This is a genomic window from Pauljensenia sp. UMB10120 (assembly GCF_030212035.1).
GTDB classification, from domain to species: Bacteria; Actinomycetota; Actinomycetes; order Actinomycetales; family Actinomycetaceae; genus Pauljensenia; species Pauljensenia radingae_A.
Window position 1 is genome coordinate 57,672 of the sequence record NZ_JASODH010000007.1, and the last position, 57,671, is coordinate 115,342.

Annotated in this window: 38 protein-coding genes (2 of these 38 cut by a window edge); 28 read left to right on the forward strand and 10 right to left on the reverse strand. The window is 60.4% G+C overall.

The genetic code is table 11. From position 1 onward, the window contains the following. Positions 1 to 979 carry the 5' portion of a glycerate kinase gene (locus QP093_RS07780; RefSeq protein WP_285016000.1) on the reverse strand. The gene continues 179 nt to the left of window position 1, outside the view, so the window shows 979 of its 1,158 coding nt (coding positions 1-979); it begins with the start codon at positions 977 to 979; its stop codon lies off the left edge, out of view. A 213-nt stretch (positions 980 to 1,192) separates the two neighbouring features. Here QP093_RS07780 and QP093_RS07785 point away from each other — a divergent pair, with 213 nt between their 5' ends. From QP093_RS07785 to QP093_RS07815, 7 genes are all read left to right on the forward strand, one after another. Next, on the forward strand, positions 1,193 to 3,658 hold the full coding sequence (locus tag QP093_RS07785; RefSeq protein ID WP_285016001.1) for an ATP-dependent Clp protease ATP-binding subunit: 2,466 nt from the start codon (positions 1,193 to 1,195) through the stop codon (positions 3,656 to 3,658). Between the two features lie 312 nt (positions 3,659 to 3,970). Further along, complete coding sequence (locus tag QP093_RS07790) at positions 3,971 to 5,686, forward strand: glycoside hydrolase family 13 protein (protein WP_285016002.1); 1,716 nt, start codon at positions 3,971 to 3,973, stop codon at positions 5,684 to 5,686. Between the two features lie 322 nt (positions 5,687 to 6,008). Next, entirely contained in the window at positions 6,009 to 12,236 is a 6,228-nt protein-coding gene (locus tag QP093_RS07795; protein WP_285016003.1) for an Ig-like domain-containing protein, read from the forward strand. Between the two features lie 111 nt (positions 12,237 to 12,347). Continuing rightward, positions 12,348 to 13,313 (forward strand): AAA family ATPase, encoded by a 966-nt coding sequence (locus tag QP093_RS07800; RefSeq protein WP_092648199.1) that lies wholly within the window; start codon positions 12,348 to 12,350, stop codon positions 13,311 to 13,313. Beyond that, a complete protein-coding gene (locus QP093_RS07805) occupies positions 13,314 to 14,525 on the forward strand; it encodes a DUF58 domain-containing protein (protein WP_285016004.1) in 1,212 nt (403 codons plus the stop codon). Then, complete coding sequence (locus QP093_RS07810) at positions 14,522 to 17,182, forward strand: transglutaminase-like domain-containing protein (protein ID WP_285016005.1); 2,661 nt, start codon at positions 14,522 to 14,524, stop codon at positions 17,180 to 17,182. Before QP093_RS07805 ends, QP093_RS07810 begins: the two co-directional genes overlap by 4 nt. Continuing rightward, positions 17,179 to 18,948: a serine/threonine-protein kinase gene (locus tag QP093_RS07815; RefSeq protein ID WP_285016006.1), complete on the forward strand. Its 1,770-nt coding sequence runs from the start codon at positions 17,179 to 17,181 to the stop codon at positions 18,946 to 18,948. The genes QP093_RS07810 and QP093_RS07815 overlap by 4 nt, the downstream gene beginning before the upstream one ends. A gap of 62 nt (positions 18,949 to 19,010) precedes the next feature. On the opposite strand, the gene QP093_RS07820 is transcribed toward QP093_RS07815, so the two are convergent. Genes QP093_RS07820 through QP093_RS07830 form a run of 3 tightly spaced genes read right to left on the reverse strand, consistent with a single transcriptional unit; the run spans position 19,011 to position 23,133 of the window. Next, positions 19,011 to 20,405 carry a S8 family serine peptidase gene (locus QP093_RS07820; protein WP_285016007.1) on the reverse strand — a complete coding sequence of 465 codons (1,395 nt, stop codon included), beginning with the start codon at positions 20,403 to 20,405 and terminating at the stop codon, positions 19,011 to 19,013. Continuing rightward, positions 20,402 to 21,814 (reverse strand): type VII secretion protein EccB, encoded by a 1,413-nt coding sequence (gene eccB / locus QP093_RS07825; protein ID WP_058237773.1) that lies wholly within the window; start codon positions 21,812 to 21,814, stop codon positions 20,402 to 20,404. Before eccB ends, QP093_RS07820 begins: the two co-directional genes overlap by 4 nt. After that, a complete protein-coding gene (locus tag QP093_RS07830) occupies positions 21,814 to 23,133 on the reverse strand; it encodes an EsaB/YukD family protein (protein ID WP_285016008.1) in 1,320 nt (439 codons plus the stop codon). Before QP093_RS07830 ends, eccB begins: the two co-directional genes overlap by 1 nt. Positions 23,134 to 23,512: 379 nt before the next feature. Between QP093_RS07830 and QP093_RS07835 the strand changes: the two genes are divergently transcribed. From QP093_RS07835 to QP093_RS07865, 7 genes are all read left to right on the forward strand, one after another. Next, complete coding sequence (locus QP093_RS07835) at positions 23,513 to 23,827, forward strand: WXG100 family type VII secretion target (RefSeq protein ID WP_058237775.1); 315 nt, start codon at positions 23,513 to 23,515, stop codon at positions 23,825 to 23,827. A 15-nt stretch (positions 23,828 to 23,842) separates the two neighbouring features. Continuing rightward, the gene (locus QP093_RS07840; RefSeq protein ID WP_058237776.1) at positions 23,843 to 24,127 is read left to right on the forward strand and encodes a WXG100 family type VII secretion target; all 285 of its coding nucleotides are present in this window, start codon (positions 23,843 to 23,845) and stop codon (positions 24,125 to 24,127) included. A gap of 139 nt (positions 24,128 to 24,266) precedes the next feature. Beyond that, complete coding sequence (locus QP093_RS07845) at positions 24,267 to 24,758, forward strand: hypothetical protein (protein ID WP_070728167.1); 492 nt, start codon at positions 24,267 to 24,269, stop codon at positions 24,756 to 24,758. Between the two features lie 49 nt (positions 24,759 to 24,807). Then, complete coding sequence (locus QP093_RS07850) at positions 24,808 to 26,226, forward strand: hypothetical protein (protein WP_285016009.1); 1,419 nt, start codon at positions 24,808 to 24,810, stop codon at positions 26,224 to 26,226. Between the two features lie 59 nt (positions 26,227 to 26,285). Further along, complete coding sequence (locus QP093_RS07855) at positions 26,286 to 27,608, forward strand: S8 family peptidase (RefSeq protein WP_285016010.1); 1,323 nt, start codon at positions 26,286 to 26,288, stop codon at positions 27,606 to 27,608. Positions 27,609 to 27,734: 126 nt separating this feature from the next. Continuing rightward, positions 27,735 to 28,682 (forward strand): PP2C family protein-serine/threonine phosphatase, encoded by a 948-nt coding sequence (locus QP093_RS07860; RefSeq protein WP_285016011.1) that lies wholly within the window; start codon positions 27,735 to 27,737, stop codon positions 28,680 to 28,682. Then, the gene (locus QP093_RS07865) at positions 28,682 to 30,226 is read left to right on the forward strand and encodes an FHA domain-containing protein (protein ID WP_285016012.1); all 1,545 of its coding nucleotides are present in this window, start codon (positions 28,682 to 28,684) and stop codon (positions 30,224 to 30,226) included. The genes QP093_RS07860 and QP093_RS07865 overlap by 1 nt, the downstream gene beginning before the upstream one ends. Before the next feature lie 120 nt (positions 30,227 to 30,346). Here QP093_RS07865 and eccCa read toward each other — a convergent pair whose 3' ends face one another. After that, positions 30,347 to 34,390, reverse strand: a complete 4,044-nt coding sequence (gene eccCa, locus QP093_RS07870) for a type VII secretion protein EccCa (RefSeq protein WP_285016013.1) — start codon at positions 34,388 to 34,390, stop codon at positions 30,347 to 30,349. A gap of 108 nt (positions 34,391 to 34,498) precedes the next feature. Here eccCa and QP093_RS07875 point away from each other — a divergent pair, with 108 nt between their 5' ends. Both QP093_RS07875 and QP093_RS07880 read left to right on the forward strand, forming a co-directional pair. Next, entirely contained in the window at positions 34,499 to 35,842 is a 1,344-nt protein-coding gene (locus QP093_RS07875; protein WP_285016014.1) for a hypothetical protein, read from the forward strand. A 2-nt stretch (positions 35,843 to 35,844) separates the two neighbouring features. Further along, a complete protein-coding gene (locus QP093_RS07880) occupies positions 35,845 to 37,278 on the forward strand; it encodes an FHA domain-containing protein (protein ID WP_285016015.1) in 1,434 nt (477 codons plus the stop codon). 5 nt (positions 37,279 to 37,283) lie between these two features. Here QP093_RS07880 and QP093_RS07885 read toward each other — a convergent pair whose 3' ends face one another. Continuing rightward, positions 37,284 to 37,547, reverse strand: coding sequence for a PspC domain-containing protein (locus tag QP093_RS07885; protein WP_058237784.1), 264 nt, complete (start codon positions 37,545 to 37,547; stop codon positions 37,284 to 37,286). 306 nt (positions 37,548 to 37,853) lie between these two features. Here QP093_RS07885 and ppdK point away from each other — a divergent pair, with 306 nt between their 5' ends. The 9 genes from ppdK to QP093_RS07930 all read left to right on the forward strand — a co-directional run bounded on the left by ppdK (position 37,854) and on the right by QP093_RS07930 (position 50,384). Beyond that, a complete protein-coding gene (gene ppdK / locus QP093_RS07890; protein ID WP_285016016.1) occupies positions 37,854 to 40,565 on the forward strand; it encodes a pyruvate, phosphate dikinase in 2,712 nt (903 codons plus the stop codon). A 780-nt stretch (positions 40,566 to 41,345) separates the two neighbouring features. Then, on the forward strand, positions 41,346 to 43,013 hold the full coding sequence (locus QP093_RS07895; RefSeq protein WP_443728816.1) for an FTR1 family iron permease: 1,668 nt from the start codon (positions 41,346 to 41,348) through the stop codon (positions 43,011 to 43,013). Further along, a complete protein-coding gene (locus QP093_RS07900; protein ID WP_058237786.1) occupies positions 43,010 to 43,681 on the forward strand; it encodes an iron transporter in 672 nt (223 codons plus the stop codon). Before QP093_RS07895 ends, QP093_RS07900 begins: the two co-directional genes overlap by 4 nt. A 91-nt stretch (positions 43,682 to 43,772) precedes the next feature. After that, a complete protein-coding gene (locus tag QP093_RS07905) occupies positions 43,773 to 45,053 on the forward strand; it encodes a Fe-S-containing protein (protein WP_285016017.1) in 1,281 nt (426 codons plus the stop codon). Positions 45,054 to 45,123: 70 nt separating this feature from the next. Further along, entirely contained in the window at positions 45,124 to 46,413 is a 1,290-nt protein-coding gene (locus tag QP093_RS07910) for an ABC transporter permease (RefSeq protein WP_082628661.1), read from the forward strand. Positions 46,414 to 46,434: 21 nt separating this feature from the next. Further along, positions 46,435 to 47,871: an ABC transporter permease gene (locus QP093_RS07915; protein WP_502929410.1), complete on the forward strand. Its 1,437-nt coding sequence runs from the start codon at positions 46,435 to 46,437 to the stop codon at positions 47,869 to 47,871. A gap of 9 nt (positions 47,872 to 47,880) precedes the next feature. Next, positions 47,881 to 48,669, forward strand: a complete 789-nt coding sequence (locus QP093_RS07920; protein WP_070728201.1) for an ABC transporter ATP-binding protein — start codon at positions 47,881 to 47,883, stop codon at positions 48,667 to 48,669. Between the two features lie 37 nt (positions 48,670 to 48,706). Continuing rightward, positions 48,707 to 49,270: an FMN-binding protein gene (locus tag QP093_RS07925; RefSeq protein ID WP_058237791.1), complete on the forward strand. Its 564-nt coding sequence runs from the start codon at positions 48,707 to 48,709 to the stop codon at positions 49,268 to 49,270. Continuing rightward, positions 49,242 to 50,384, forward strand: coding sequence for an FAD:protein FMN transferase (locus QP093_RS07930; protein WP_285016019.1), 1,143 nt, complete (start codon positions 49,242 to 49,244; stop codon positions 50,382 to 50,384). Before QP093_RS07925 ends, QP093_RS07930 begins: the two co-directional genes overlap by 29 nt. Here the strand turns inward: QP093_RS07930 and QP093_RS07935 are convergent. The 4 genes from QP093_RS07935 to QP093_RS07950 all read right to left on the reverse strand — a co-directional run bounded on the left by QP093_RS07935 (position 50,315) and on the right by QP093_RS07950 (position 54,979). Further along, positions 50,315 to 50,554: a helix-turn-helix domain-containing protein gene (locus QP093_RS07935; RefSeq protein ID WP_285016020.1), complete on the reverse strand. Its 240-nt coding sequence runs from the start codon at positions 50,552 to 50,554 to the stop codon at positions 50,315 to 50,317. The genes QP093_RS07930 and QP093_RS07935 overlap by 70 nt on opposite strands. 2 nt (positions 50,555 to 50,556) lie before the next feature. Then, positions 50,557 to 51,030, reverse strand: a complete 474-nt coding sequence (locus QP093_RS07940) for a DUF2975 domain-containing protein (protein WP_285016021.1) — start codon at positions 51,028 to 51,030, stop codon at positions 50,557 to 50,559. Between the two features lie 148 nt (positions 51,031 to 51,178). Beyond that, positions 51,179 to 54,169, reverse strand: coding sequence for an FAD-binding and (Fe-S)-binding domain-containing protein (locus QP093_RS07945; RefSeq protein WP_285016022.1), 2,991 nt, complete (start codon positions 54,167 to 54,169; stop codon positions 51,179 to 51,181). An 81-nt stretch (positions 54,170 to 54,250) separates the two neighbouring features. Beyond that, a complete protein-coding gene (locus QP093_RS07950) occupies positions 54,251 to 54,979 on the reverse strand; it encodes a 5-formyltetrahydrofolate cyclo-ligase (RefSeq protein ID WP_058237794.1) in 729 nt (242 codons plus the stop codon). 49 nt (positions 54,980 to 55,028) lie between these two features. Here QP093_RS07950 and QP093_RS07955 point away from each other — a divergent pair, with 49 nt between their 5' ends. The 3 genes in view from QP093_RS07955 to QP093_RS07965 are tightly spaced (at most 13 nt apart) and all read left to right on the forward strand, a layout consistent with a single transcriptional unit that may run on beyond the window. Then, positions 55,029 to 56,021, forward strand: coding sequence for a UTP--glucose-1-phosphate uridylyltransferase (locus QP093_RS07955; protein ID WP_285016023.1), 993 nt, complete (start codon positions 55,029 to 55,031; stop codon positions 56,019 to 56,021). A gap of 13 nt (positions 56,022 to 56,034) precedes the next feature. Then, positions 56,035 to 57,255, forward strand: a complete 1,221-nt coding sequence (locus tag QP093_RS07960) for a molybdopterin molybdotransferase MoeA (RefSeq protein ID WP_285016024.1) — start codon at positions 56,035 to 56,037, stop codon at positions 57,253 to 57,255. Further along, a protein-coding gene (locus QP093_RS07965) for a GNAT family N-acetyltransferase (RefSeq protein WP_058237797.1) crosses the window boundary here: on the forward strand, positions 57,255 to 57,671 show its 5' portion. 327 nt of this gene lie beyond the right edge of the window; only the first 417 of its 744 coding nucleotides appear in the window; it begins with the start codon at positions 57,255 to 57,257; its stop codon lies off the right edge, out of view. The genes QP093_RS07960 and QP093_RS07965 overlap by 1 nt, the downstream gene beginning before the upstream one ends.

The following is a 57,671-nucleotide window of genomic DNA, read 5'->3' on the forward strand; positions in this document are numbered from 1 at the left end:
GCCCCTGTTCAATTCTGCCGGCGCACGCGATGACAGGAACGCTGCCGGCCTCGCGTGCCAGGCGCGCCACCCCGGAGATGGTTTTGCCCATGACACTTTGCCGGTCGATCGACCCCTCGCCGGTCAGCACGAGGTCAGCCCCGCGCAGCTTTTCCGCCAGCCCGACGGCTTCCATCACCAGATCCACCCCTGATTCCAACGAAGCGCCCAGGAAAGCTGACAGCGCAAACCCCAGCCCACCTGCCGCTCCAGCTCCCGCCTTGTCGGCATGGGCGCTCGCTGCCGGGTCAGCGTGCGCGAAGGTTGCCAACGCACGATCCAGCACCTTGACGTCGCGAGGTGTCGCACCCTTTTGAGGCCCGTATACAGCGGATGCGCCCCGAGGCCCACACAGCGGATTGTCCACATCGCATGCGGCGCGCACGCGCACATCCCTCAGCCTCCCATCCAGGCCAGACACGTCAATGCGTCGAACTTTTCCCAGGCACTCCGGCGAACCGTCGACGTCACGGCCACCCTCGTCAGTGAAGCTCATACCCAGGGCGCGCAGCATTCCCGCTCCGCCGTCGTTCGTGCCGGACCCGCCCAGGCCGATGAGGATCTCCTCAACACCAAGGTCCAGTGCTGCCGAGATCAGCTCACCCACTCCAGCGCTGGTCATGGAACAAATTCGTCGGTCGCAAGCCGCGACCAATCCCAGCCCGACAGTCTCGGCAACTTCGATGACCGCGCTGCCACCTGCCGTCCAGAACCCTGCCTCACGAGGGCGGCCGAGCGAGTCGTGAACCTCGACGATGTGGTACTGCGCCCCCAGGGCATCCGCTATGGCCTGCGCGAAACCTTCTCCGCCGTCAGCCAGCGGAACCACCTCGCATTGCGCATCGGGTACGACTGCACGAACACCGTCGGCAAGTGCACGCGCCGCCTGCATCGCTGTCATCGACCCTTTGAAACTGTCAGGAGCGCAGACGATTTTCATGGCAGTCCTTCCTGTCGCGGCGCGGTTTGCTCTGATTGTAGGCAGCGTGTTGACGTGCTTGTGTGCGCACGCGAGGCAGACAACTGGCAGTGTTTCCGCTCGCCTGTAGTGAACATTGAAGCGGCCGCGCCAATCAGCCCGTAGGGTGGAACCAGTTGAAAACGCCAGGCACCCGTGTCTGCGCCATCCCATTCGTGAACATCAGGAGGAGCCATGTTCGAACGGTTCACCGACCGAGCTCGGCGAGTCGTCGTCCTCGCACAGGACGAAGCCAGGAACCTCAACCACAACTACATCGGCACTGAGCACCTGCTGCTGGGCCTCATTACCGAGGGCGAGGGCGTCGCAGCAAAAGCCCTCGACATGATGAACATTGAGCGCGACCAGGTGCGTGAAGCGGTCATCGACATTATTGGCGAGGGCGAAAAGCCTGTCGAAGGTCACATTCCGTTCACGCCGCGTGCCAAGAGAATCTTTGAGCTGTCGCTGCGTGAAGCACTGCAGTTGGGTCACAACTACATTGGCACTGAGCACCTGCTGCTCGGTTTGCTCAAAGAGGGCGAGGGCGTTGCAGCTCAAGTACTGACGAAGCTGGGAGCTGACTTGTCGCAGGTGCGTCAAGCCGTTATCCAGCTGCTGTCGGGTTACCAGAGCGATGGGGACAACCGCGAGGCGGTGGGCGTATCGGGCAACCCTGTGCGCGACCCCGGTCAGACGAACTCCGCTATTTTGGAGCAGTTCGGTCGCAACCTGACTCAGGCTGCACGTGAAGGCAAGCTTGATCCGGTGATCGGTCGTAAGACGGAGATGGAACGCGTCATGCAGGTGCTGTCGCGTCGCACGAAGAACAACCCGGTGCTGATCGGTGAACCCGGTGTCGGTAAGACCGCTGTTGTCGAAGGCCTGGCTCAGGCGATCGTGCATGGCGACGTGCCGGAGACGATTAAAGACCGCCAGATTTACTCACTGGATATGGGATCCCTGGTCGCCGGGTCGCGCTATCGCGGCGATTTCGAAGAACGCTTGAAGAAAGTCCTTAAAGAGATTCGCACGCGCGGTGACATTATCTTGTTTATCGATGAGATCCACACACTGGTCGGCGCCGGTGCTGCTGAAGGCTCCATTGATGCCGCTCAGATGCTCAAGCCAATGCTGGCTCGCGGCGAAATCCAGACCATCGGTGCCACCACGCTTGACGAGTACCGCAAGCACGTGGAAAAGGACGCTGCGTTGGAGCGTCGTTTCCAGCCGGTGCGTGTCGAGGAACCCTCTGTGGATGAGACAGTTGGGATCTTGAAGGGGCTGCGTGACCGCTACGAGGCGCATCACCGCGTCATCATCACCGATGAGGCGATCCGCGCCGCAGCCGATCTGGCAGACCGCTACATTTCTGACCGTTTCCTGCCTGACAAGGCCATCGACCTGATGGATGAAGCCGGTGCCCGCCTTCGCATCGCCCGCATGACGGCACCACCCGAGCTGCGTGAAATCGATGAGAAGATCGCTGATGTGCGCAAGGCCAAGGAAGCCGCGATCGATGATCAGGACTTTGAGCGTGCCGCCTCCCTGCGTGATGAGGAAAAGAAACTGGGCGAGGAACGTCGCGAGAAGGAAGATGCGTGGAAGGGTGGCGAACGCGAAGAAATCGCGGAGGTCACCGAAGAGGAAATCGCTGAAGTGCTCGCCATGTCGACCGGCATCCCGGTGGTGAAGCTGACTCAGACCGAATCGGCCAAGCTGCTGAAGATGGAAGATGAGCTGCATAAGCGCGTCATCGGCCAGGAAGAGGCTGTCAAAGCACTGTCGCAGTCGATTCGACGCACACGTTCGGGCCTGAAAGATCCGAAACGCCCCGGTGGTTCGTTCATTTTTGCCGGCCCGACCGGTGTCGGTAAGACTGAGCTGGCCAAGGCGCTCGCGGAGTTCCTGTTCGGTGATGAAGATGCGCTGATCCAGATGGATATGAGCGAGTTCTCCGAGAAGCACACGGCATCACGCCTGTTCGGTGCACCTCCCGGGTACGTTGGATACGACGAGGGCGGCCAGCTCACTGAAAAGGTCCGTCGCCGTCCGTTCTCCGTTGTCCTGTTTGACGAGGTTGAAAAGGCTCACCCCGATATCTTCAACTCCTTGCTGCAGATCCTGGAAGAAGGTCATCTGACCGATTCACAGGGACGCAAGGTGGACTTCAAGAACACGGTGATCATCATGACCACCAACCTGGGCACGCGCGACATCAACAAGGGCGTGCTGACCGGCTTCCAGTCCGCCGACAACCTCACGCACGACTACTCGCGCATGAAGTCGAAGGTGAATGAGGAGCTCAAGCAGCATTTCCGCCCCGAATTCCTCAACCGTGTTGACGACGTCATCGTCTTCCCGCCGCTCACGAAGGAACAGATCACGCAGATCGTTGACCTGATGATCGGTCGTCTGGCGGAGCGCATGGAGGACCAGAATATGAAACTGCAGATCAGCGATGCTGCGCGTGAACTGCTGGCCGACCGCGGATACGACCCTGTTCTGGGTGCCAGGCCGCTGCGCCGCGCCATCCAGCGCGATATTGAGGACGCCTTGTCCGAGCGGATCCTGTTCGGTGAGATCATGCCGGGTCAGGTTGTCACCGTCGATGTTGCCGGCGAGGGCGACCAGCGTGAATTTACGTTCACTGGGATCTGATCGCCTGGTCGCATGGCCTGCGTGTAGCGGCTGACTACCGTGGTTAGGGGCCAACCGGCCACGGTAGTTCGGCTCCAGGCGTCAACTGGTCACGGTCATCCAGGCGGCCACCCTCGACAAATATCTTCAGCTGCGCGGGGACGAAGCAGCCTGCAGCGTCCGAAGAATTCCTGCCACACGTGACCCCTCCTGCACGCAGTTGAGCCTTTGCACACGAGGGTGATAAATCTCCTTCTCGCACGCCCATCTCAGCCAACAGCGCCGACGAGATTTTGCCATAATTGCTGCGATGCCAAACCTAAGGAGACCCTGATGCCTGCAGCACCTACGCCCGAGTCGCACGCACGCGTTGACGCCGACACGACGCTCAGCACAGGCCCACTGTGGTGGCGCCAGGCGGTTGTGTACCAGATCTACCCGCGCAGCTTCGCTGACTCGAACGGCGACGGGCTCGGTGACATCAAAGGTGTGACCTCACGGGCAGACTACCTGGCTGACCTCGGTGTGGATGCTGTGTGGCTCAGCCCCTTCTATCCTTCCGAGCTGGCTGACGGCGGATACGACGTGGCCGACTACCGCAACGTGGATCCACGCCTGGGAACGCTTGACGATTTTGACGAAATGATCGCGGCCCTGCATGGACGAGACATCCGCGTCATCGTTGACATCGTGCCCAACCACACCTCACGCATGCACCCCTGGTTCCAGGAAGCTCTGGCAGCGGGCCGCGGGTCAGCGGCGCGTGAACGTTACATCTTCCGTGAAGGCACAGGCCCTGACGGCTCGCAGCCCCCGACGGACTGGACCTCCACGTTCGGCGGTGCCGCATGGGAACAGGTTGAAGACGGACAGTGGTACTACCACTTCTTTGCCCGCGAGCAGCCGGATCTGAACTGGGATCACCCCGATGTGCGCGAGGACTTCCTGACAACACTGCGCTTCTGGTCTGACCGCGGTGTCGATGGTTTCCGCATTGATGTCGCCCACGGACTGACGAAAGACCTCAGCGAACCGCTGCCCAGCCAGGCAGAACTCGACGCTATGCCGATGGATGGACACCACCGCATCTTTGACCGCGACGAGGTTCAGGACATTTACGCTACCTGGCGTGAGGTCTTCAACTCCTACGATCCGCCGCGCACAGCGGTTGCCGAGGCGTGGGTGAATCCTGACCGGGTGCCTCGGTACGCAAACCCGAACAGCCTGGGACAGTCCTTCAACTTCGACCTGCTTGAAGCCGACTTCAACGCCGACCAGTTCCGCACGATTATCACCGACAATTTGGAGCTGGCCAGTTCGTCAGGTTCCTCGAGCACATGGGTGTTGTCGAACCACGATGTTGTCCGCCATGCCACGCGCTACGGCCTGCCCGATGCAGTGCGCACTCATGGTCCGAGGCCCGACAAGCCGGTGGGTCAGGAGTGGCTGCTGACAGGTGGTACCGAGCCGGAGCTTCATCGTGAACAGGGATTGCGTCGTGCGCGCGCCGCCACCATGCTCATGCTGGCACTGCCCGGATCGTCCTACATCTATCAAGGTGAAGAGCTCGGCTTGCATGAAGTGGCGGAAATCCCGGCCGATCAGCGTCAGGACCCGACGTTCTTCCGCACCAATCAGAAAGAAATCGGTCGCGACGGCTGCCGCGTCCCCTTGCCGTGGGTCCATGACGCCGCGAACTTCGGATTTGGAGGACCGGCCCACCTGCCGCAACCCTCATGGTTCGCAGACAGTGCAGTCGACGTGGAATCTGCCCGCGAAGACTCGACGCTGTCTCTGTACCGGCGTGCACTGCATCTGCGCCGCACGCTGCAGGGCGCCGAAGAAATGGAATGGGCCGACGACAGCATCGAGGCACCGCACAGCGACCAGGTGCTGCACCTGCGCCGTCCCGGTGGCTGGGACGTGATCACGAACTTCAGCACCGAGCCGATCCCATTCGACACCAGCACAGCCATCCTGACCAGTGAGCCGCTGACCGACGGTGTCCTGCCTGGTGAGACAACCATCTGGTGCGCACCGCGCAGCTAAGCTACCGTGAACCCCCTCGTGCCCGCGCAGAAGCGTCGCATTGTCGGCGCCTCTGCCCGGGTCGTGGGGACTCCGTCCCTCGCCCGCGTGGGAACCGACAACTGAGCGCGATACACGTGAGAAATAGGAACGATTTTTCGCCTGCCTCTGTCTTTATTCGGATTTTCGTGTCAGACTTACTGCGGTTGCAGTTGTTTCTGCGTATGCGACTCCACTTCTTTGAGAGGACGTGAGCCTGCCCGCCGCCAGGTGGATCATCTGATGCGCAGAGCCGTCACATGCTGATCATTGTTTCAATGAGACCGTGATGAAGGAGGCGAGAGTGAGGACGACGTCTGATTTTCCGCAGAGTCGACCTGAACCCGTTGGGCAATCCGAATCAGGCACCCAACCCGCTACCGGATCCAAGTCAGTGAACGGCAACAACGTTTCCCCTTTTCTTTCTGCACCCCCGATGCCTCCCGGCGACGAGTACTCGCCCGCCAATCAGGGCGGTAACACGCTGTCACGCCGGCTTCACCTGAGTCGACGAGGACGACAACTCAAGAAGCAACTCGCGAAAAATCGACGCAAAATTCCAGCCATTATCGTGTTGGTGTTCTGCCTGATTGTCACCACGCTGGCGCTGCTTCATCCGGGCGTGCCAACATCCCAGATCGACGTGAATGACGGTGGCATATGGGTGACAAACTCCTCACGCCAACTGGTCGGTCACCTCAACTACCAGACTCGGCGCCTCGATGCCGCATTGCGCACAGACGCCGCCCAATTCGACATCGGCCAGGCAGCAGATACCGTCACGTTTTCTGATGAGAGCACCAACTCGATCGCCCCTATCGACGTGGCCGGCGTGCGCATGGGTGCCATAACGTCGCTGACTGAACGCGCCCAGGCAGTACAAGGCGGAGAACGCATCGGTGTGCTGGACGGCGCGGAAGGAAACCTGTGGGTCCTGCCGGCATCTGAGCCCTCGACCGTGCCGATGGGAGACGAAAGCGCGATCGAAACAGGCCTTACCTCAGGTGTGGTGACAACCAGCGTCAATGGAACCGTCATGGCGGTGTCGGCAGCAACCGGCCAGTTCGTGACAGTCACGCGCCGCGGCTATGTCGATCAGAAACACAGTGTCGACATCCCTGATATGCGCGCCGACGCATTGCTGCAGATAACGGCGGTCGGTGAACAACCAGTCGCCCTCGACCAGTCAACCAACACACTGTTCCTCCCTGACGGGTCCGCACGATCCCTGTCCGATGAAGGCGTCCCAACAGATGCCATCTTGCAAAATCCCGGCCCCGACCATGACGCGGTATTACTGGCCAACCCGAATTCCCTGATCAGCGTTCCCCTCAACGGCGATCCCGTGACGATCACCCCCGCGAATGAGCAGAACCGTTCAGGAAAGCCGGCGGCTCCCACACGACACGAAGGATGCTCGTACGGCGCGTGGGCAGGCTCGGGCTCCTATGTGCGTCTGTGTGACGACGCGGCCAATGACACGTCGATGAATGTTGACACCCTTAAGTCTGCGCGCAACATCTCGTTTAGAACCAACCGTAAGCTCATCGTCCTCAACGAAATTAACGAGGGTGGCATCTGGCTACCCGACATGAACATGGCGTTCATGGATGACTGGGATGAGATCGACCAGGAGATCGACAAGGAAAAAGAAGAAGAGGAATCCCCTGAATACACCGACGAAATTATCGACCCTCAGCGCAAGGACAAGAACACTCCACCTGACGCCGTAGATGATGAGTTCGGTGTCAGGCCAGGCCGAGCCACCACGCTGCCTGTACTGCAAAATGACACGGATATCGATGGTGATGTTCTGACAGCCAGACCGATCAGCCAGCCTCAGATCGGAGCGGTGACGCCGACGCGTGGCGGCCAGGCGTTGCAGATGACGGACGTGCCCGATGATGCGTCGGGCAGCACCACTTTTGTGTACGAGGCATACGACGGGCAGGCATCTGACAGTGCGACGGTGACGATCAGTGTGCACCCCTGGGATCAGAACGCCGGCCCGGTGCAGATCCGCAAGAACCCGCAGAAACTGGGAGCGGGAGCTGCCATTGAGTACAACGTGCTGCCGGATTGGAACGATCCGGACGGCGACCCGATCTTCCTGCAGTCCGCCAGTGCTCCTGACGGTATCCAGGTGCAGTACCGTGAAGAAGGAACCCTGAATATCCGGGATCTGGGCGCAGCGCCCGGCCAGTACGAGGTGAACGTCGTAGTCTCTGACGGGCGTGCCGAAACGCAAGGTGTCGTACCCATCGTCGTACAGCCACCAGGCAACATTCCACCTGTTGCGCACGCCGATTTCTATGTGGCGAGAGCCGGCGAAGCCCTCGAGATCGAGCCGCTGACCAACGATACGGATCCCAACGGTGACGGCCTGACGCTGGTTGGTGTGTCTGAAGCTCCAGCCGGAACACAGCTCACGCCCGACCTGGCCCTCGGATCCATCACGTTCAAAGCGCAGGCACCGGGTACCTACCAGTTCACCTACACCATTTCAGATGGCCCTTCGACCGTGTTGGGCATCATTCGCATTGACGTGGTGGAAGCTGACTCCAATGCAGTCCCCGTTGCTGACGATGACCTGGTTGTCCTGCCTGCTGGCGGTGAAGCACTTGCCGCACCGTTGAATAATGATTCCGATCCAGCCGGCGGCGTCCTGGTCATTCAGCAGGTGGAGCCGACGGACAAACTGGGCCTGCGCGTCACACTGGTCGATCGCCACCTCCTGCGCATCACGGCACCTGGCGGCCTCGATGAAGCCGTCAGCTTCCAGTATTCCGTTTCCAACGGGTCCCATACTGCCCAGGCGCGGATCACAGTCGTCCCGTCACGAGCGCTCGACGACAAGAAACCACCCGTTTTGCAGCCCGACCATGCCAAAGTGCGTGTCGGAGACGTCGCTTCGGTCCCCGTGCTGGAAAACGATCGCTCGCCGGCCGGCCTGGCAATGAAAGTCGATCCGAAACTGCAGTTCGAGGAAAACTCGCAGGTCGGAACCCCCTTTGTAACAGGTAACCTGGTGCGCTTGGAAGCAGGCACAACGCCAGGTGTGATGCATGTGTCGTACACGGTGCACGACATGGTCGGCAACATGGCGACATCGACAGTCGTGTTCGAAGTGGTCGCCCTCGAAGGTGCCAACGCGGCACCCCAACCTCGCCCTCTGACAGCGTGGGCCGTGTCAGGGCAGACGACTCGAATCCCTGTCCCACTGTCCACGATCGACCCTGACGGCGATTCCGTGACACTGGTGGGTATCGAGCAGGCACCGTCCAAGGGAACGATTGAATTGGGCACTGACTGGATCGAATACACGCCTGCGCGCAAGACCACCGGCACGGACGTATTCACCTACATCGTTGAGGACCGTCAGGGCAAGCAGGCAACCGCACGTGTGCGCGTCGGTATTGCGCCACCGGCGGGTAGTAATCAGCCACCCACTGCTGTTAAAGACGTTCTGTTGGTCAAACCTGGGCGCACGATCATGGTGAACGTTCTAGCCAACGACATTGACCCTGACGGGGATTCAATCTCGCTGGTTCCCGATTCGCTCAGCGTGCTGGACGACGCCCTCGAAGCTGAAATTGTGGGAACCGGGATCCAGGTTGAGGTTCCAGAAGCTGCCGGAACATACGTCATGTCCTACCAGGTCACCGACTCGCGTGGCGGTGTGGACAACGGGACGTTGACGATCAATGCGAAGAACGATGCGCCCCTGATGCCTCCGATCGCTCGCGATGACGTTGTGGCGCTGGCTGATATGCCTGACAGTGAGATTGTGCCGATTAACGTGGTGGAAAACGATGAGGATCCCGACGGAACCGTCGCAGACCTGGTTGTGTCCACACGCGCTCCCGACGCTGAAGTCAAGGGCGGAATCATTGAAGCGAAGGCATACGAGACTCGACGGCTCTTGGTCTACACGATTACCGATCAGGACGGCCTCTCATCCTCGGCAGTGGTGTCGATTCCGGGAACCGATCAGACCAGGCCGCGCCTGGACCAGTCGCACCTGCCGATCAAGGCACGGGCCGGCAGTGACGTCGTCATCGACATTCGGGACCACGTCATTACGAGGGCGGGCCGTACCGCGATGATCACGGACGAATCCAGGCTCAAAGCATCATGGGGGCTGGATCCGAAGATCGTGCTGGAGGACCAGCATCGCCTCACCCTGCACACCGACCCGGAGTTTTCCGGTAAGACATCCGTTTCCTTTGAAGTACGTGACGGTGTTGCATCGGATACATCAGCCTTATCAGCTGTGCTCTCCCTGCCGATTGTGGTGCAGGCAGTGAAGAACCAGCCACCGGCTTTCATCCCGACGAGTGCGCGTGTGGCTGCAGGTGAAGAACCCATCACGTTGGACCTGTCGGCGATGGTCGATGACCCGGACGACGCTGACCCTAAAGGATTCAAGTATGCGCTGGTGAAGAGTCCTCGTGTTGTCAGCGCGAAACTTGATGGGCATATGCTGTCCCTTCAGGCCGGCGTTGATCAGGCCACCGGCACCACGGACCAGGTCACGATCAGTGTTGATGACGGGTCAGGGCCGGTAGTCGGTGAGATCCCGGTGACGGTTGTCGCCTCCACGCGGCCACTCATTCAGGTGTCGGACGCGCTCATCGACGCTGCGAACGCTGGCGGTACGGAAACGATCGATCTGACGAAGTACACGATCAACCCGTTCCCGGAAACGCCGATACGGATCGTGTCAAGCCAGATTGAAATCGGTGAAGGCACCGTGGATCCGCAGGGCACAGTCCTCCACATCACGCCAGCTGTTGGTTTCCACGGGCAAATGACGGTCAACTATCGCCTGATTGATGCCACCAATGATCCGGGGCGCATCGTGGAAGGTAACGTGCGGTTAGTTGTGCGTGATCGGCCCGAACCACCATCCAACGTGTCGGTGATGGCCACGGGTCCTGGCAGTGCAACTGTGACGTTCCAGCCCGGAGCGGACAATGGCGCGGCTATTACCTCCTTCACCTTGACGGATGTCACGACCGGTCAGGAGTTCACTTGCGATGTTGCGTCCTGCCCGCTTAGCGGTCTGGCGAACGGCCTGAAGCATTCGTTCTCAGTCGTGGCGCACAACGATGTAGGAGCATCCGATTCGTCTCCTGCATCCGAGCCTGTCCTGGTCGACGTTCAACCATCCCAGCCTGCCGCCCCGACGCTTGCTGCTGGCGACGGGTCGGTGACGGTGACGTGGAATCCACCGGCAAATGAAGGGTCACCGATCACCGCGTACGAAGTGACGCTCTCTGACGGCCAGACGCAGCGAGTAGACGGCGCAACGACATCAGTGACATTCACCAACCTGACGAACGGTCAGCCCTACTATGCCTCTGTTGTGGCATTGAATTCCTCGCCGTCACCCTCACAACCATCCGAGCCATCTGCCCAGGTCGCGCCCTTTGGGCCGCCTCTGAAGGTGTCGATCACGGACATTCGGTCAACACCTTCTGCCGATGATCCAAACCTTGCTGCGGTCAGTGTCAGCTGGGCAGTCGAGTCGGACAACGGCAGTCCGCTGACCGCTGCGCACGTCACATTGAGCGGTGGCGGAAAGGGTGACGTCGCGTTGAACGGTGAGCTGTCTGGGGAAATCACGTTGCAGGCGCAGCCGCAGGAAGGCGTGGTAGCCACCGTGTGGGTTGACAATGCGGCAGGATCGTCACGCAAGGTCGATTCCAAGCGTTTCACTGTGTTCTCGACGCCGGTTGTGATCGATCTTCCGACGGTTACAGCAACCGGAGAAGCAGGTACCGCGAAGGTGACGGCTGAAACGAAAAAAGGTAACGGTTACAATCGCGGAGAACTTGAGCTTCAGTATTCGGTGAATGCAGGTCAGTGGACACCGTTGCAGGGCAAGACCATCACGGGACTGCCTGACGGGCAGGAGGCGCGGATTACATTCAGGCAGGTTGCTCCCGGCCGCGCCGACGGGCCAGCGACTGAAGAAGTAGTGGTGATGACGTACGGACAGCCGACGATTGACAGCTTCACGGCAACCAGTACGCCGGACGGAGTCGACCTGTCGTGGGCCATCACTCACAACGCCGGAGCTCCCATCACATCGATCACCGTGAAGTACAACGGAAAGAGCGAGGACATCCCCGTTTCGGAAACGAGCCGGCACATCGATGTGGACACCAGTACGAACGTGAAATTCAAACTGGTCGTGCGAGCTGAAAAGTTTGATCGGGACATCACCAAGGAGGCGACGAGCCCGGCGCGAGGCACGATTACGCCTGTACCGTCCACGTGCAATGCTGAGATGTCGGACAAGTTCGATGATTGTCACACCTTCAAAGTGGACGCGGATGGATGGGATGGTAGTTTCCTGCCATTGCGATGCGAGTTCAGGTCGGATGTAGACAACCAGACGTACCAATTTCAGATTGACTCGAACGTGGTGATTAAGCCGTCGAATGCGCCTACCCATGTCACAGACCGGGAAACCATGAAGAACTGGCTACAGGATGGCACCCTCACATGCGAAACGTCACAATAACAGGTGAGCAGTGGAACTGGACGGGAATAGTACGCATGGCAGTAACTGAGCCGCCCTCGTCAATGAGCTGCCAACGACTGGCCAGCAACCAACGCACAGTAAGGAGTATGTATGTCACTCAATGAACGCGATGCCACAGAGTTCGCCGAAATGTTCGCCGCGTTGGTCGACGCGATTTCGCTGGCAGTGCTGGACAAGAAACAGGCCATTCGACTGACGTTGACGACACTGTTCGCTGGCGGGCACCTGCTGCTCGAGGACGCGCCCGGAACAGGAAAAACTGCTCTTGCGCGCGCGCTGGCGGCAACCATTGACGGGTCACACTCGCGCATCCAGTTCACACCTGACATGCTCCCCTCCGACATCACGGGCGTGAACATGTACGACCAGCAAAAACACGAGTGGGTATTCCACCGCGGCCCAATCTTCGCCCAGATTGTGCTGGCCGACGAAATCAACCGTGCATCGCCCAAGACGCAGTCGGCTCTGCTGGAAGTGATGGAAGAAGCGCACGTGACGATCGACGGCGTTTCCTACCCGGCTGGCGAACCCTTCATGGTGATTGCTACCCAGAACCCGGTCGAACAGGCCGGCACCTACCCGCTGCCTGAAGCGCAACTGGACCGATTCCTCATGAAAACGTCACTGGGGTACCCCTCGCGTGCAGCCATGATCGAAGTCCTTGACGGCGCGGCCGCACCGGACCGGTCACGTAACCTGCACCCCGTCGTCTCAGCCCATGAAGTCGACACGTTCCAGGCGATGGCCGCCGACAACCACACCGACCGCGCGGTTTTGGACTACATTGCCGCACTGGCGGAAGCCACCCGCGAAGACGAGTCCTCCATGTTGGGCGTGTCCACGCGAGCCGCCATCGGCATGACTCGATGCGCACGTGTATGGGCCGCAGCACAGGGACGTCACTTCGTGCTGCCTGACGACGTGAAAGCGCTCGCAGGACCTGTGTGGGAGCACCGCATCATCGTGGATCCGGACGCCGCATTCGCCGGCGCAACACCGGCCGGTGTGGTCTCGCGTGCACTGACCTCCGTTCCCGCTCCGATCACGGGTGCCTAAATGCCGCACGAGGCTCAGCGTCGAATATCCATCATAGGTGGAGTACGTCGTGCATGGGACATCGCCATTTCCACGATCACCATCAGTGGTGTCGGACTGCTGTGTGGTGGCATCGTGGCGACTATCCTTGCCTTCACCGCGCATTGGCGCGAAGCAGGGATCGTTGCCGTTGCGTGCGGATTATCCTTGATCGCCGCGCTGATCTGGATCATTGGGCGCGCTCCCCAGATCGTCAGCGTGGAGCTTCCTCAGACACGAACCGTCGCCGGACGCACCATCATTGGAGAGCTGCGCGTGCGCAACGACCATGCCCGACCGTCCCGCTCCCACGTCATTGAACTGCCGGTCGGATCAGGTGCCGCCCAGTTCGTCGTCCCTAATCTGGCGGGCAGGAGCTCGTGGTCGGAAGTATTCGCAGTTCCCACCCGCAGGCGCGGTATCGTCACGGTCGGTCCGCCCAGTTCAGTGCGCTCCGATCCGGTGGGTCTGTTCCGCAGAGTCAGAGCATGGACGAAACCGATTCGCGTCTACGTCCACCCGCGTACAGTGCGCGTTCCTTTCGACGCGACAGGCTTCCAGGCAGACATCGAAGGCGTGGTGACAGCTAAACTGTCCTCCTCCGACGTGTCGTTCCATGCGTTGCGGGATTACCAGCCCGGCGATGACCGGCGAAACGTTCACTGGCCGACCACTGCCCGCACGGGTCGCCTGGTTGTGCGTCAGTTTGAGGAAACCCGCCGCTCCCATCACGTGATTTTCATCGATACGTTGCGTGATCACTGGGAAGAAGAACCGTTTGAGACGGCGCTGTCCATCGCCGCTTCACTGGCTCTGACGGGCATCACCGCGTCGCACCAGGTTTCGATGGCAACCTCGTCACGCCCTGTTTCCACACTGTCCGCGACCCGCATGCTCGATGAACTCACTGAAGAAAGCTGGCGAGTGGAGGACCAGGACCTGAGTGAGCGTCTGCGTGAAGTCCTCACGTCATATCCCAACGCGTCCGTTCTCACGCTGATTGTTCCGGCAAGCGTGTCATATGACGAGATCGCGCGCCTGTGCCATCTGCCGAGCGTTGATGTCATCGTCGGCGTGATCCGCGTGGACCCGGACGCGCCCTCATCTCGATCCAGTTCGTCACGAGCAGTCGTCGCAACCTGCCCGACCCTGGAGTCGCTTCCCCGCATGCTGGCACGCGGAGGGCTGCGATGAGTGCGAACACGTTCGACCGCCCGCCTGCAGGTGCACAGCGTCCACGCCGTTTTCGTGTGCGTAATGGACGAGGGCGACTGACACGAAACCCGTTGCCTGTCTGGTCATGGATCGTTTTGGCGGTACTGTTCATTCCGGTGATTGCAGCGCACGAACCACTGTTTGGCCACGGACTGGGATTGCGCGCCGCGGGCAGTGGTGTTGCGGCAGGTCTGATCCTTGCGGCACTGTGCACCTACTGGCGCTGGGACGTGATTACGAGCGTGGCGGCACTGTTCGCGACGCACCTGCTGCTCGGCGGTATCGGCTCACTTCCTGAAACGCTGTACGCGCACGTCATTCCCACCGGGCGCACCCTTCAGTTCCTGGTCATGCAGCCCGTTGTCGCGTGGCGTGACCTGCTGACACTGGCACCACCTGCGTCATCGTATGTCGGCCCGTCGGTTATGCCGTGGATCTGCGGATTGCTGTGCGCATTCGCGACCGGGGTGATGACCATGCGGCGCGGCTGGGTTGTTGTCGGTACCATTCCGTTGGCGCTGATGGGCATCATCGCCGTGGCGTGGGGCCCCAGCGGCATGCAGCCGCCGGTGTGGGCCGTCATGGTGTGGTTCCTGGCGATCATCATGTGGTGGATGTGGTCCGTTCAGCATCTGCGCCTCCATTCTGATTTCGACATCCTCATCGGCCGGCGGGCTCGTCGTGCGGCAGGCATGACGACAACCGGACATAACACCTCGACACGGTCGGTGCGGCCAGTTCGCGCCCACGTGCTGCAGCAGGCTGTGGTCGCCCTCGTCATCACGGCATGTACGACCGCGCTCGCATTTCCTGTCACTTCTTACGTCGGATCGTGGGACGAACGCACAGTCCTGCGTGATCTTGTGGAGCCGCCGCTGGACCTGCATGACTACCCCAGTCCGCTTGCGGCCTTCCGGCATCTGACAACCGAGGAACGTGACGAGACGCTGATATCGGTGTCGCAACTGCCTCATGGGGCGCGCGTGCGCCTGGCAGTCATGGACACGTATAACGGCATCACATTCGGCATGTCCGATCCTGAGGAAAGCCCTGTCGGTAGCTACATTTCAGTGGGCAGTCAACTGCCGGTGCGGCCCTCTCCGATCGGTTCAGTGCGCGCAGATACGAGGGTGACAACGTCTGGCCTGATGGGGCCATGGGTTCCAACGATGGGGCAGGCCGAAGTTATCGAGTTTTCAGGCGATCAGGCGCAGCGATACCAGGATGGCCTGCACTGGAACAGGTGGGCAGACGCTGCGCTGACCACCGGGTCGGACGGGGATGATCTGAGCTATCACCTGGTCGCCGATGTGCCACCGCGCTGGTCTGATTCGCAGCTGGCAGGTGCCGGCGCAGTGTCGGTGGAAGGACAGCCTGACACGAACGTTCCTGACGGTGTCAAAGAACTTGCCGTCTCAATGTCAGCGATTGAATCGACTCCGATCAAGAAAGCCCGGGCCATTGAACGTACCTTGGCGCAGAACGGGTATTTCTCCAACGGGATGGATAAGAGCTCGCGGTCAGGACACCGGGCAGACCGACTGGCACGCATGATCGATGACGATCAGATGGTGGGCGATGACGAACAGTACGCAACTCTGATGGCTCTGATGCTGCATTCTCTGGGTATGTCAGCGCGCGTCGTGATGGGTGCCTATCCCAGTGACCCCGTCACAGGGGCTGCACTGGATCAACTGCAGGGGAATGCGGCCAGTGAAGCGCCGGTGCGTTCAGTTGGTCTCAAAGGTGCGGATCTGCACGTGTGGGTGGAGGCTGAATTTGTCGATGTCGGATGGGCGATTTTTGATCCCACACCCCCACGCGACAACATCTTTTCCGATCCGACCCCGGATCCGACTCCTACTCCGCGCCCGCAGGTTCTGCAGCCACCGAATCCGCCGGAAGAGCCTCCGGAGCTTCCGCCGGCGATAACAGAGAAGAACACGCCATCCGATTCGGAAGCACCTGTCCCTGTCCCATGGGGCGTGATCCTCACCTCGGTCGGTATAGCGTTGCTCATCATCGTGCCAATTGCAGCAATTCTGCTGTGGAAGGCTCGACGCCTCTACAAGCGGCGTCACAGCTCCCCGCTGTCATCAGTGGAAGGCTCATGGAACCAGACGGTCGATCTTGCGGCTGATGCCGGAACCCGGCTTCCTCGCGACATGACACGTGCAGAAGCAGCGTGGAGCCTTGCGGACAGCGTGTGGCAGGACACTCACGAGGACACAGAGTCGCCCTCGCCCGTCGTTGATGAGTCGACGGAAGCGTCAGTTGACTGGCGCGTTGCCGGCCAGACAGCACCGGCGACGGTGCTCCTGGCATCTATTGCCGACCGCGCTCAGTTTGGACAGGACGTCGTGACGAAGGATGATGCCAACCGAGCCTGGGGTTACTATTCGCAGTTGAAGGCAGAACTGCGATCCAGGCAGTCCTGGTTCCAGCGGGCACTGACCGCGCTGTCCGTCAGGTCGCTGAGGCGGCACCGGCACCGCCGCGGAGGCTTCACCCATGCCGAAAAGCCCCGCACAGAATCCCGGTGGCGCTTCTGGAAACGGCACTCGCGCCGCGATCAGCGGCAAAAGGCGTTCTCCGATCAGCCTGTCCGCACGTCGTCACCTAAAGGAAGACCATGACAAGTCAGAACAACCAAGGCCCACAGCTTGAGGGATACACGTTCAGACGCGCATTGGGTCACGGTGGCTTTGCGGATGTCTACCTCTACCAGCAGCATGTTCCCTCGCGCGACGTTGCCGTCAAAGTGGCGCGCAACCATGAAGGCACTGACGCAGACGAGGCAGTGATCCGGGAAGCTGATGCAATGGCGGCGACATCGGCTCACCCGTCGATCCCATCACTGTATGACGTGGGCACCACTGCTCAGGGAGATTCCTACCTGATCATGGAGTACTGTCCTGTGACCAATGTGCTCCAACAGGTGCGTTCCCAACCGATGTCAGTGCGGCGCGCCCTGGACGTCATGATCCAGCTGTGCGGCGCAGCGGAAATGGTGCACCGGGCAGGATACGTCCACCGCGATATCAAACCATCTAACGTCATGATGAATGCATATGGTCACCCGATGCTCACTGATTTTGGGGTTGCCGCCAAGTTGGGTGCTCCCGCTTCCCATTCCGCTGACGGCTTTTCGGTGCTGTGGGCGCCACCTGAGCAGCAGGTGTCTGGCACGCCCGCCCACCCCTCGATGGATATCTGGGCGCTGGCCACGACCGCGTGGACGTTCCTGACTGGGCGCTCACCCTTTGAGGACCCGGTGGGCGACAATTCGGCCGTGGCTGTGGCTGGCCGCGTCCAGGAAGGGCGCATCGGCTCGCTGAACCGCTCTGACGTGCCACAGGTATTGGAAGCTGCGTTGCGTCAGGCGCTGTCAGTGGATCCACGCCAACGCCCTGCCTCAGCAGCAGAGCTGGGCCGGCAGTTCCAGCGCGCCCAGGAAGTCATGCATCAGCCGATGACGCGCATGGAGCTTCACAGCGCCGGGCCGCACGATGACCTGACAGCCGTGCAGGACACGTCTATTGATTCAGATCAGACCAGGGTGCGTGCCATTCGCACCATTGATCCGTCGATGTCAGGTGCAGATAACCGCCGAGCAACGACGTCGGTAGAGGGACGAACAACGGACGGCGGCTGGAGCACAGTGGTGCCTGGAGGGCACACTGCAGGCACCGCTCGCGGCGACGCCAGAGACGATGCGTCCGAGCAGGCAGCATCTGGATCCTTTGTCTTCGCTGATTCACAGTCGTATGCTGTCGAGCCCGACCAATGGGTCTCTGAAGAAGACAGACTGGCGCAGATTGAACGCGAGAACGCGGCTTTTTCCTCCGATACCGCGCGGCCGGCACGACGCCTGTCGCTTCCCGTCATTATCGTCATTGCATGCGTGTGTGTGCTGGCGTGTGCCGGGCTGGTGGTTGCCCTGCTCACCGGCGGGGGAGGCACAATATCGTGGAACGGTCCATCACCTGCGCCAGGCCCGATCAATAACCCGACACCCGCACCTCCCGCACCGGTGGACCCCATCGGTCAGACTCCGCCCTCGCCCACGTCAGTAAGCGGCGTTGTCGACGGCGATGTCATCCACTGGTCGTGGCGCCACCACATGTCCGCAGATTCGTCCGGCCAGTCGGGCGCTCTAGATGATGCAGGCCAGCAGGACAGCGCCATGCAGTCTGATTCTGGCGGCCAATCCGGCGACGAACAGGTCATCGAATTCTTCTATGTGATGAGCGGCCCTGAAAATCTCAACAAGTCGGGCAAGACTCAGGTGCAGTCACTGGATACGCACGCATTGTCGGGAGAGAACTGCCTGGAGGTGACAGCCGCCATCAGGGGAGGCCGTCAGTCCGATTCAGCCAAGGCCTGCGTCGATGTGCCGTAGGACGTTCTGCCGCCTCGTCCGCGCCGGATGCCACGCTGGCCGGATGCCCCGCTGAGACCTCCCTACTTTTGACCTGACTCAGTGCGCGGAACGCGAAGTGAAAACGGGTTCGACACGTGGCGTGTCGTCACGGAGCTCTTCCTGGCACGTTTCCTGGTTTGTCGGTGCTGATCGATCAGTGTGGCAGCCACGAGGCTTCCGAGAAGCACAGCCACCCCGATGCCTGCAGCGATTGTCAGGTATTGCGTGCGGCTTTTTGTCAGATCCTCTTCGGGCTTGACCAGGCGCACAGGTGGAGGAATCGGCCGGTCTGCCCGCTGGTAGCGAGGGTTAGGCGGACCATCCTGCGTACCGTCGTTCACGAAGTTGATCGCATCCTTGGGTGCAACAATTCCCCACCCGACAATCTCATTGCGTTCAGAGGGCGTGGAGCGTAATGCTGTTGCAAGAATCCTGTACTTCCAGTCAGCAGGAGTCTCCTCTGGATGAGCAGCAGCGACGAGGGCGGCAATGCCGGCGACGTACCCCGTTGAGTACGACGTGGAGGGCTGCTCGCCTGACAGGACACAATCACCCCACTGGAGGAACGTGGTCAGCACATCGGAACCGGGAGCTGCCACTTCCACGTGAACGCCGTGCACGACGCTGTCCGAAGGCTGTCCCTGAAGCGTTACCGCACTGACTGAGAGCACCTGCTCATAGTTGGCAGGAAAACGCACCCCTGAATTTTCCCCGTTCGGATCGGCGTTACCCGCCGAGGCGACAATGAGCGCACCGGCGTTCGTAGCATAGGCGACTGCCTGAGCCAACTCAGCATGGTCAGACGGTGACGATGCCGGAACAGCAATGATTTTGGCACCGTGATCGGCCGCCCACCGTATGCCCGCTGCTGTGCGCTTCACGTTCGGACCGCGCCCATTGTCGGTATCCTCGGGTCGCGTGGAAGCATATACGCGCACAGGCAGAATCTGTGCTGACTTGGCGATGCCGACCAGTCCGGATCCCTCAACTGGCCGCGACGCGATCTGACCGGCGACCGCCGTACCGTGTCCGTCGACATCGGTGCGCCCATCGCCACCCGAATCAACAAAATCGGTTCCTGGCTGAACAGCTTCCTTCAGGTGCTCATTAGCGCTGCTCACCCCTGAGTCCACAACAGCGACGAGCACTCCGCCGGTGGACAGTTCCCACGCCTGCTGGATTCCCAGTCGTTCAAAGACGGGCGGTTCAATCGGAACGTACTGCGTCTTGCCTACCTGGCATGCCTGTGGTTCGTCCCCATTGGCGAGGGGGATGCGCGCCCGGTGATCGACTCGCGCAGGCTGGCTGTGAGAAGTGCCAACCGGGGCTTGAGCGTGAGATGCATGAGGGAGGAGCGACAGTGGAAGCAGGGCGCATACGCATGTCAGGAGGGCGGTGTGTGTCCACCTGACAATGTGTGTCCGTTGTTCGCTCATGAGGCTGAACCTGTGGCAGGATCGATGGGTTTGAGGTCGATGCCTTCAGGGATCAGCGCGATCCACGGCCCGGGAATCGGCGTAATGGAATTTTCGTCATACCCCAATCGCTGCATGGCTTCGGAGTAGTTCAGGCCCAGACCGTGCGACAGACCTGTATCAGAGATCAGCATGACGGCACCCAGGGAGCCGCCGGAAGTGGAACGTGCCAGAACACCGCTTCCGCCCAGAACGGATGTTGACCCCACGGCCGGCGGGTGAGGAGAATTCGAGGCCGCGGGGGAGGCGGACGTGCCCATACCCGACTGTGCGGATGCCAGATCTGGTGAATCAGCGGGTATGGCTGACAGGACGCTTCCTTTCTCGATGTCACTGACGTCGAGGTGAGCACACGGCCGAGCCTGCTCATTGGTAATCGTGCCGAGGGTGTCAGGCCAGTCCGCAGGAACAGGACCGCCTTCAGTGACGACATGAATATTGGCTATTTCACCGACGGACACTGTCGGTGGGTCAATTGTGTACGGGTTGCCGGTGGAAGAGGCCTGGTACATTGCATACGACACGTCGGAGAGCTGGACCAGCTGACCATCGCCTATGACGAGGTAGTGGTGGTCTCCCTCGGGAAATTTGACGTTGATGATCGTGCCGACGACGGCATCGTGGACGGACGAGGGCATCCCGCTGACGGGCGTACCGCTGTTGTCGAGACTGATGGGGGTGAATGGTGTGCCGTTATTGAAGAGATTGAGCCAGTCAGCCGGCACGTCAAAGACAGGTGAATCGTTGATGTTGAGGGTGTTCTTGAGGACTTCGAGATGTTCGGGTTCGATGCGGTGACGCACATTCTCTGCAATGACGTAGAGGGTGTCGCCCTGTTTGACCAGCGTTGTCGTCACGGGTTCGAGGCCGTCGGGTCGGATTGACACCCATGTGTGGGTCGACGCGTTTTCCATGACGCATGCGTTCCACTCGGTTGCTTTCAGGTCGGCGGGAGCGGGGACATTATCGGGTGCTTCAGGTTCTCCGATCGCATCGCCGCGAGGAATACCCGCGATCACTTTTTCTCCCACGGAAACGGTTTGCAGAGAGCCAGCCGGGGTGCGCATACGCGCTGAGGTGACATTGTAGATCGGGTGCAGCACTCCTTGAACGGAGTAGTAGCGCGCACCTGTTCCCTTGACGATAATCAGCGTGTTGTTCTGCCAGTTATCCGGCAGGGTGGGGGAGAACTTTCCCATCGCGAAGGCAATGCCGAGCATCAGCAGTGAAATGACGATCCCGCCGATCAGGGGCGGCACGAACGATTTGGATTCCAGTTCCCGGCCTCCAGGCGTGCCGGAGATGAACGCCGTGACGAGTCGGCGGCGATTAAACCGTTGCGCATTGAGAATATCTTTATTGGAAGCCATTAAATGATCCCCCACACCAGGCACGTCAACGGAATGATCGCGATCAGAGCGATGACGTTGGCTCCATCTGCCAGGCGAGTGAGCCACGGGCGCAGCCGCGAATTAACGACGTTGGCCGCCAGGATCAGGATCGCGACCAGGACCGTCAGGCCTACCGTCCAGGGAAGCAGCCACGATACCGCCAGAGTTGCCAGGATCCCGGTGGCGAGCGTGATCAACATGCCGGCGACAACCCCGATAAAGACGTCAATTCGGCCGTGAAGCGACCGCGTCCCCAGCATGAATGCCGCCCCCACGCATGCCATGAGCAGGACGCCCTCGACGGTCGCAACCACCATCGGAACGCAGGTAATGATCACCATGAACGATGCGATCTTCACTGATAAAGCCAGCGCCTGTCCGGTCACTACCTGTTCATCGACTGCTGCACCTGAGAATGACTCTGTTGATTGGATGTTAAGAGCGGGAATCCGCGAGGGCATCTGTGCCAGCCCGATCCACGGAGTCGACAGCACGACCAGCGTCAGGAGGGCCACCACCACCGTCGCTGACCGTTGCAGCGAAACTGTGGCGTAGGCAGTCAGTGCGCCGACGACCATATAGGAAAACCCTGCGAGCAATGGGCCGCCGGCAATGATGCGTAACCCCGGGGGAAGCACCATCGTGGCAAGGGAGCCGAACATGATGCCGACGCCGATGGCCATGAAACAGTGCGCCAGGTTCCCATCAGTGATGAGGGCAAATCCTGCGACCCCAAGAAGAACGGGAACGGTCAAGCTGAGCGAAACGGCTCCTGCAGTGCTGCTTCCTCGTGCCACGATCGCTGCAGTGGCGCACACGAGGGCGGCTCCGACAGCTGCGATGATGGCGGTGGTCATGGTGTGTCCACCGCGAATTGCGAGCAGCACCGCTGCAGTCAGGAGCAGGATGACTCCGCAGTGTGATGACAACTGTGCACTGTCGCCTTTGGTCCATGCGTCCTGATGTTTGTTGACGGATGTGCCGATAGCTTCAACCAGATCGTCATAGCGCTGGTCTACTGTGCTGCCACCCTCGGACTCAAGGGTAAGAAGTGTGCCGGGAGTGACGTGTTGGGCGCGCAGGGTTTGAGAATGGTCGAGTACGCGCCCTGACGGAGTCAGGAGTCGGTATCCCTGAGTTGCCGTTTCTGGATCGAGGCGGCCAAGTGCTTCAACCATGCCCGGCAGCAGCTCCGCCACGATCAACGATGACGGTACGGACATATCGAGCTTTTGACCAGCGCACATGACGGAGATTGGCATGAGTGTTCCGGTGCGTGATTTGACGCTCTGTGGCATGAACGGTCCTCTCGGATGCGTCGCCCGTGGAATTCGGGCCCCATCTAAGACTAAACGGTATTTCATTTATTGGAACATCAACAAACAATAAGTATGAAAGAGGGAAACCGTGAAGGGCATGCTGACGGTTCGATGGGTGAACACCCCGCATACTGCGAATCCGCGGACGACCAGCGTTAACTACCGTTTCTTTCGAGCGTAAACGGGCAAAAATCTCGATTTTTTTGCCGATTCTTTCAAGTAACACGTCGGTGACGAAACGTTTACAGTTTACTTCAGACTATTGCCAAACGGGGGGCGGGTATGTTTCAGTAAGTGTGTCATCTTCCGAGTGTTCGAAGTGAGTGCTCGGCAGCCTACCGATTATGGAGGATAAAACATGGCTGGACAGGTTTCCGCCGCAGAGGGTGCAATCCTCAAAGGCGCTCAAACTGTTTCTTCTACACGTCAGGATCTTGAGGGCCGCCTGAGCACCTTGCGCTCCAACCTTTCAAGCATCGGCTCACAGTGGGTCGGCAACGCATCTACCGCTTTCCAGCAGCTGATGGTTCAGTGGGATGAGGATGCACGCAAGATCACCAGTGCGTTGAACGAATTCGAAGCCAACCTGCGTTCATCGCAGCAGGCTTACGACACGACCGATGCCGACCACCAGGCTGCGATGAACTCCGTCGCCGGCCGTCTTGGAATGTGAGAGGACTAAGCTGAAATGGATCTGAAAGTAAACTACGGGGCTCTGTCAACCGCCTCAGCAGATATCAACACTGGTGCTACCGGCATTCAAAACACCTTGGATCAGATGGATTCTGAGCTCCAGCAGCTGCAGACCAACTGGGAAGGCGATGCACAGCAGGCCTACCAGGTTGCCAAGGCAAAGTGGACCGAGGGCATGACCGGTATGCGTGACGTCCTGGCTCGCATCAGCGTTCTCGTCGAGCAGGCTAACCAGGATTACAACTCAACTGACCACCACAACGCAGGACTGTTCCAGTAGTCTGAGCCTTGTGCTTGTCGAAAGGGACGCTGCAGGCGGTTTCTCGCGGCAGCGTCCCTTTCGCCGGTTCACTATTTCGATCTGATTCACGACATGGACACAACGATCGTTCGACCACGACAGGTGTAGAGGAGAAACAGTGTCTGGAGGCTGGGAAGTAGATGTTGATGCTGCGCGGACGGAGCTGAATAAGCTGCGCCACGACGGGTTGACTCACGTTACAGCGGCGAAGACTTCCACTGGCAGCATTGCCAGGGGTGAGACCAGCGCGAAGTGGGGAGTTGAAAGCGGAGCGGTGATGTTCCGTGAGCGTCTCGTTGAAAATTTGAATGAACTGGAGGTCCTCATCGATCTGCTTCATTCAGACTTGACTGCCTTCTCCGGTGGTGTTGACGATGCGATCAATGCATTCATACGCTCCGATACGGACTCTGAAGCAGAGTTGAAGGTCAAGGAAGCAGAATCTGCCCGAAATGCCGAGCGCCCGCAGGAGCAGGAACGCCTTCGCGAGCAAAGCGGCGAAGAGGCAGATACGAGTGAGCAGGGCTCAGAAGGCGCGACCGAGCGTACGAACTCGGAATCCGAAGATGGAAACGAGCGCAGGAATTCGGAGTCCGAAGACCCCGAGTAAGCCCCTGAGAGATTCCACATGTTGAACTACTGGAGTGAATAGGTGAATCATGGCTGGAGAAATCGTCCAACGACTGGAAGCGGTGCAGCAGCTTCCGGTGCGAGGCGCGGAGACGCCGGAGTTGATCGAGAAGATTTCAGAAAAACTCGATGAGTGCAACGAGATCATTAGCACGTATAAGGCCAGGACGAATATTTCTGGCGAAACCAATGACGCCATTGTGAGTTGGCTATCGCGGTGCCAGAGCAAGGTGGAAGATTACTCGGCCGCGGTCAGGACGTATTCGAAGGCTTATTCTCAGGCGCAGGTTGCTATCGGAGAGGCGTCGCGTGAGGGTGAGACGGTTGTCGCGGAGTATCACCGCGCAGGCCCCAAGCGTCCTGAAGATATCAGCCAGCTCGATTCGGAAGCCGCCCAGATCCTTTCGAAAATGAATGAGGGCCTGTTCGCGGCATCTCGAACAGCTAAGAACGTGATCTCCAAAGTCCAGCAAGTGAACAGGTCAGGAGGCTCCTCCACAGGGAATAATTCTTCACGGTCGGGATCGGGCGTCGGCTACGCGAATTACGACTACCCAAATGGAACCGGCTCTCGTGGACGCGGGCAGAGCGCAGGAATACCGTTGATCTCCGGATCTGAGACACGTCACGGACTGGGTTCGTGGATGTCGAACATGCGAGGCGAGTCGAGCGCGTCCATCGGAGACGTCAACTCAGGTGCCACGGCATTTGAAAGCGGAACTCGCAATGAGGCAACGCTGTCAGGCTCCTCCCCTGATGGTGCGATCAGACCTGACGGCCCCCTGAAGGGATATCTGCCGGAGGGAACGCGCCCTAAGGGTATCGGTGCATTCCTCGATCAGGGAATCGCTGCGGAGGGAAGTCGTCTGGGAGTAGGCGGCTCGACGGCTGTCATGGCAGGAGGTCTGCTGGGAGCAGGAGCTGCCACTTTGGCTGCCCGGGCCGGCGGATCAGGTCTGTCAGGACTGTCATTGGCCGGACCGAACGCAGCGGCCGCATTTTCGCGGGGAGTTCCCGCCAGCGGAATCGTGTCATCGTCCACCTCGGGTGGTGCTGGAGGAAGTGCAGCAGGAATGTCCGCGCAAGGCACAACAGGTGGTGCTGGAGGAAGTGCAGCAGGAATGTCCGCGCAAGGCACAACAGGTGGCGCTGGAGGAATGGCTGCCCGGGGCGCGACAGGCTTTGGAGCTCAAGGTGCAGGTGGTGCGGCCAACTCTTCAGCTGCGGCTGCCGCAGGTCGAGGCGGAATGGGACGAGGCTTTATGGCACCCATGGGCGGTACCGGTGCCGGCTCTGACAACAGCGAGAGAAAATCCGCGCTCGTGGGATACGATGTATTCCGTTTGGAAGAAGACGCAGCTTCAGAACCATACGAATCAGAACAGTCAGGAGCAGGTTCAGCGGAGGATCTACATGCCAGTGAAAGCGAGATCGAGGATCGTTGGTGAGTAGTTTCCCGATTCGATCAACTCGCCCCCTCAGAAGTCTCAGCCTCTGCCTATCAGCAGTGCTCATCGCTCTGCTGTGCATGGTGGGCGTCCCCGCCCACGGCGATGACACAATTCGCGACCAGGCCTACGAGGACTATCTAGGGTTGGACGAGGCGCGCTCGCAGGGGCTGGATGGGTCCGGCATCACGATCGGAATCGTGGACGGACTGGCCGATACGGGAGTGCCGGAACTGGCCGGTGCCGACATCGCCGCTCACGAGGCAATGTGCTCTGACGCCGCATTCGAACCTATTGAAGTGTCACACGCAACCGCCGTCACGTCAGTAGTCGCCTCGCCGGATTACGGCGTGGCACCCGGTGCGACAATCGTGAACTTTGCGGTGACGTCGCTGTTCAATGAGTCCCGTGACGGCCTGTCCACGCATTGCGCTGCCCAGGACAACGTGGTCAGTGCAATCAATGCCGCCATCAACGCGGGCGCCGATATCGTGGTGATCACGATCGGTGGCAGCGCTTCGCTGCTCCAATATGTCTCGATGCGCGCCGAGCTGCACGAGGTGTTGCTGGTGGCAGCTGCCGGCAATAAAGAGGATTTCCCTATCGATATCGCCGCAGATAACGGTGTGCTGGCCGTGGGCTCATCTGACTTTGAAGGCAACCGCTCAACGTTTTCTTCCCACGGCGAGGGATTGGACGTGGTCCTTCCCGGTGAACAGATCACGCTTCGCGATCCGGACCCTGACGGCAACCTCACGGTCATTACACCTGATGCATGTGGAACCTCGTTTTCAGCTCCAATGGCTGCCGGCATGCTGGCATTGGGTATGCAGAAGTGGCCCGAGGCGACGCCGTACGAAGTGCTCAACGCTTTTTCGTGGTCAACAGGTCGTGAAGACTGGGATGAGCAGATTGGTTTTGGAGTTCCGCAGCTGCATGAGTTCCTCAACGCCGATCCAACCCGTTTCAAGGACGAAAACCCCCTGCTGCACAAATCAGATCACGGCCCTGATGATCAGCTGCGAGCCGATTACCGCGACGGCCTCATTGACCCCTTCTTCACGATAGATGTCGGAGACAAGGACTACGTGTATCGCGGGCGCGCAGACGACGCTTTTGCACGTCCCGAATACGGCGATCAATGGCAGCCCGGCACCTCACCGCGCTTTACCCAATCGGGGCAGTCAGGTGCCAGCCAGTCTGACGCCAGCCAACTGCCTCAGTCCGCACCATCAGACGGGGCCGGCCAGTCCAATGGCATACCGCTTGGCATCTGGATTGCAGTAGGTGCAGTCGTCTTTGTCGTCATAATTGTGGTCGTCGTGCTTGTTGCCCGCGCGCGTTCGCCTCGGACCGGCACTCCACGTCAGCAGCCATTCTAAGAGCAGCCAGGGACGCAGCTGAGGCGCAGTCGATGCGGCAATCGATCTTCCTGGCACACAAACTCTATGAATTTGAGCCCAGACGTGAAAAACTCGGAGTGAACATCCGACAGGAAGAGGTATGCCATGGACCTATCTCGTCTCGGTAGCGTTGTACGCACGCGGTGGGGAGCAGCAACCGATCAGGGTCCGCGCCCCGACAATGAGGACCATTGGGCAGCACAGCCCCCTCTCTACGCAGTAGCAGACGGTATGGGTGGACATACAGGTGGCGGACGTGCCTCCGAAGTGGCGATCCAGGCTTTCACTGGCGCACTGTCCGGCGATGCTCTCAATGGCCGCGAAGCCGATGTGAACGACCTTGATCATGCCATTTCCGTCGCCGCGCAGGCAGTGATGGCCCTGGCTTCCCCCTCGTCCATGTCCGACGAGGACAAAGACCTGGCGAATATTGTGCTGGCCGGTGCGCCGGGCACGACCCTGACGGGGGTTCTCATCGCCAGTCACGAGGAGCGGCCCCAATGGCTTGTCTTCAATGTAGGCGATTCGCGTACGTACCTTATAAACGATGGGCAGATCCGGGCCATGACGAAAGACCATTCGGCCCGGCAGGAAGCGCGTGACGCTCAATGGTCACCAGACGAACTCCCCGCAGCCAATATCATCACACGCGCCCTGGGTGGCGGAATGCCGGGCCTGCCCCAGGCGGACTTCACCGTGACGACGATCGCGCCTGGGGACAGGGTGGTGATCTGCTCAGATGGAGTGCACTCGGCGATTGACGACGCGGAGATGGTTCGCATCGTTACTCAGTCAGATGATGCTCAACGCGCGGCAAATGCGCTGGTGGATGCGGCGCTGGAGCGGCAGACACGCGACAACGCGACGGTTGTGACGATTTTCGTTGAATCCGTGAATCCGCCGTGGCCAGCTGACGATTCCGTCAATCCGTTTGAACGTACCGTCGGCATTGCGCGTCCTTCCTCCACGCAGACGATTCGCCGTCAGCCAGGCAGTGATGCGGCCGAACAAGCGGGCGATGAGGTTCCTTCGTCCGCGGAGGAAACCATCTGATGTGGCAGCTTGGACGCGTATCCACCCAAGGGCATGGGTTTGTCGCCGTCAACGGCCCGTTCGGCACGGCATTGGTGTCCTCTGAATGCCTGAACGCCGCACTGACGTGTCTCATGAACGAGGGGGACCCCGGCGAGCTGCTCGAATCGATTCGTGCACAAGGCGGACGCGTTTTTGTCGCTGATACTCGCGGGGACCAGGTGCAGCTCTATGCGTATCCCGAATGTTCGATTCGGATCTGGAGCGCGAGCCCGGTGACGGATTCTGAAGCAGCAGGCCAACCGCAGGTTCGCTCCTCGCGCATCACGTCCGAAGGTGTGCAGGCCGATTCTTCACACTGGGACGCCATCGAGATCGAGTTCGGCTCTGGCGAACTGGATCAGCCTGATGCTGACAGGAATGACACAGACCAGGCAGATGGCATCGCTGAGCGACAGCGCCGTGATCCGTGGCTGCCGCTTATCACAGGCGCGGCTCAGGCTCGCCGAGTGCGCATCGGTTACTTCGATCCGGTGTCCTCGCCTCTCGATGCAGTAGATCGTGACGATGCCTCAGAGCGCGACGCGTCACCTCATGATGTGTCACCTGAGCCGAACGAGAAACCTCTCGTCGATGGTGAAAATACCGCGAGCAGCGTGGATGCTGAGCCGACACCTTCAACTGAGCCAGCACCGCTGGCCGATTCCACACCTCCAAGTGACCCGGCACCGCCTGTCGGACCTGCCGGGGTTGCTGCACCAGTCACCCCTGCTGCGCCTGCTGCCAGTGACGTGCCTGACGGCCCTGTCAAGCCGGCAACGCCGTCTGGACCCGCTCCGAGTGACGTTCCCGAAGGGTTCAACCCTGAATCGCTCGAAAAAACGATGACGCCTGAAATGCTCGAACAGATGCGCCGTCAACGCGAACAAAACCAGCTACGTCGCGACTCGAAGGACTCACTGGATTCGGGCCAGGGCCCCCAGGCACCTCACACCGTGCGTTATGCTGCGCAGCCTGCGGCACCCACCGCTCAACCATCAGCCAGGTCGCAGAGCCCCGACAGTGCGAGCAGCGGCACCCAATTTGCTGACAGTTCCTTTCAGGGACGCCCCTATGATTTTGCGGCCCCGAACGGATACCCGGGTCCTCCGCCGTCTCCACTCCCACCTGAGACACCGCACACGCGACTCAGTGCTTACCTCGTCTATGCCGGTGGAGCGCCTGTTGAACTCACCCGGGATGTGGTCATTGGTCGAGATCCGAACTCGCGCGTCATTACAGGGCGCCCACCTGCCACAACACTTCGCGTGCCCAGCCCGCAGGGGGAAATATCTCGGTCACACTGCATCGTCATGCCGCAAGGCCCTGAACGGTGGGCCGTGATGGATCTGGGATCTGCTAACGGCACGACAGTCGTACACGAAAACGGGCAAGTCAGCCGTGTCGCCACGTGGGATCCAGTAGTCCTATTCGACCGCGATCGCATCGACCTGGGGGAGGGGCTCAGCGTGGAGTTCCGCGTCGTTGAAACACCGGCGATGCGTTACGCCCCGCCGCAGGGCTGACCAGCCGGGCAGCAGCCGACACCCCGCGTTTTGCGTCACGCTCAGATCATCTGGCTAGAACCCAGTCGCGCACCTGCAACCGGGCCGGCACTGCAATCGGGTCGGCGCAGCAGACCCAGGTCACGCGATCGGATCCGTCCACGCCAATTGACCCATCACGAGTCCCGCGTCGCGTGACACGATCTGGGCACGACCGGCTACCAGGCGCTTCGGCTTGATGCGGCCAATGACCGCGCCCTCATCAGGGCTGCCGGACAGCATCAAACCAGTGGTACCGAGTTCAGACAGTGCCTGAAGGACAGGTTCGAAGGCAGCGCGCGAAGCACCGCCCATTCGTCTGCTCACGATGACGTGAAGACCCACATCCACAGCCTGAGCAAGTAACGGTTGGAGGGCGATCAGCGGGTTACCTGACTGTGTGGCAACCAGATCGTAGTCATCGACCAGCAGCCACGCCTCGGCGCCCTGCCACCAGGAGCGGTTACGGAGCTGCTCAGTTGTCACAGAGTCACTGGGCAGTCGGGTGCGCAGATACTCAGCCAGATCATTGATTGTCGCTGTCGCATCATCACGCGTGGTCATGTAACCCGCAAGGTACTCCTCGGGAACCTCCCCGAGCAGGGTGCGGCGGTAGTCAACCAGGAAGATCTGGGCCTGTTTCGGTGTACTCGTGCGCATGATTTCACGAGCGACAGTGCGCAGGAATGTGGTCTTGCCGGACTTGGAATCGCCATACAGGTACAGGTGCGATTCGTGGGCAGGATCGAAGACCCATGGGCCCAGTCGGGATTCTTCCACGCCGAGCAGCAATCCCTCGCGGTCCTGCGCGCCCTCCAGTTGCTGGACTTCCTCCACCGTGATGCGTTCGGGCAACAGGCGCAGTTTCGGACCCGGTGCGGGAGTAGCCTTTGCGATGCGCTCAAGCGTTGCGGTAATGCCGGCTGACATGGACGATACGTCGTGGTCACCGTCCTCCCTCGGCAATGCGACGAGGACGTGGTGGCCGCCCATTTCCAAGCCGCGCCCTGGACGACCCTCCGGCACCGTAGCCGCAACCTTGCGGTTGACTTCAGAATCGGTGACGTCGCCCAGCCGCAGCTCCAGCTTTGATCCCATGACGTCACGCACCTGCTGACGCATATCCATCCAGCGTGATGTCGCGACTATCAGGTGGACGCCGAACGACAGAGCTCGCGGCAACATCGCCTGGATTCGCATATCGAGATCCTCGAAGTCGCTGCGCAGGATCGCCCACCCGTCAACGACCAGGAACACATCACCGTATCCGTCGTCGAAACGCCCCTCAGCGCGTCCCTGCCGGTACGTGGAGATGGAGTCGATTCGATTCGCGCGGAAATAGCGTTCACGGTCGACGATGATGGACTCGATCTCGGCAAGCATACGGTTGAGGACGTCGGGGGTATCACGCGTCGCCACGCCAGCGATGTGGGGTGCGTCCGCAAAGGCTGAGAAGGTGCCGCCGCCCAGATCAATGATGTAGAACTGGACTTCCTGCGGTGTGTGCGTCAACGACAGTGCCATGACCAGTGTGCGCAGCGCGGTGGACTTACCTGACAGTGGACCACCCACAATGGCCATGTGACCACCCGCGCCGGACAGGTCATATTCCAGTGTCTCACGGCGCTGTTCCAGCGGAACGTCAGTGGTGCCCATCGGGACACGCAGACGGCCTTTCGCACGCCACGACTGTGAAACCAATCCCAGGCGCGGATCAGCATCCAGATCCGGCATGAGGGCGTCCAACGTATCCGGAATATCCAGGGGCGGCAGCCACACCTGGTGAGCTTCAGGTCCGTGACCCACCATCTTGGCAACCGCAATATCCATCTGTGTCATATCCGCCCACTGACGGTCCTCAGGGGCGACATATTCCTGGCGAGCTTCTTCCTGCTCGCGATCAGAATCCTGGTCAGAGTTATCCTCGTCAAGCGAAAGCTGAGGAGTGGAGGTGAACGGGAGGATCGTGAGCGCCGACTCGGGGGAGCCGGCCTGCTCGCCTGAGCGTGGAGCGTGGGAACGTGCCGGCGGGGGCGCGGCAACATACGAGGCGCGGAAACGCACCATCTGATCAGTACCGGTCTTCAGATATCCGACACCTGGAATCGATGGCAGCTCATACGCATCCGTCACACCCAGCACGGAACGTGACTCCTGACCGGAGAATGTACGCAAGCCCATGCGATAGGACAGGTGCGAATCCAGCCCGCGCAGACGGCCTTCTTCCAGGCGCTGAGAGGCCAGCAGCAAGTGGATCGACATGGATCGCCCCAGACGACCGATTTGTACGAACAGATCAATGAAGTCAGGCTTGGCCGACAACAGTTCGGAAAACTCGTCGAGGATGATGAACAGTGCCGGCATCGGCGGATACTCGTGTTTCCCGGCGCGCCGATCTGCCTCGTAATCCGTGACGTTGGCGTAGTTGCCGGCCTTTCGCAGCAGCTCCTGGCGTCGCACCATTTCGCCGCGCAGGGCCTCCTGCATACGGTCAACCAGGAACAGTTCCGACTCAAGGTTGGAAATGACGGCCGATACGTGCGGCAGCTTGCCCATTCCCCAGAACGTCGCGCCACCCTTGAAGTCAACCAGCACGAAGTTGAGCTGCTCGGGGGAGTGGGTCAGCGCCATTGCCAGCACCAGAGTCCTGAGTACCTCAGACTTACCTGAACCAGTCGCACCGATCAGCAGGCCATGCGGGCCCATACCTTGCTGAGCTGATTCCTTGATGTCCAGCAGGACGGGGATCCCCTCGGGCGTCACACCGAACGGAACACGCAGCAAGTCGCGCCCGGTGCGGTACTTCCATTCCTTATCTGGATCGAAGTCGCGCACATCCGGCAGGTGCAGCAGCGTCATCAGGTCTTCCGAACGTGCGGGGTCTGAGCGGCCGACAGGTTTGTCGGCGGAACGTTTCTCGCCTTCGCTCCAAAATGCGGTGCGTCGGCTCAGTGCTTCAGCCTGCTCGATGCTCATCTCATCGGGTTGGGCGACGATGGGGCGCTGATCCATCAGCACGACTTCCATGACTCGCCGATCGGTAGGATCCTTGTGTTCGTACGGGTGAATCAGCAGGCGCATCGTGCTGCGTGAGACGAGCGGTCCCCACTTTTCGAGAACCTTGATAACGGTGACGCCCAGACATCCTTCGAGTGACCCGAGGCGCGTTTGTGACGGCATGTTCGCATCGTCGACGATCAGCACGAGGTGCGGCCACTGCACGTTTTCGTCACGTGGTCGGAACGTGCCACGCGTGGTGAACTCCTCACCCAGCAGGTTTTCCAGTTCGGCGTAGTCGCTGGTGATCATTCGTGCAGGGCCGAGGGCGTCCCGCTCCTCTGATGAACGCGCATGCGGGGCCCACTTGACCCACTCCCACTGCGGGCGTGCCTCCTCGGAGCACAACACGGCGACTTTCAGGGCGCCTGGACCGATGAATGTCAGCAGGTGGCACAGCATGGCACGTGCCTGCGCGCGGGCCACATCGTGCCGCCCTGCAACCTCAATATGGGAGAATTCTCCGATCATGACGCCGAAAGGCACATGATCAATGTTGGAAAACGTCTCCACGAACCGGTTGAGCGCACTATGGCAGACGATGTCGGGGTTGGCCATCGGAGGAAGCTCAGGTACGTCAAGATCCATTGAGAGTGCTTGTGTTGAAGAGCCAATTCGCATGTTGAGCGCGTCAGCATCCCCTGGGGCTCGTTCCCACAGACGGGCGCGATCCTGCGCAATCAGCGTTAAAGCCAGCGGATCGGGTAAGTGCCAGCGGATATAGGCGCGCTGTTTGCGCTCAGCAGTGCGGACGGTCTGGCGCATTTCTGACAGGTAGGCGAGGTATTCCCGGCGGGTCGTCACCACTTTTTGACGGTGCCCGCCGATCTGGCGGTAGATATTGAAACCGACCATGGATAGCATCGCGAAAACCATGGCGCCGCCCATCATGAGCATGCGCGGGTTGTTGTTCGCACTCATGACCATAAAGATCATGACACCCATCGATCCGAACATCGGGACAACCGTCATCAGGACATTGCCCATACCAGGCGGTTCAACCTGATCCGGAGGCCCCTCGATCGGGATCGTACCCGCAGGCAGCTCCGGCGAGCTGACCCGGTCTGGGGATGCGTCCTCTTCTGCCATATTTTCACCTCAAATGGTGGTCTTGACATGAAATGCATGCGCATCTCATATTATCTTGATAGTGGGGATAGAACGAGAGGTTCACCAGCTCGAAGGACAGGACAGCCTATGACATCGGTTGCGCAGGCCACTATCGAGCAGGCTGGTACCCGGTCAGATGTCGCCGTCCCTGTCGGCACGACGGTGTCAGGCTTGCTTGCGATGATGAATGTGGATACGTCGATGGGCGACGTCCGCATCACGTTGCCGAGCGGCAAGCCGGTGTCCCCTTCTCAAGCGCTGGGACGAGATCTTCCGTCCGGCACTATTCTGTCGGTCGCCAGTGGACTAGCGTCCGACCGGGCGCAAGTCAGGGCCCGTGAATACGCCGAGGCCCCCTGGTTCAACCGCCTTCTGGGCATCGTGGGCATCATGATTGCCGTCGTTGGGCTTGAAACGGCCTGCATTATCGCCCCACTGGTGGCACGGTCGGCCATGATTCCACAAGGCGTGCGCATTGGTGCCGGCATCGTGTCGATCCTCCTGATTCATCCCCTGATTTTCCGAGGTCGTCTGCACGCGGGAACCGCAGCCTGCCTGGCGCTGAGTTCCTTCATCGGCGTGGCATCCCTGGCGTTGCTTCCTCCGCAGGCCCCCGTTTCCATCGTTCTTGCACCCCCCATGCTGTGTTGGGTTGCGTTTGGAGTATCGCTTCTGTATTGGCTGACGACTCGCCTGCCTTCGGCGGCGGCCAGCGCTGTCGCTTTCGGTGTGTTAGCTGCTGTGCTGTCCATGACCACGGCGTTCCAGATTCCGTGGTCCACGATCATGCCGATCGGCTTGGCGTTGCTGGTGTTGGCCCTGGCGATTGTGCCTCAGACAGCGGTGCGGATTCCTGAAACGCAGCTCCTCGACCTCCCACTGGTCACCACGTCAGCGCCTGCGGTGCGTCAAGCGAAAGTGGCATCACCCTCGCGGATCACGCATGCACGTGTGGAGCGCACCGTGCGGGAGGCATCCGGGATTCTGGATACGCTGGTCATCATCTGTTGTGTGGCGGTTTGCGTCACGATTCCAACGGTGGCGAGCCGAGTTGACCTGACCTCGTGGCACGGACGCGTCGGCACTGCGACGGTTGTGTGCGCAATTCTTGCCCTCTCACTTACGCCCCGCAATACGCGTTCGAAAGCATTTCGCATCGGCCCGCGCGTATGCGCAACGGCTCTGGCGGGCGCGCTCATCATGTCCCCGACGGGGCAACAGGTGGCAGGACCTCTTGGCGTTGGCGGGATGCTGGCAATCAGCGGCATCGCAGTGGTGTGCGCGGCCATGCTGGTCTCACGCCGTGACGAGGGCGCCGCGTTCCTCGGCCGGGTCGGAGACATTGCCCAGTCAATTTCACTGGTGTTCATCTTGCCGTGCGCCGTATTCTCTACCGGCTTATTTGACGTGATCCGACAGGTGGCATCGTAACTATGACGTCTATTCCTTCCACTGCACCAGCTCAAAGCCCGATGCGCACGCAGATACCGCGCGGAACGCAATCACGTCCCTCCTCGCAAAGAAGCGCCCCCACCTCCAGTGGTAACCCGGCGTCGCGAAACCTGCGGGTCGGCTCGTACATGATCGACCTGCTGATGATCTGGGCGTGTGCAGCGCTTGCATGGTTCATCCGACCGTCTCTTATCTTCGTCGGCACTATCGTGCTGGAACTGTTCCTGGTTCTGACGCTTGTGCGCGCCCGTACCGGACGCACCTTGGGAGCACTGGCCACACGTACCGTCGCGGTCGCAGCGGGTACGGATCACGCACCGGGACTTAAACGTCAGGGAATTCGCAGCGCCATCATCGGTTTACTGCACGTCACGGTTATCGGGCCTGTGATCGTGGTGTGGCTGGGTAAAGATGGCCGCGATTGGGTTGATTCGCTCGCGGGTACGGCGACACTTGATTTGCGCTCACCGCTCAGGCGCCCGACAACGGCCCCCGACGCCTATGGCCGGCAGACTACTCACACACTGACATCGGAGAACACCGGCTGGACTGGGCCAGCCTCACCCTCGTCGCACCCGATGGACGAGGGTGACGCGCGAGTCCCCGGACCGTCGATGCCACCGGCACCTCAGCCGCAACCACAGGAGCAGGCTGGTTCACAGCAGAGCCAGCGCTCGTTTGGCATGTGGATGCCGAGCCTGTCATCTCCCGGGCTGAAACCGACAGGTGCGGGATCCTTTGCCGTTCCGTCACAGCCCAAACCGTCGTTGGCTCCGCGCCAGGCTCATCCCCAGGAAGCACCCGACCCACTGGCACAGCCTGAGGTGACACCGGCCCAGTCTGCCCAGCCCGATGGCTTCTCCGTTATCGTTCCACCAGCAGCGCCAGCGCAACCTGCTCCTGACGTGGCTCATCCGGAGCCGATTGCTTCAAATTCGGCTGCAGTTCCGCTGGCTAGCCAGTTTGCCGCCGGAGTCGAGAAGCCAGAGAATAGTGACGACACTTCTGCACCTGCACCGGAGGAGCCGCCGGCTCGAGCCGGCACGCCGAAGCCTAACACGCAGCATGATCAGAAGAACGCTGAAATATGGCTGGTATTCGATTCAGGTGAGAAAGAAGCGGTGATTGGTACGACAGTCATTGGACGCGCACCTGTCACGATGTCACCGAGTGAACGTGCTGTCACTGTCGAGGACTCAACGCGCTCACTGTCTCGCACTCATCTGCGCTTGGGTCCTGCTCCCGGCGGAGTGTGGGTGGAGGATGCTTTTTCTGCGAACGGCACGTCGGTCACGTTACCTGACGGTTCAGTGTTTGAACTGGAGCGAGGAAATCGTCAGGCTGTCCCAATTGGCGCAACACTTCGTGCTGGAGAACGGTCGATCACCATCAACTCGCCCCACAGTCACCAGTGATGGCTCTAGTGGGGAGCATCGGCAGTGACAGGAATGTCACTCGGGTAAGCGACGCCCTCATCATCGGCAGGCATGACGAACCACAATATGAGGTAGAGCATGATGCCTGACCCCGGAAGCGGCAGCGTTGCGATAAACAGCAGGCGCACAAGGATCAGATCCCAACCAAGGTATCGGGCGATACCAGCGCATACACCTCCGAGAAAACGATGCTGAGTGTCTCGGCTGAAAACCCTGCGAGAGTAACCCGTTGTGACCTGTTCATTCATGGAACCATTCCACCTGATAACAGGCATTGAGCGCTATCGGGGAAAGCCCTGAGATCTCCCTGAGGCACCCGAGCATTCGTCCACTTTCGCCCTGGCAGCCCCTTCGCAGATGCGCGGTCGCCCTCGCCAATGAGGAGCCGGTGGGCGAGGCGGTGAGCGGACGGAATTATTCTTCTGGCGAATTGTGGAAGCTTTCAGCGCTTTCAAGGCCTGCGCGCGGTGACCAAGGTCCCAGTTTTGGTAGAGTTGGCACGAAGGCGCCCGAGGACGGGTGCGTCACGAGAGAAACGAGAGATGAGGACCTCGATGGTCAAGTATGTTTACGATTTCTCCGAGGGCAACAAGTCCATGAAGGATTTGCTCGGGGGTAAGGGCGCAAACCTCGCTGAGATGACGCGACTGGGTTTGCCTGTTCCGCCTGGATTCACGATTTCCACCGAAGCCTGCCGGGCTTACCTGAAAGATGGAAGCGTGCCAGACACCCTCGAGACCGAGGTGACCGCAGCACTGCGTAGCGTTGAAGACACCATGGGCCGCCAACTCGGAGCAGGCGATGACCCGCTGCTCGTCTCGGTCCGGTCAGGCGCGAAATTCTCCATGCCCGGCATGATGGAAACAGTACTGAACATTGGCTTGAACGATGAATCAGTCGAAGGCCTGACGAAAGTTTCCGGATCAGAGCGTTTCGCATGGGACTCCTACCGCCGCCTGATCCAGATGTTCGGCAAGACGGTGCTGGACATCGATGGTGATCTGTTCTCCGACGCGTTGGATTCACTGAAGAAGGAACGCGGCGTTGAGGCCGACGTTGACCTGACCGCAGAGGACATGCGCACGCTGGTTGACACATTCAAGAAGATCGTGCGTGACGCCACCGGCGAAGACTTCCCACAGGACCCTCGCACTCAGATGGACATGGCCACCGAGGCTGTTTTCCGTTCATGGAACACGGAGCGTGCACGCATCTACCGTCGTCGCGAACGCATTCCGGATGATCTGGGCACCGCCGTCAACATCTGCACCATGGTGTTCGGCAACATGGGTGACACCTCCGGTACGGGCGTGTGCTTCACCCGCGACCCTTCCACCGGACACTCAGGCGTGTACGGCGACTACCTGCCGAACGCTCAGGGCGAAGACGTCGTGGCCGGCATTCGTAACACTCTGCAGCTGTCAGCTCTGGAAGAGCGCGATCCCAAGTCGTACCAGGAACTGCGTGCCATCATGCGCAAGCTTGAAACTCACTATCGCGACCTGTGTGACATTGAGTTCACCATCGAGCGCGGCAAGCTGTGGATGCTGCAGACCCGCGTTGGCAAGCGCACTGCCGCCGCCGCCTTCCGTGTTGCCACCCAGCTGGTTGACGAGAAGATGATTACCCGCGACGAAGCCCTCGGCCGCGTTACCGGTGACCAGCTCACTCAGTTGATGTTCCCGCAGTTTGATGCGAGCGCACAAAAGGAACTGATCGCCCGCGGCATGCCTGCATCTCCCGGTGCGGCAGTCGGAAAGATTGTCTTTGACAACGCTCAGGCTGAAGCTGCGGCCCGCGATGGAGTGAAGTGTGTGCTGGTTCGTCGTGAGACGAACCCTGATGATCTGCCCGGTATGGTTGCCGCCGAGGGTGTCCTGACCGCCCGTGGTGGCAAGACCTCTCACGCAGCTGTTGTGGCACGTGGCATGGGCAAGACCGCTGTGGTGGGCGCTGACGCGCTGGATATTGATGCCGCCGCCGGAACCGTCAAGGTGGATGGTCGTGTTCTCACCTCTGAAGACACGATCGGCATCGACGGATCCACCGGTGAAATTTTCCTTGGTGACGTTCCGGTTTCGGATTCACCTGTGACGACCTATCTGTCGCACGGACTGGAGGCGGGCCTGGAGGTTGCTGGCGATGATGCGGATATGCGTGAGCTGATTGCAGCTGTTGACCGAATTCTGGTGCACGCTGACGAGGTACGTCGCCTGCATGTGCGCGCCAATGCGGATACTCCTGAAGACTCACGTCGCGCGCTCGAGTTCGGAGCGGAAGGTATCGGCTTGTGCCGCACCGAGCATATGTTCCTGGGTGATCGTCGCCCGCTGGTTGAGCGCGCCATCCTGTCTGAAGCCGGATCGAAGGATCGTCAGGATGCGTTCGATGAGCTGGAGAAACTGCAGAAGCAGGACTTCCTCGAGATGCTCGAGGTTATGGATGACAAGTCGATGACGGTGCGTCTGATTGACCCGCCGCTGCATGAGTTCCTGCCGGATTTGACCAGCATGGAAATCAAGTTTGCCGTGGCCAAGGCCAAGGGCGAGACGATTGATCCAGCTGATGAGAAGATGCTGGCCACCGTGCGCCGTATGCATGAGGACAACCCGATGCTGGGTCTGCGTGGCGTCCGCCTGGGCATTTACCTGCCAGGCCTGTTCGAATTGCAGATCCGCGCACTGTGCGAAGCTGCTGCCGAACTTGTTGCACGCGGGCTGCACCCGCATCCGGAGGTCATGGTTCCGCTGGTCGCATCCGAACGTGAACTTCAGCTGATCCGCGAATCGGCTGAAGAGATTATCGCAGCGGTGTCCAAGGACAAGAACGTTGACCTGTCGGGTGTGACAATCGGCGCCATGATTGAGCTGCCTCGCGCAGCCATGACCGCTGAGGATCTGGCACACGCAGCCGACTTCTTCTCATTCGGCACGAACGACCTGACCCAGACCGCCTGGGGCTTCTCGCGCGATGACGTGGAAGGCGTGTTCTTCCCCGAGTACATCGATGCCGGCATCTTCGGCGTCTCTCCGTTCGAGACAATCGACCAGCACGGTGTGGGTGCCCTGGTGCGTGAAGGCGTTGAGCGTGCCCGTTCCACCAAGCCGGAAATCAAGCTCGGCGTGTGTGGCGAGCATGGCGGCGACCCGGCCTCCATCCACTTCTTCTCGAAAGTGGGCTTGAACTACGTGTCGTGCTCCCCGTTCCGCGTCCCCGTTGCGCGTCTGGAAGCAGGCCGCGCCGCGGTGGCCTCCGAAGAGAACTGATCCGCGCCGCACCTGTTCACGCAGCGCCGTCACGCCGGCCACGTCGGCCGCGTCGGTGAGCTGTCTGTCGGTGCATCAGCTGCAAGGGCTGTACCTGGTATCACTGCCGGGTACAGCCCTTCGCGTTTTCGCGTGGTGGTGTGGCGGGCCGGTGGTGTGGCGGGCCGCCGGGGTGCACGACTTACTAAAACTAACCGCCCCAGATGCACGACTCACTAAATTTGGCCCTTTGGCCTGCACGACTTACTAAATTTAACGCCCCGCCATTTCGGCCGATTTTCAAACATGCTGGTCACGGGGTATTTGGATTGTCGAGGGCGTCGCTATCCACTGTTGATCAAGGGGATTGTGCAAAAATTGGAGACTTTTTAGTGAGTTGTGCATGTGTACGCAGAGGATTAAGTAAGTCGTGTATGTGGGCGCCGAAGATTTAGTGAGTTGTGCACGTGTGAAGGCTGAATCCAGGGCATGGTGCGCTCCTTGTCCTGGAGTGACATGGCCGGGGGCGGGGCCAGCGGGCGCCCTCGTCGATGTGCCTCGACTGCTCAATGGTGAGCGAAGTCATGCCGGTGTGACGAAAAGACAAAAAATCCTGAAGTGTCGCAAAAATGGCTGTTCTGTTGCCAAAACGGAACCAATGGGACTGAGCACGATGCTAGTAAAGTTAGTGGCACCTAAGTTATACTGCGTTGAGCAGCAAAGAAGAAAAGTCAGGCACGTCGATTGGTCTTGTCGCCAGCGGTCGGAAGCTTAACTTACGAAATAAGGGAGGCTCACATCGTGAGCACAGCTCGACTCGAGCATCGCATTGAGCCACAGCGCCTAGTCGGTGTGGCATGCGTCGTAGCGTTAATGGCAATCCTTATGGCAATGCTGGCACTGCCCGCTCATGCGCAACCAGCCCCAGCATCCACACTCATCTCAGCAGAACAACCGGCACACGACTCATGGAGCTCCGTGGCCAAAGAGATGGGCTCGATTCTGGACGACGCAGTGGAGAAATACCAGGGAGGTGACGCAAAAGGCGGTAAAGACACCGTCAATGTGGCGTACTACCAGCGCTATGAGACGCTTGGCTTTGAAAAGCAGGTCATGGCGCGTATCTCCGGTGCACGCGTGTCGACAGTGGAGATGGAATTCTCGCTGCTGAAGAAAGCCATGAGTGACGGTGACGATGCGGGAGTGACTCAGCACGCCGACACCCTCAAGACCATGCTGGTTGAAGACGCGGCAACCCTTGACGGCGGCTCAGCCGACGGCGAGTCATACAGCCCCGGACCGTGGGGCCAGGTCGCCAAGGAAATGAACGGCATCCTCGATGAGGCCGTGGACCACTTCAAGAACGGTGACATTGAAGCTGGCAAGGACACCGTGAACGTGGCGTACTACCAGCGATACGAAACTCTCGGATTTGAAAAGCAGGTCATGGCGCGTATCTCCGGCACTCGCGTGTCGACAGTGGAGATGGAATTCTCGCTGCTGAAAAAGGCGATGAACGATGGCAATGCTGACGTTGTCGACCAGCACGCCACCACGCTGAAGAACTACATTCGTGAAGATGCCAACACCCTCGATGGGTACGAAGGAACAGGTGCGACCGAAAGCAGCCCGTGGCTGTCCGCATTCCTGCCCGCCTTCCTCATCATCTTGCGTGAAGGCTTCGAGGCAATCCTTGTTGTCGGCGCTGTCATCGCCTACCTGATCAAAGCGGGCCACGGTGACAAGACCAAAGTCGTGTGGGCCGGCACCGGAGTCGCCATCGTGTGCTCCATTGTGCTGGCTGTGCTGCTGAGCAACATCACGGCACTTGCCGGACATAACCAAGAACTCATCGAAGGCCTCACAGCACTGCTGGCTGTGGCCATGCTCATCTGGGTGTCCAACTGGATGATCGGCAAGTCAAGCCAGGCGGCCTGGGATCGGTTCATCAAGTCGAAGACGGAGCGCTCCTTGTCGCAGGGCTCCCTGTTCTCACTGGCCTTCATCGCATTCCTCGCGGTTTTCCGTGAAGGCGCAGAAACAATCCTGTTCTACCTTCCTGTCATCGCCCAAGCTGGCAACCAGGTGCATTACGTGTGGGTCGGTCTGGGCGTAGGCGCTGTGTGCCTGGTCATCGTCTACCTGATGATCCGACTGCTGGCTGTCAGAATCCCGCTGCGACCATTCTTCATCGTCACATCGATTCTGCTGGCGATCATGGCGATCACATTCACCGGCTCCGGTATCAAGGAGCTACAGGAAGCTGACGCGTTCCCGCTGACACCAATCAACGGGGCGCCCACCATAGATCTTCTGGGAATCTATCCCAGAGTCGAGAACCTGGCTGCTCAAGGTCTCGTTCTCCTGATCATTATCGGCCTGTTCGTTTGGGGCTCCCGACGTAATCGGGCGCAGGCTGCAGCCGATAATGCCACCCCATCTGAAGATAAAACGGAGACAGTTCAATGAAAATTCGTTTACGTCAAGTCGGTGCTGCTCTGACTGCACTCGTTGTTGCCGGTACGCTCGGTGCCTGCTCACAGCAGGGATCAACCAATGAGAGCGGCGCCTCTGACAACTCCACCACTCAGTCCGCTGCAGGCGACGCTGCTGAAAGCGCTGGTGGCGACGCAGCGGCTGCCCCAGGTGAAGACGCAGGCTTCCAGGAAAACCCGCTCGGCGATGACATTTACCTGGACAACGACCGCGTGAAGGTCGGCGGCGTCTACTTCCAGCCCGTTGACATGGAGCCTCAGATGGGTGTTCCCAAAGAGGAATCATCCATGCACCTCGAAGCTGACATTGCAGCTGGTGAAAACGACCTGGGCTACGGCGTCGGCGACTTCATCCCCGGCCTGACCGTGACCTACAAGCTGTACAAGGCAGGCACCAAGGATGTCGTGCAGGAAGGCGCCTTCATGCCGATGGTTGCCAACGACGGCCCGCACTACGGCCTGAACCTGCCCAAGCTGGATGCAGGCACCTACGACGTTGAAATCACCATCGAGTCTCCTGAAAAGGACGGCTGGATGCTGCACGTCGACAAGACCACTGGTGTGACCGGCCGCTACTGGACTGAGCCGCTGGTTGCAACGTTCAAGAACTTCCAGTGGGATCCAACCGCTGTCGAATGGTGAGCCTGACCTGCACCATTTGTTAAACGTATGAGCTGGGGCAGGGTGCTTGCGCACCCGGCCCCAGCTTGGTGCGTCAATGAAAGGTTGATTGATGATTCAGCAGATTGTTGAAATAGTCTCCACCACTCTCTTGCTGGCACTCGCCCTTGGTGCTCTCAGCGCGGCAGTACCCAGCATGGGGGGAGGCCAAAAAGGCCGCAAACCTGGATACCGCTCCATTATCTGGGGTGCGCTTGCGGGAGTCGCCCTCGGCGGTGTACTGACCATCGTGCACCTGCTGATTCCGCGTCAGATCAACCGCCAGGACATCACGTTCTGGGCGCTGATTCCCACAGTCATCCTGGCCGCTGTGACCCTCGTGATGGTGTGGCGGGTACGGGGTCGTGCTCGAAAAGGCGTTGAGGCAAGCTCAACGCAGCGTCGCGCAGCGCTGTGGGTTGCTGCAGCATATGCAGCCATGGCGACCTTCCGGGTGGCCCCCACCGCGCTCCTTCAGATCCGAACCTTCGTCTCTCCCAACACGTCCCTGGTGTCCACCGACACCGTCAAGAACATCGTCGGATACCTCATCGGCGTCGCCCTGGTCGCCCTGCTGGCCGTGGGTGTGCGCAAACTGTGCGAACGCGGTGCCCTGCTGGCACCGATCATGTCAACAGTGGGTGTCGGCATCCTGACACTGACACACGTGATCCTTATCGTCCGCATCCTGCAGGCCAAGCGGATCATTCACCTGCCCGGCGCGATCTTCGAATCCATCGCGTGGACCATCAACCACGAAGATGCCATCACCCTGGTGGCCACCGCACTGGCCGCAGTGGCCTCAATCCTGGTGTGGATCCGGTCGCGATCGCTGCCCAAGGACGGTCCGAACCCTGCTGTGCGTCGCCTCCGCCTGGCTGAAGCAAAGTCGTGGCGCCGCCTGTCTGCCGGCTCCCTCTTGGCATGTGCGGCAGCAGGTGCCGTGCTGACTATTGGGGCTGCAATCAGTTCGGCAACCGTTGAACTGTCCCAACCTGAACCGTTTGAAGTGTCAGGTGACCAGGCAGTCGTGCAGCTCGATAAAGTCTCAGATGGGCATTTGCACCGATTCGCCTACACCACGTCAACAGGCATTGAAGTGCGTTTCATCGTCATCCAGAAAGCCGGATCCTCCTTCGGGGTGGGCCTGGATGCGTGCGAGATCTGCGGCCCGACCGGGTATTACGAAAAAGACGGCAAAGTCATCTGCAAGCTGTGCGAAGTGGCCATGAACATCGCCACGATCGGATTCAAGGGTGGATGCAACCCGATCCCGATTGACTATGAAGTGTCGAACGGCACGCTGTCGGTGCCCATCGCCCAACTTGAAGCTGCAGCGAGCGTCTTCGCATGATCTGCTGTTCAGCGCCCCATTGCGTGCACATAATTCGACATCACGGTGAACGAAGTCAGGATGTGACAACATGTTTCTGAGAATGCTCAAAGGAGCACTGTTCCGTCAGCGTGGCCGCCACCTCATGATTGCCTTGACTGTCGCGCTCGGCGCGTCGGTTGCGACATCCATGCTGTCAGTCATGTTCGACGTGGGCGACAAGATCAACCAGGAGCTGAAAAACTACGGCGCCAACATTGTGGTGCGCCCCAAAGGCGCGGCCGTGGTCCAGGATCTGTATCAGTTCGACACTCCGGTTGAACAGGAAGCATTCCTTCAGGAAGACGAGCTCGGCAACATCAAGACCATCTTCTGGACCTACAACATCGTTGACTTTTCGCCGCTGCTGTCCGTACCGGTGACAACAACCGGCCAGTCATCCACCGATGACAGCATTGAACTGACCGGCACATGGTTCAGTCACGATCTCAAACTCCCCACAGGCGACACGGTGACAACCGGCCTGACCAACCTGCGTGGATGGTGGACAATGGACGGCGCGTGGCCCCAGGACGGAGACGACAACTCCGTCATCGTCGGCTCGAAACTGGCGCAGACTCAAGGATGGAGCGTCGGGCAGACAATCCCGCTGTCAGCACGCGGACACAGCCAGGACGTCACCATTTCCGGTATCTTCACCTCAGATGGAGATGAAGACTCCCAGATTTACGCGCCCCTGCATCTGGCTCAGACATTCCTGGACAAGCCCGGCGCCGTCGGATCTGTTGAAGTGTCGGCTCTGACCACCCCTGACAACGACCTGGCACGAAAAGCCGCCAAGAACCCTGCATCCCTGTCGCTGACTGAGAGGGAAACCTGGTACTGCACCGCCTACGTGTCCTCCATTGCCTACCAGATCGAAGAAGCCATGACAGATGCCGTGGCGCGGCCGGTGCGTCAGGTCTCAGAATCTGAAGGCATCATCATGGAGAAGACCCAGATGCTGATGCTGCTGGTGACGGTTCTGTCACTGGCCGGATCGGCACTGGCGATCGCGAACCTGGTGACCGCCAACGTGATGGAACGGGCTCCCGAAATCGGCTTGCTCAAAGCAGTGGGAGCGAAAGACAACGCCGTTGTGCGCATGCTGCTGGCAGAAATCACGATCGTCGGCCTGGTGGGCGGCGTCGCCGGATACTTCGCCGGCATCGGATTCGCCCAGATCATCGGCCGAACCGTCTTTTCCTCCTCCATCGCAGTTGCGCCCGTAGTGGCCGGAATCGTTGCAGTGCTTGTGACGATCGTGGTGCTGGCAGGCTCGATTCCTGCCATACGCTTCCTGCTGGGGCTGCGGCCGGCAGAAGTGCTTCACGGAAGGTGATAGTCGGTGAATAAGAGAAAAATGTACTGGCGCATGGTCACATCCTCGATCCTGCGTCGTCGATCCCGCGTGCTGATCGCAGTTCTTGCTGTTGCCATCGGCGCCACGACCCTGTCGGGACTGGCTGCCATCGCCATTGACGTGCCCAGCCAGATGGCGCAGGAAATGCGCCTGTACGGCGCGAACCTCGTGGTCGTCCCCTCCGAGAAGAACGACAACCTGACTGACCAGACCATCAACCGCATCGACGAAGTGGTGAAATCGTCGGGTTCAACGCTCGTTGGCTCAGCTGCTTTCGACTACCAGCCGGTGTCCATCAACGACCAGCCGTACGTGGCGGCAGGAACCGACATTGATGCTGTCAAGGCAATCAACCCGTACTGGTACATCGAAGGTGAATGGCCCTCAGCCGGCGGGCAGGTGCTCATCGGCCGTGAAATCGCCTCCACCATTGATGCCAAAGTGGGCGACTCGATCACCGTGTCGCAGCTCGCCGAAGGCGCCTCCTCGGCTGCCCCCCAGTCCGGCGGGCAGGACGCATCGACCGCTCCGGGCACCACAGCGATGAGCGGGGCCCCTGAGATCCCCGAAGGCTCCCACATGATGCCCGACGGCACGATCATGAAGAACAGCGAGATGCCCGGATACGACCCGTCGAAGAACGTGGACGGAATGTACGTTGGAGACCAGCCGCAAAGCGCTCAGTCCGGTGCGCCGACCACAAAGAAGGACGCGATCGAACAGCTGACGCAGAACAAGCCGACCGCTCCGGTCGCCCCAGGCAACGGCAAGGGGCAGGCGCCCGATCCGGTCGACACACGCGACATCTCACTGACGGTGTCCGGAATCCTTGAAACAGGTGGATCAGAAGACGGCTTCCTGTTCATGAGCACCGCCGACATGTCGCAGCTGACCGGCAAGGACACAAGCTACGGCGTATCTGAATATTCGGTTGCCGGGCAGGCGGAAGCCGTCTCCGCCCTCGCCAAGCAGATCAATGACGCAGTCGACGGCGTGAAGGCCTCGACAGTGACCCGACTGACCCATTCTGACGAGGGCGTCCTGACGATGCTGCGCTCGCTGATGGGAATGATCACGATCATCGTGCTGGCTTTGACGATGATCGGCGTGTCCACCACGATGATGGCTGTGGTTGCGGAACGACGCAATGAAATCGGCCTGCGCAAAGCTCTGGGAGCTCACTCGAAATCAATCGTGCGTGAATTTCTTGGTGAAGGCGTCATGCTCGGCATTCTGGGCGGTGCGATCGGCGCGGTGCTCGGCTACCTTCTGGCGATCGTGATCTGTCTGAACGTCTTCCACCGGACAATCGCATTCCACCCGCTGATGGGAGTGGTTACTGTGCTCGCATCAGTGATCATCGCGACGCTGGCATGTCTGATTCCAGTGCGTCGTGCCCTCGACGTTGACCCTGCACTGGTGCTGCGCGGAGAATAAGGAGAAACAATGACATCACAGGTGAAGGACGACCTGCTCAGACTTGAGCACGTCTCGAAAATCTACGGCGACCTGCACGCACTGGATGACGTGTCGCTGAGCGTGCCGACAGGGCAGTGGCTGTCGATTGTGGGCCCGTCCGGGTCAGGCAAGACCACGATGATGAACATCGTGGGATGCATGGACCGCCCCACCAAAGGCACCGTGACGCTCGACGGGCGCGACATTTCCGAGCTGACCGCCTCCGAACTGACGACCGTGCGCTGCCAGACCATCGGCCTGATTTTCCAGCAGTTCCACCTGATTCCGCACCTGACCGCCCTCGAAAATGTCATGGTCGCCCAGTACTACCACTCGGTGCCCAACGAAAAGGAAGCGCTGGCGGCACTGGAGCGGGTGGGACTGGCCGATCGCGCCACCCACCTGCCGCGACAGCTGTCCGGCGGCGAGCAGCAGCGCGTGTGCGTGGCCAGGGCCCTGATCAACTACCCGAAACTGGTGCTGGCTGATGAGCCGACCGGTAACCTCGATGAGCACAATGAACAGATCGTGCTGGATATTTTCCGTCAGCTTCATGCCGATGGAACCACGCTGATCGTGGTGACTCACGACGCCCTCGTCGCTTCGTGTGGCCAGCGGGAAATCCGCCTGGATCACGGTAAAGTCGCCAGGGAAACGTGGCATGACCACGACCGGGACAATGCGGAAGCTGCAGGCGCGGCGTCGGGGAACCTGGCAACGGGTCGCGACGTGAAAGAAAAGGTTCCAACCCCTGAACCTCGTGACGATGCGTCCTGAGGCGCCCGAACACTGTCAGCAATGAGATGAATCGCAGATGACTAACATGACGTCTTCACAGTTTTCACGACTTGTCACCATGGGGTCGCTCGGCGGGCTCGGCATGATGATTCTGAGCGCGTGCGGCCCGTCGATCCCACCGGTGGACATGTCACTTCCCATGAATGACGGAGAGTACACCGGGGAGTCCAATCCTGACGAACAGGGAGCCATCGGCACTGTTCATATCACGGTGGAAGGCGGCAAGATCACCTCCACCTCTTATGAAACCCGCATGAAGGACGGCGAGCTCAAGGACCAGAACTACGGGACGACCAGCGCCGGCGAAGTGGGCAACAAGGATTACTACAAGCGCGCCCAGAAAGCGGTGGAGGCGTTCAACAAGTATTCCGACGAGCTGACGGCCACGAACGACCCCAACGAAGTTGATGTCATTTCAGGCGCCACTGTTGCGCACAGCCAGTTCATGCAGGCGGCGATCCGAGCCATCCAGACCGCTCAGGGAGTGGAAACCCAGTCCGGGGAGGATGCGGCCGACCAGATCGACGTGCCGGGCCTGGACTTCAGCGACGATGACCAGCTCGACGAGTTCTCCAACTGATTCACCCGGCCCCGAGCTGCTTGTTGATCTGCGCGACTCATCGTGGCGCATGTCCTTTCCCGCGATGGGCACGCGCGTCGATCTCATTGTCGAGGGCGGCTCCGCCAGGCAGATGACGGAAGCTGTCTGCGAACTTGTTGCACGCCATGAGCGGCTCTGGTCGCGTTTTTCGGCGCACTCCGATGTGACACGGTTGAACACTGCATGCGGACAGTGGGTGGATGTGGATCCGGCGACGTGCGCATTACTGGCACGCGTCAAGGACCTGATCGACGTCACGTCAGGCTGTTTCAACCCGCTGATTGAGCCGGTGCGTCAGCTGTGGGACCCGGCAGGTGCGCTGGCAGCTCTTGTCGCCGGCGCAGGTGCTGCCACGAGCACGGAGAGCGCAACCACTCCGGGCAGCGACGCGCTGGCCGAGGTGTTGCCACTGTGCTCACCGGGGATGCTTGACGTTGACCCGGCGGCATCGCGGGCACGCCTGAAGGGCGGCGCACGCATTGACCTGGGCGCGATTGCGAAAGGTGCCAGTGCTGATCAGGCTCGGGATCTGTGTGCGCGACTTGGTGCCCGTGCCGCGCTCGTGTCGATCGGAACATCCTCCATTGCCGCCCTGGGAAGGCGCTCCGACGGCACACCGTGGCGCGTGGGGATACGCGACCCGCGCAGCAGTGAATCATCGTGGCTTGGATACGTGGAACTGCCTGACCGCATGTCACTGTCCACTTCGGGTGACAACCTAGGAGCACTCGTGGAGGTGGCGCCCGACCATGCGCAGCGTTTCAACCATGTCATCGACCCGCGCAGCGGCATGCCCGCCCGGATCCTTGCCCGTTCGGCAACGGTGATCTGCGCAGACGGCATGACGGCTGAAGCGCTGTCCACCGGCATGCTCATCGGCGGACGGCAGGCGGTTGTCCTGCCACACACAGCAGATGGTGATGCGGCAGCGTCGCCCTCGTCAATCATTGTCGGCGGCGAGCGGGGAGTGATGGCAGGCGGGATTCGCGTCGATGCCAGGCCCGCGCAGATCTGGCATCCGCGTCAGGAATTGTCGGAATCTGATGGTGGGGCGGGTGTGTCGGGGCAGAATTCGAGCACGTCACCCACCTGACAGTCGAGCGCCTCGCACAGTGCGTTCAGAGTGGAAAAGCGGATGGCGCGGGCCCTGCCGGTTTTCAGGTTCGACAGGTTCGCCAATGTGATGCCGACGCGTTTCGACAGGTCGGTGAGCGTGATGCGGCGTTCCAGCAAGATGCGGTCCAACGTGACGTGAATACTCATGGCTACACCGTCAGCTGATTCTCATCCCACGCAGCAATCGCAGCGCGGAAAATGTGTCCGGTGACCAGGAAGAAAACAGTGCCGCCTGCGCTGAGCGTCACCATGAAGATCGCCATCAGAAGGATCGAGATGTGCTGGAGCGGGCTGACGCACATGAACCAGATGGTCGCGCTCACGTAGTAGATCGTGGCGGCGATGCACACCCACTGCGCGCGGCCAATCAGCGTTAATGCCCGGTGCGTGAAGACTGTGCGGCGCTCAACGAGCAATAGGAACTGGTAGGCGATGATCAGGATGGCGAGGAATGGAAGCGTGGCGATGATCGAGCCGACGAGGATCGGGTACTGCAGGTGTGCCATTTCCGGCCAGACGGCGGCGCTGTAGTCGCTTTCTGACCAGAGCAGCAGCCAACTTAAGACAATGCCGAGGCCGAAGATCACCAGAACCACGCGGGCAATGATGGTATGCGGTTTCATGAGTGTGCCTCCTTCAAGCATCACATAGTTATCGATAAACGATAATAATTTATCGATGATCGGCATGTCAATGGGTGTGGTGGCAGGACGGCACATGTGCTGATTGGTTCAGTTAACGTGACGCTGAGTGGCGAGGCGCAAAGCGGTTTTAGATCTGCGAGGCCAGCAAGCTTGCCAGATGCATGCCGCCTCGGTCAGCGAGCTGCTGGGCCTGAGTGCGGCACGAGAAACCATCCGCCAGATACACGGCATCTGGATACGCGTTGAGGGCAGGGAGCAGTGAGGTGCGCGCCACCTCGACCGACATATCGTAGTGCCCCTTTTCCATGCCGAAATTACCGGCCAGACCGCAACAGCCATCCAGCTGGACAACGGTGGCACCCAGTGAATCCAGCAGCGCCCGATCTGCGCTCCACGTCATCACCGAATGATGGTGGCAGTGCGGCTGCGCCACAATTGTCGTGCCATGTAAATCAGGCAGAACACGCTCCTCCTTCGGAACAGTGGCCAGCACTTCAGCCAGAGTATGCACAGCGCGCGACACGGGAACTGAGCGCCGGTCATCTGGCAGCAGATCCAGCAGATCATCACGCAGGACTGCCGTACATGACGGCTCCACACCAACGATTGGAATGCCGGCTACAGCGAACGGTGCCAGAACGTCCAGCAAAGTCGTCAGTTTCTTCTTCGCCCCAGTCAGCTGCCCCGTCGTGATCCACGTCAGGCCGCAGCAGGCGTGGGGAGGGACGATCACCTCGAAACCGTTCTGACGCAACACCGCAACCGTTGCACGCGCGCCCCGGTCGTCAAGCGTCTGTGAAAACGAATCGGCCCACACCACTGCGAAGCGTCGGGCTTCAGAAGCGGACGAGGAAGCAGGCGATGCTGTCTCAGCAAGCCGTTCGGCACTCGGCGGCACTGCTGACGGAGGCGCATCTGCAACCAGGTGCCGCCGCCTGGCCCATCGCTGGAAGGTTCCGGACTGAAGGGCGGGCATCGGTCTGCGTGAATCCATACCCAGCAGTGCGAATGCAGCCCGGCGAATCGCATCTACTCCCATCACTGCGTTGGTCAGGGCGGATGCACCCGGAATGCGGGCGCTCAGGCCCGTCCACAGGGGCAGGCGGCCCAGCGCATAGTGGGACAGTGGACGCAGGCGCCCACGGTACTTACGGAAGAGCACCTCAGAGCGGTACCTGGCCATGTCCACACCTGCCGGGCAATCCGACGAACAGGCCTTACATGACAGACACAGGTCGAGCGCTTCGAGCACCTCCGGTGAGGTGATTGACTGGACCAGTTGCCCATTGGCAGCGTCCTGGAGTGTGCGCGCCCGCCCTCGGGTCACGTCCTTTTCCAGATGCGACGCCTTCCACGACGGGCACATAAACGTGCCGTCAATCGTCGCGCGACACTTGCCCACACCTGTGCAGCGATGGACCGCCTGAGTGAAATCACCGTGGTCTTCCCCGAAGGCGAAGCCTCCCGCCGCTGGCAACGAGCGTGCACGAGGGCGCCGCAGGAAATCATCGAGCTTGTCGATCTGGTTGGTCGGTGAGGCCAAAACACCGGGATTGAGCAGGTCATCGGGGTCGAACAGGGCCTTGACGTTGTTGAACAGGTCAATCAGTTCCGGGGAGTACATGAAGCGCAGCAGTTCCGTGCGTGCACGCCCATCCCCGTGTTCACCGGAAACTGAGCCGCCATGCCTGGCGCACACCTGAGCCGCCTCCTCCAGGAAACGCCTCGAATGCGCCACCCCAGCCCCGGTCTCGAGTGGCATGTTCAGACGCACATGCACGCAGCCATCTCCGAAATGCCCGTACAGCAGCCCGTCAATGTCATACTCATCCATCAGCGCCGTGAAATCACGCAAGTAGGCTCCGAGGCGGTCCGGTGGCACCGCGGCATCTTCAAAACCGGGCCATGCCTGTTCACCGGTCGCTGACGTTTCAGATGGGGGAGTGCGCCCACCCAATCCCGCACCATCAGCGCGGATGCGCCACAGTCGCGTGGCATCATCCCCCGGAGGATAGACCGCCGCATCGACCGCATGAGATGCGGCCGCAAGTCTGCGAGCCTGTGCCAGCGATTCCTCTTCGCTTCCGGCCGACACCTCGCACATCAGCCACCCGTCACCCTTGGGAAGCGCCGGCACGGCTCCGGGTCCGCGGTGAGCTCGTACCACGTCCACCAGGCGCGAATCCATCCCTTCGACAGCCAGCGGCTCACAGCGCAAAATTGTGGGTACATCGTCAGCTGCAGCAATCATGTCCGGATACCCCAACGCCACCAGCACGGGCGCTCGCGGAATCTCCACCAACTTGACGGTGATCGACACGATTGTGGTCAGCGTCCCCTCGGTGCCCACCAGCATCGCCGCCAGATTGCGATGCTTCTCAGGGGTCAGATGCTCAAGCGAATAACCCGACACCTGCCTGCCGAAACGCCCCAGTTCCGTGCGGATGAGCGCCAGATTGGAATCGATCAGCGTGTCCAGTCCAGGCACCTGCGAGAGGTCAGAGTGGCTGGTGGAAGCGGTGAAGCGTCTGCCTCGTCCATCGATGACGTCGAGGGAGACGATGTTGTCTGACGTGCGTCCCCAGGCGGTTGCGTGAGGCCCGCACGCATTGTTGCCCACCATGCCGCCGATCGTTGCCCGGTTCTGGCTGGACGGATCCGGACCGAAACGCAGTCCGTACTTGCGGGCAGCTTCCTGCAGGGTGGATTCCACGCAGCCCGGCTCCACCACGGCCGTGCGCGCCTGCGGATCGATCGACAGCACTCGGTTCAGGTGGCGCGAAAAGTCAATGACGATGCCCGGTCCACACGCATTGCCAGCACATGACGTGCCACCCCCACGGTTGGTCAACGGAATGGAGAAGCGTCGCGACGCCTCGCACACCGCCAGGACGTCCTCGGTTGAACGAGGGAAGACAACGAACTGCGGCGGAACGCGATAGTTGCCGGCGTCTGTGGAATAGCGCGCACGGGCGCCTGTCGTACGATCAACCTCACCGTCGAGCACGTCAACCAGGTGCGCGTAGCAAGCTTCCACGTCGCGAGGCCGGATATCGGCGCGCTTGGGCAGGGGGGACGAGGCAGGCGCCGGCTCACTGCTGAGTGGGTGGAAGCTCATAGGCTGATTGTGCCACTTTTGATGCCTGCTCTGCGTCCTCATCAGGTATGTGAACTGACAGGTGGGGCTGTGTCGCGGGCGTCAGCGAGTCAGCATCACCATGCGTGTGGGTGTCACAATCGCGTCTACGGCGACATCGTGAGGATCGACAGGCAAGGTGCCTGTATCCCACACCTCTTCATCGAACAGTGCGATGACCAGTGGAGCGCGGCGCCTCACAGGCAGTGCGCTTTCCTGCGGCGATCTCTCAGCGTGATCCGTGTTCCACCTACTTAAGGCCCGGTCATACCACCCGCCGCCCTGGCCCAGGCGCGTGCCCGAAAGGTCGGCGGCCAGGCCCGCAAGCAATACAATGTCGACGCTGTCAGGAAGTTCGGCATAGGGCGCATCGGAGAGATGAGGCTGGGCAGGCCAGCGTGCAGAAGGCTGGTCGAGGACTGCTGCCAGACGGTCAGTCGTCAATGATGACCAGGCAGATGTGCTGGCATCAGGAAAATCAATACAGCCCCACGCAGGTTCGTCCAGTGCACGCCCCTGCCGGTTAACGACAACAGGCAGGAAGCAGTGACCCGATTCAGTGACGATGGCTGAGACATCCGGCTCGGTGGTGGTTGGAACAAACAGTGCCGGGAGGTGAGGACACCCCACTCCGAGCGCGTGACAGGCCTGCAGCCACGAGCGGACCAGTCCGCGTTGCTCCCGCCGGCGCAACTCATCGGCTTCGCGGGCAGGGAGTGCATCCCACCGGGCGCGCCTGTCACGCCGCTGGGCGCGAATTCTGGCGCGAAGTGGAGCTTTTTCGTGCAACATGGCCCCTCCTGAGCACTGAACATCTCCTACTTAGGATACTGTGGCAGACATGAGCGAAACTGAGCCCACTCGTCACGCGCGCGTGCGTCACGCCGTGATCCCAGCAGCTGGACGCGGAACGAGATTCTTGCCGGCAACGAAGTCTGTGCCCAAAGAAATGCTGCCGGTCGTTGACCGACCATCCATTGAATATATTGCGCGCGAAGCCACTCGAGCCGGCATTGAAGACATGCTGATCATCACTCGCACCGGCAAAGATGCCATCGAGGAATACTTCGACGCAGATCCCGGCCTGGAGGCGGCGCTGGAGGCCTCTCACAAGGAATCACTGCTCAAGATCGTGCGCGAATATGAGCACCTCGCGCGCATGCACTCTGTGCGCCAGGGACATCCGCTGGGGCTGGGACATGCCGTCCTTCAGTCACGCTTCCACGTCGGTAACAATCCTTTTGCCGTCATGCTGCCGGACGATTTGATGCACCCAAAGTCCCGCCTGCTGGAGAAAATGCTCGCGATCCGCACGGCGATCGGTGGATCGGTTGTCGCACTCATGCGTGTCACACCCGAACAGGCAACCGCTTATGCCTCTGTTGACGTCACCCCGATGCCGATTCCGGAAGGCCTGCCCATCGACATTGAGGAAGGCACATTGTTCCGCCTCAACAAGGTTGTCGAAAAGCCCCCGGTCGATGAGGTGCTCAGCGAATACGCCGTGGTGGGCCGCTACGTCTTCAATCCGCGTATCTTCACGGAACTGGAAAATATCGAACCCGGTCACGGTGGTGAATACCAGCTCACCGACGCATATGCCCGACTCATCGACGTGCCAGCCGAAGAAGGAGGTGGCGTAGTTGGCCTGGTTCTGGATGACCGCCGCTTCGACACCGGAGACAAACTCGGCTACCTCACCGCCTCCATTGAACTGGCGCTGGAGGACCCGGAACTGGGACCCGGAGTACGCTCGTTCCTGGAAGAGCTCATGGCAACACAGCCGGGGGACGCCCTCGACGATTCTGACAGCACGTCACCCGAGCACCACTGAAGGGACAACCTGAATGCGTTCGGTCGCAGAGTTTTACCAAGACTGCCTGTCAACTGTTGGCCAGCAGCCGCCGCTGGAAGTCCAGCTCGCTGATGCTGTGTCGTGCGTGCTGGCTGAAGACGTGCAGGCCCGCTTCGACCTTCCCGTAGCGGATCTGGCCGGATGCGACGGGTACGCCGTGCGATCGTCTGACCTCGAAGGGGCGCGCCCGGACAGTATGGTGACCCTGCCGGTCACCGAGGAAGTCAAGGCTGGAGATGTTGACCCGGCCGCGCTGGTGCCGGGAACTGCCATCCGCATTGCATCGGGAGCGCCGGTGCCCACAGGTGCAGATGCGGTGATCGCACTGGATTTTACGGATCGCGGTATGGCTAAAGTGACCGTGCGCACCCAGCCGGCGCGCGGTGAGAACATCCGGCGTCGCGCCGAAGACGTGGTCGAGGGGGACGTGGTTCTGCGTCACGGCACGCGTGTAGGTGCACGCCAGGTAGCGCTTCTGGCCGGCGTGGGGCGCTCACGAGTGACAGTGCATCCACGCCCACGAGTGGTGATCCTGTCGATTGGTGACGAGCTTGTGGAGCCGGGTGAACAGGCACGACCCGGCACGGTGTTCGATGCCAACGGGCATGCCCTTTCCACCGCTGTGGCGGATGCGGGTGCTCAAACCTTCCGCGTGGCAGCCGTTCCTGATGGCCGTCAGGCACTGCGCGAAACGATCCAGGACCAGCTGGTTCGCGCTGACCTCATCATCACGACCGGCGGCATCTCGTATGGCTCAGGCGATACGGTGCGCGAAGTGCTCGGCGCGCTGGGCACGGTGCGCTTTGACAATGTGGCCGCATGGCCCGGGCATATCCTCGGAGTTGGAACCGTCGGTGACGAAGATGACGCGACTCCGATCTTCTGCCTGCCCGGTGACCCTGTATCCGCGCAGGTGTGTTTCGAAGTGTATGTGCGTCCTGCCCTTCGACAGATGCAGGGATGGACGACACTGAGCAGGCCGAGCGTGCAGGCTCGCGTGGATCGCTCATGGTATTCACCACGAGGGCGACGCGAATTTGTCCGCGTGCGACTGACGGGGTCGCCTCGAACCGGATACCAGGCCAAAATCATGGGATCACCTGCAGCGCTATTGCTGTCCGCACTGGCTGAATCGAACGCACTGGCGGTCGTGCCCGAAGAGGTCACGAATGTGCGTGCCGGTGACGCCCTGCAGTGCATGGTGCTTGATTAATGCTGTTCGGCAGGCCGCGGATCTGGGGACGCCACCCCGATGAGCTGACGATTCGCATCGACGATCCTGTGGGTCGCGCTCTGATCAGGCCGCATGGCAGTGCCTCGAGAATCGGGGCGACGGGGAGCGCTGCGCGAACGGGGCGTGATAGCGCCGTGAAGCTCGGGGACAGTGTTGTGATCCGTCCGGCCTACGGTAGCGATCATCTTCGCATCGAGAAAGCGCGTGCCGAGAATTCTGCGTGGCTCAAACCCTGGGAGGCGACGCTGCCGGTCGGATCGACAGAGGAACTCCCCGACATCTGGACCTATCAGCGCCAGGTCGACAGGCAGCAAAAGCGCGGAACGAGCCTTGTCATGATGGTCGAATGCGACCGTCAACCGCTGGGTTTGATCACCGTCTCCAATGTTCAGTGG

Excerpts from the sequence above, each read along its gene's own strand:
- QP093_RS07840 (WP_058237776.1), top strand. The coding sequence starts at position 23,843 with ATGGATCTGAAAGTAAACTACGGGGCTCTGTCAACCGCCTCAGCAGAT.
- QP093_RS07835 (WP_058237775.1), top strand. The coding sequence starts at position 23,513 with ATGGCTGGACAGGTTTCCGCCGCAGAGGGTGCAATCCTCAAAGGCGCT.
- QP093_RS07865 (WP_285016012.1), top strand. The coding sequence starts at position 28,682 with ATGTGGCAGCTTGGACGCGTATCCACCCAAGGGCATGGGTTTGTCGCC.
- QP093_RS07900 (WP_058237786.1), top strand. The coding sequence starts at position 43,010 with ATGAAAATTCGTTTACGTCAAGTCGGTGCTGCTCTGACTGCACTCGTT.
- eccB (WP_058237773.1), bottom strand. The coding sequence starts at position 21,814 with ATGGCTTCCAATAAAGATATTCTCAATGCGCAACGGTTTAATCGCCGC.
- QP093_RS07940 (WP_285016021.1), bottom strand. The coding sequence starts at position 51,030 with ATGAAACCGCATACCATCATTGCCCGCGTGGTTCTGGTGATCTTCGGC.
- QP093_RS07945 (WP_285016022.1), bottom strand. The coding sequence starts at position 54,169 with ATGAGCTTCCACCCACTCAGCAGTGAGCCGGCGCCTGCCTCGTCCCCC.
- QP093_RS07950 (WP_058237794.1), bottom strand. The coding sequence starts at position 54,979 with ATGTTGCACGAAAAAGCTCCACTTCGCGCCAGAATTCGCGCCCAGCGG.
- QP093_RS07955 (WP_285016023.1), top strand. The coding sequence starts at position 55,029 with ATGAGCGAAACTGAGCCCACTCGTCACGCGCGCGTGCGTCACGCCGTG.
- QP093_RS07810 (WP_285016005.1), top strand. The coding sequence starts at position 14,522 with ATGAGTGCGAACACGTTCGACCGCCCGCCTGCAGGTGCACAGCGTCCA.
- QP093_RS07800 (WP_092648199.1), top strand. The coding sequence starts at position 12,348 with ATGTCACTCAATGAACGCGATGCCACAGAGTTCGCCGAAATGTTCGCC.
- QP093_RS07880 (WP_285016015.1), top strand. The coding sequence starts at position 35,845 with ATGACGTCTATTCCTTCCACTGCACCAGCTCAAAGCCCGATGCGCACG.
- QP093_RS07935 (WP_285016020.1), bottom strand. The coding sequence starts at position 50,554 with ATGAGTATTCACGTCACGTTGGACCGCATCTTGCTGGAACGCCGCATC.
- QP093_RS07915 (WP_502929410.1), top strand. The coding sequence starts at position 46,435 with ATGTACTGGCGCATGGTCACATCCTCGATCCTGCGTCGTCGATCCCGC.
- QP093_RS07875 (WP_285016014.1), top strand. The coding sequence starts at position 34,499 with ATGACATCGGTTGCGCAGGCCACTATCGAGCAGGCTGGTACCCGGTCA.
- QP093_RS07805 (WP_285016004.1), top strand. The coding sequence starts at position 13,314 with ATGCCGCACGAGGCTCAGCGTCGAATATCCATCATAGGTGGAGTACGT.
- QP093_RS07885 (WP_058237784.1), bottom strand. The coding sequence starts at position 37,547 with ATGAATGAACAGGTCACAACGGGTTACTCTCGCAGGGTTTTCAGCCGA.
- QP093_RS07785 (WP_285016001.1), top strand. The coding sequence starts at position 1,193 with ATGTTCGAACGGTTCACCGACCGAGCTCGGCGAGTCGTCGTCCTCGCA.
- QP093_RS07910 (WP_082628661.1), top strand. The coding sequence starts at position 45,124 with ATGTTTCTGAGAATGCTCAAAGGAGCACTGTTCCGTCAGCGTGGCCGC.
- QP093_RS07830 (WP_285016008.1), bottom strand. The coding sequence starts at position 23,133 with ATGCCACAGAGCGTCAAATCACGCACCGGAACACTCATGCCAATCTCC.
- QP093_RS07960 (WP_285016024.1), top strand. The coding sequence starts at position 56,035 with ATGCGTTCGGTCGCAGAGTTTTACCAAGACTGCCTGTCAACTGTTGGC.
- QP093_RS07850 (WP_285016009.1), top strand. The coding sequence starts at position 24,808 with ATGGCTGGAGAAATCGTCCAACGACTGGAAGCGGTGCAGCAGCTTCCG.
- QP093_RS07820 (WP_285016007.1), bottom strand. The coding sequence starts at position 20,405 with ATGAGCGAACAACGGACACACATTGTCAGGTGGACACACACCGCCCTC.
- QP093_RS07905 (WP_285016017.1), top strand. The coding sequence starts at position 43,773 with ATGATTCAGCAGATTGTTGAAATAGTCTCCACCACTCTCTTGCTGGCA.
- QP093_RS07920 (WP_070728201.1), top strand. The coding sequence starts at position 47,881 with ATGACATCACAGGTGAAGGACGACCTGCTCAGACTTGAGCACGTCTCG.
- QP093_RS07860 (WP_285016011.1), top strand. The coding sequence starts at position 27,735 with ATGGACCTATCTCGTCTCGGTAGCGTTGTACGCACGCGGTGGGGAGCA.
- QP093_RS07790 (WP_285016002.1), top strand. The coding sequence starts at position 3,971 with ATGCCTGCAGCACCTACGCCCGAGTCGCACGCACGCGTTGACGCCGAC.
- ppdK (WP_285016016.1), top strand. The coding sequence starts at position 37,854 with ATGGTCAAGTATGTTTACGATTTCTCCGAGGGCAACAAGTCCATGAAG.
- QP093_RS07930 (WP_285016019.1), top strand. The coding sequence starts at position 49,242 with ATGACCAGCTCGACGAGTTCTCCAACTGATTCACCCGGCCCCGAGCTG.
- QP093_RS07925 (WP_058237791.1), top strand. The coding sequence starts at position 48,707 with ATGACTAACATGACGTCTTCACAGTTTTCACGACTTGTCACCATGGGG.
- QP093_RS07815 (WP_285016006.1), top strand. The coding sequence starts at position 17,179 with ATGACAAGTCAGAACAACCAAGGCCCACAGCTTGAGGGATACACGTTC.
- eccCa (WP_285016013.1), bottom strand. The coding sequence starts at position 34,390 with ATGGCAGAAGAGGACGCATCCCCAGACCGGGTCAGCTCGCCGGAGCTG.